This window comes from Citrobacter sp. wls717 (assembly GCF_005280955.1).
Taxonomy (GTDB): domain Bacteria; phylum Pseudomonadota; class Gammaproteobacteria; order Enterobacterales; family Enterobacteriaceae; genus Citrobacter; species Citrobacter werkmanii.
In genome coordinates this window covers 115,343-170,149 of sequence record NZ_SZWW01000017.1, presented here as the reverse complement: position 1 = coordinate 170,149, position 54,807 = coordinate 115,343, and the positions used below count along the sequence as shown (strand labels likewise).

Genomic DNA, 54,807 nt, shown 5'->3' with positions numbered 1-54,807 from the left:
GAGAGTAGGGAACTGCCAGGCATCAAATTTAGTGTGCTGATATGGCTCAGTTGGTAGAGCGCACCCTTGGTAAGGGTGAGGTCCCCAGTTCGACTCTGGGTATCAGCACCAGTTTTTCGGTTAAAGTTCGGCACTTAGAAAAGAATTTGTCTGGCGGCTGTAGCGCGGTGGTCCCACCTGACCCCATGCCGAACTCAGAAGTGAAACGCCGTAGCGCCGATGGTAGTGTGGGGTCTCCCCATGCGAGAGTAGGGAACTGCCAGACATCAAATAAGTGAAAAGGCCATCCGAAAGGATGGCCTTTTTGCGTTATGTTTCTTGCTAACCCGTAGGCCCGGTAAGCGCAGGCCACCGGGCAAAAAAGAAGATTAATGAATCACCTGCGACAGGAATGCCCGCGTACGTTCTGACCTGGGATTGGCAAAAAACTCATCCGGTGGTGCCTGCTCCACAATCTCGCCAAGATCCATAAAGATCACCCGGTCGGCCACTGTGCGGGCAAATCCCATTTCATGGGTAACGCACAGCATAGTCATACCCGATTGCGCCAGACCGATCATGGTATCAAGCACCTCTTTCACCATTTCAGGATCCAGCGCTGATGTGGGTTCATCAAACAACATAATTTTAGGTTTCATACATAACGAACGTGCAATGGCCACACGCTGCTGTTGCCCGCCAGAGATTTGTCCTGGATATTTATGCGCATGTTCAGCAATACGAACTCGCTCAAGGTAGTGCATTGCCAACACTTCAGCCTCTTTTTTCGGCATCTTTTGCACCCAGACTGGCGCCAGCGTACAGTTTTGCAGGACCGTCAAATGAGGAAAGAGATTGAAGTGTTGAAAGACCATGCCAACTTCCTGCCTGACGCGCTCAATATTGCGAATGTCCTCATTGAGTTCAATCCCATCCACCACAATACGTCCTTGCTGATGCTCTTCCAGATGGTTAATACAACGGATAGTTGTCGATTTACCCGAGCCGGAAGGACCGCATAAGACGATACGCTCTCCTTGTTTTACCTGCAGATTGATGTTTTTCAAAACGTGGAACTGTCCGTACCATTTGTTGACGTTTTCCAGCGTAATCATCGCGTCGGTAGACTGCCTTAATAATTGGTTCATAAATTCCTCAGTGCGGTGTACGCCCGGTATTAAAACGTTTTTCCAGATGTTGGCTGTAACGCGACATACTGAAACAAAAGATCCAGTAAATCAGTGCGGCAAAAACATATCCTTCCGTCGACATACCCAGCCATGCAGGATCCACGGTTGCTTGCTGCACGCTGCTGAAGAGATCAAACAGGCCGATGATGATGACCAGACTGGTATCCTTGAACAGGGCAATAATCGTATTAACCAAACCAGGAATAACCAGCTTGAGGGCTTGGGGAAGAATGACCAGACCCTGGGTTTTCCAGTACCCCAGAGCCAGTGATTCAGCCGCTTCATACTGACCTTTTGGCAAGGCCTGTAATCCCCCACGAACCACCTCTGCAACATAGGCTGACTGGAAAAGAATGACACCGACCAGTGCCCGGATAAGCTTGTCGATACTGGTCCCCTCAGACATAAACAGAGGCAGCATGACAGAGGACATAAACAGGACGGTGATCAACGGTACGCCGCGCCAGAACTCAATAAAAATCACGGATAAAATCCGCACGACGGGCATATGAGAACGACGCCCCAATGCCAGTAGAATCCCCCACGGGAGCGCACCCGCAATACCGACGGATGCGATGATAAGCGTCAGCGTTAACCCGCCCCACTGCCGGGTTTCTACTCGCTCAAGCCCGAAAAAACCACCGTACATCAACCACCAGACCACCAAAGGATAAACGACTGCCCAAACGGCGATATAACGACCACGGTGGGGAATGGTTTTCCAGAACATGGGAACGATTGAGACCAGGCCAATCAGCAGGGCCAGATTAATGCGCCAGCGCTGATCGTGTGGGTAAAGTCCATACATGAATTGTCCGAAGCGTTCATGAATGAACACCCAGCAGGCCCCCGCTTTGGTACAGTCAGCTCGGGTAGAGCCTACCCAGTTGGCCTGAAAAAATACCCAGTTCAACAGCGGTGGAAGGAAGGACCAAATTAGCCACACGCATAGCAGCGTGAGCAGGCTATTTGACCAACTGGAGAACAGGTTTTTGCGAACCCAGAACAGACAGCGGCTTGCCGGGTTACTGCTCTGGCGCGAGGGGTGAGACAGTAGTGCTTTTGTCATCATGGCTCCTTAGCGCTCGATCAGTGCGATACGACGGTTATAAATATTCATCAGTAGAGAAATGCTCAGGCTGATGATCAGGTACACCGACATCGTGATGGCAATAGTTTCAATGGCTTGTCCCGTTTGATTGAGTACCGTGCCGGCAAACAGGGAAACCATATCCGGGTAGCCAATGGCGGCAGCGAGCGATGAATTTTTAACGATATTCAGGTACTGACTGGTTAGTGGAGGAATGATGACGCGCAGCGCCTGCGGGATGATGACCTGGCGGAGCGTCACCGGATTTGGCAAACCCAGAGAGCGTGCTGCCTCATGTTGGCCATAAGGAACAGCCTGAATTCCTGCCCGAATAATTTCTGCAATAAACGCTGAGGTATACACTGAAAGCGCCAGCGTCAGAGCCGCCAGTTCAGGTATAAGCACCATGCCGCCACGAAAGTTAAAACCGCGTAGTTCAGGGATATCCCAGTGAAGTGCCGCGCCAAAAAACCATTGTGAAATCATTGGTAAGAGCACGATCAACGCCAGAGCTGTGGGCCAGGTACGGCGTAACTGACCGGTTTTGATCTGGTGCATTCTGTTGAAACGGAATAGTCCGAAGGTGACAACGACGGCAATAAGGACCGCGGTACAAAAGGCAAAAAGACCTTCTCCCATTTGCGGCGCCGGAATATACAGCCCCCGGTTGCTCAGAAACATTAAATCCAGCGCGTTAACCGCCTGACGTGGGCCGGGCAGGTTACGTAATACGGCAAAATACCAAAAGAAGATCTGCAATAGCGGTGGGATATTGCGGAACGTTTCGATATAGACCGTGGAGAGCTTTCGCAATAACCAGTTATCTGACAGGCGTGCCAGCCCGAGAAAGAAACCGAGAAATGAAGCGAAGACGATACATAGTGCGGAAACTAACAGCGTATTAAGCAGACCGACCAGGAACACGCGGCCATAGGTATCGCCTTGCTCGTAATCAATCAGATGCTGGACGATACCAAATCCGGCGCTGCGATCGAGAAAAGAAAATCCCGAGGTAATACCGCGACTGCTCAGGTTATTAATCGTGTTATGAATGAGATAGACCGCAATGCTAATGACCGCAATGACGGCGAGTATTTGGAATAACCAGGCGCGGACCGCAGGGTTAGAAAAGGATAGCGATCCTTTTACGGTTGAGCGGCGATGAAGCATAAGAAAACCTCGGTAACAATGACTCTGGGCTGAGCGCCGCAGCTGCGGCGCCCGTTACATCACTTTGTATTAGCGCACCGGTGGCGCATATTGAATGCCACCGTTGTTCCAGAGGTTGTTCTGTCCACGTTTGATCTTCAATGGACTTTCCGATCCAACGTTACGTTCAAAGATCTCCGAGTAGTTACCTACTTGCTTAATAATGTTATAAGCCCATTTGTTATCAAGCTTCAGATCCTTACCATAATCCCCTTCTTTACCTAACAGATGCGCCATATCCGGCGTTGCAGGATTAGCCGCTTTTTCGTCAACGTTTTTCGAGTTAACACCCATCTCTTCCGCATTCAGCATGGCGAACAGCGTCCAGCGAACAATGGAGAACCATTCATCGTCGCCACGACGTACAACCGGACCTAAGGGTTCTTTAGAAATAACTTCTGGCAGGACAATCCATTCTGCAGGATTGCTCAGCTTGATTCGCAGGGCGTACAACTGCGACTGGTCGGAGGCCAGCGTATCGCAACGTCCTGATTCCAGTGCCTTAGCCGATTCATCCGAGCGGTCAAAAGTGACAGGGGTGTACTTCATATTGTTGGCTTTAAAGTAGTCAGCCACGTTCAGTTCGGTATCGGTTCCTGCCTGAATACACACCGTTGCGCCATCCAGTTCTTTGGCGCTCTTCAGGCCGGCTTTATTGTGGGTAAGAAAACCAATGCCATCGTAATAGGTTACGCCAGTGAAAGACATGCCCATACCTGCATCACGAGAGGAGGTCCATGTGGTATTACGCGAGAGCATGTCGACTTCGCCAGACTGTAACGCGGTAAAACGTTCCTTGGCGGTAAGTGGGGTATATTTTACTTTGGTATCATCACCAAATACGGCGGAGGCAACGCCTCGGCATACGTCGACATCAATACCTGAAAACTTACCGCTCGCATCGGCGTAAGAGAAGCCAGGCAACCCGTCACTGATCCCGCATTGCACAAACCCTTTTTTCTTTACGGCATCAAGTGTTGCGCCGGCATGCGCCTGATTTGCGATCGCAAGGAGCACGCCGGCCGCAGCCAGGCTGGCTATTATCATCTTTTTCATAGAGCATCCTGTGTGGAGGAATTATTGTTATGAAAACGTTCTGAAAACGTCTTTTACCGGTCTGTGGCTTTGGCCATACTCTTTTAAGCAAAGGTAGTGCCAGGTTTTTGCGCACGATTATTCGGCGCAATATGCAGAGTGTAGACAGGAAAAAATAAATGCAGCGCCCTGAAGTGGTGCAAAATTGAAACGTAAGCCACATTTCAGCGCAAAAATTTTAAAATCAGACAGGACGCGTGATAACGATTTCGGACGTTAATATTGATCGCGTGAGAATAATGAAAAGAAAACACGGTGTAACAAAGAACAGGAAAAATGCTAATTTCAAATCGTGGATATGTGAGGGATATCTATAATAATTTTATTATTCAGGAAGAGCTGTAAACCAACGTTTTGTCTTATATGTGAATTTTATTTTATTGCTAAAAGCGCGGTAACCACCGCGCCTTTAAAACCTTGAAGAAGAGTTATTTGGTCAGGGCAACTATCCCAAGCGTCAATCCGGCAACGGCGGCTGCGCCACCGGCGATGGCACCGGCTGTTTCCCAGTTATCCTGCGTGGTGCCTTTCATACAGGTATTGGTATGAACCAGGCGTCCCTGATCGTCGTATACAGGTACGCAGGGAGAATCGTGTGCACAACCGGCAAGAAACGCGGTAAGCAATGCAACGGATATTAATCTTTTCATGATGTTACCTCAAAAATAAGCGTTTCGCTAATTGAGCAAAGACAAACGCTAAGCCATCTGCGAACTCGGTCATTATTTTACCACTTCTTAAAAAAAGACTGACAGGAGGAATAATCTCAATTCATGTGGATTGTAAAAATAATGGATAAAAAGAAAGGTTGCGGGTGGGTTTGAAGGAACGACTTAAATGAAATAAATGGCTATCTTATTAATAAACAAAGAGAGAGTGTACTGATGAAAAAGGCGTCCGTAGACGCCTTTATTTTACAAATTAATCAGAGTGTCGACTAAAACGCCGTCTGACGACAACAAAGAAGACGGGAACAAAGAAGATCGCCAACAATGTTGCGGTTAGCATTCCCCCCATTACACCTGTACCGACCGCATTCTGCGCACCGCTACCCGCACCGTGGCTGATAACCAGAGGCATAACCCCCAGAATGAAGGCCAGAGAGGTCATCAGGATAGGGCGAAGACGCATGCGGGATGCCTCCAACGTCGCTTCGATCAGTCCTTTGCCCTCTTTATCCATCAGGTCTTTGGCAAACTCGACGATCAAGATGGCGTTTTTAGCCGAGAGACCGATAGTGGTTAGCAACCCCACCTGGAAATACACGTCGTTATTCATCCCACGTAGCGATGCTGCTAACAGTGCGCCAACCACGCCAAGCGGTACAACCAGCATCACCGAGAACGGAATTGACCAACTCTCATACAAAGCGGCAAGGCAAAGGAAGACAACGATGAGCGAGATGGCATACAGCGCAGGCGCCTGGTTCCCCGAGAGTCGTTCCTGATAGGACATACCCGTCCAGTCATGGCCGATACCGTTAGGCAGTTTCTCAGCCAGACTTTCCATCAGCGCCATCGCTTCACCGGTGCTTCGGCCTGGGGCCGCTTCCCCTAACAGTTCCATTGAAGGCATGCCGTTGTAACGTTCCAGACGTGGTGATCCGTAGATCCAATGTGCGGAACTGAACGTGGAGAACGGTACCATTTCGCCATTGGCGCTACGAACATACAGATTATTGATGTCTTCCGGCAACATACGGAATTTGGCATCGGCCTGTACGTACACTTTTTTCACGCGGCCACGGTCTATGAAGTCATTGACGTAATAGCCACCCAGCGCAGCGGAGATGGTTTCATTAATATCGGACAGCGAGACACCAAGGGCCTGGGCTTTTTCCTGATCAACATCCAGTTTGAACTGCGCGGTATCCTCGAGACCATTTGGACGCACGCGAACCAACAGGTCAGGATGTTTAGCAACCATGCCCAAAAGTTGGTTACGTGCTTGCGTTAACGCGGTATGTCCCAGCCCGCCCTGGTCAATCAGTTCGAAGTCGAAGCCGGTTGCGGTACCCAGTTCAACAATGGCTGGCATGTTGAAAGGGAACACTAAGCCATCACGAATCTGGCTAAACGCGCGGGTTGCTCTGGCGATAATCGATTCAACGTTATTCTCGTCGCCACTGCGTTCTTCCCAGGGCTTGAGGCTGACAAACGCCATCCCTGAGTTTTGCCCCTGTCCGCTGAAGCTAAAGCCGTTAACCGTAAAGACGCTTTCGACGTTGGCTTTCTCGTTATTCAGGTAGTAGTGGGTAACCTGATCCAGCACTTTCTGGGTTCGCTCTTGCGTTGCGCCGGCCGGAAGCTGAATCATCGTCAGGAATACGCCCTGATCTTCTTCTGGCAAGAAGGAGGTTGGAAGGCGCATAAACAGCACCGCCATCCCAATCACGATAACCAGGTAGACGACCAGGTAACGCCCGGTTTTACGCACAATACCGCTGACGCTATTGGTGTAATGATTGACGCTGTGATCGAATTTGGCATTAAACCAGCCAAAGAAACCGCTTTTATTCTCGTGATGTTCCGCCGATACCGGCTTCAACAGCGTTGCACAAAGCGCGGGAGTCAGGATCAGCGCTACCAGCACTGAAAGCGCCATTGCAGAAACGATGGTGATAGAGAACTGCCGATAGATAGCCCCGGTTGAGCCGCCAAAGAAGGCCATCGGGATAAATACCGCAGACAGCACCATGGCGATACCGACCAGCGCGCCCTGAATTTGTGACATGGATTTTTCTGTCGCCTCTTTGGGCGGCAGATTATCTTCCATCATCACACGTTCCACGTTTTCCACCACCACTATCGCATCATCAACCAATAGGCCGATGGCGAGTACCATGCCGAACATCGTCAGGGTGTTTATGGAGTAGCCAAACGCGGCAAGCACGGCAAATGTGCCCAACAATACAACAGGCACGGCAATGGTTGGAATGAGCGTAGCCCGGATGTTTTGCAGGAACAAATACATCACGAGGAATACCAGTATGATTGCTTCAAACAGCGTTTTCACGACCTCATGAATGGAGATAGTGACGAACGGCGTGGTGTCATACGGGTAGACCACCTTCATTCCCTGCGGGAAGAACGGTTGCAGTTCAACCAGCTTGGCTTTGATAGCGTTAGCGGTATCCAGCGCGTTTGCGCCGGTTGCCAGTTTAATCCCGAGACCGGAGGCTGGTTTACCGTTAATACGCGCGACCACGTTGTAGTTCTCACCACCCAACTCAATACGCGCGACATCCTTCAGGTGAACAACCGAACCATCGCTGTTGACGCGTAACGTGACCTTCCCGAATTCTTCAGGATCTTTCAGGCGCGTCTGCGCGATGATTGAGGCGTTAAGCTGCTGATTAGGCAACGCAGGCGTACCGCCCAACTGACCGGCGGCAATCTGATCGTTCTGCACCTGCAACTGATTGATCACATCAACCGGTGTGAGCTGGTACTTATTCAACAAGTTTGCATCCAGCCAGATGCGCATAGCGTACTGCGCACCAAACAGCTGCACGTCACCCACACCATTCAGACGGCTGATTGAATCTTTAACGTTCGAGGCGACGTAGTCGGAAATGTCATCCTGCGTGGTTTGTGGGTTGTCAGAAACGAAACCCGCGACCATCAAAAAGCTGCTACTTGATTTCTCGACGCTGATCCCCTGCTGCTGAACTTCTTGCGGCAGTAAGGGGGTGGCGAGCTGTAGCTTGTTTTGCACCTGAACTTGCGCGATATCGGGGTCGGTACCGGACTGGAAGGTCAGCGTGATGGTCACACTCCCGGCAGAATCGCTGGTGGAGGACATATACATCAGGTTATCGATACCGTTCATATTCTGTTCGATAACCTGCGTGACGGTATCCTGCACCGTCTGCGCATCCGCACCTGGATAGGTGGCGGAAATCGATACGGCAGGGGGCGCGATGGTCGGGTACTGCGCCACGGGCAGTTGCATGATTGCCAGAGCGCCCGCCATCATCAGAATGATGGCCAGTACCCAAGCAAAGATAGGACGCCTGATAAAAAAGTTAGCCATATCCGGTTACCTTATTGGGCTTTCGTCGCAGGGGTTTCGGTATCGGCGGTTGCTTTAACCTGAACGCCAGGGCGTGCTTTCTGTAAGCCGCTCACGATAACTTTGTCACCGGGTTGCAGACCTTCGCTGATGAGCCATTTGTCACCAATAGCTTGAGCGGCGACAACTGTCCGCGCTTCAACCAGGCTCTTGTCGTTAACGACCATCACGGTGGCATCGCCGCGTGGCGTGCGCGTTACACCCTGCTGCGGAACAAGAATGGCATTCGGTTGGACGCCTTCATCAATGCGCGCGCGCACAAACATGCCTGGCAGCAGCGTGTGCTGTGGGTTAGGGAATACGGCTCTGAGAGTGATTGATCCGGTGCTTTCATCAACCGTCACATCAGAAAATTGCAATGAGCCTTTCAGCGGATATGCCTGACCATTTTCCATCACCAGTTCGACGGTACTGCTGGCGCTGTCTTTATGCAGACTACCTTGTTCAATAGACTGCTTGAGGCGCATAAAGTCGTTACTGGACTGCGTGACGTCGACATAGATAGGATCGAGCTGTTGCACGGTAGCAAGCTCAGTTGCCTGACCATTCGTGACCAATGCGCCTTCGGTGACGTTAGATTTACCGATACGTCCGCTAATGGGCGATGTTACTTTGGTGTAGGCCAGGTTGATACGTGCGCTTTCGACCGCCGCTTTTGCCGCGATTACGGAGGCATCAGCCTGGCGGGCATCAGCAATTGCCTGATCGTACTCTTGCTGGCTGATGTACTTAGTGCCAACCAGCGGCACATAACGTTTTACCGTTAAATGCGCGATAGCGGCGGCCGCTTCGCTCTTTGCCAGTTCGCCTTTGGCGCTGTCATAGTCAGCCTGGTAAGTCGCTGGATCGATCTGATAAAGCGATTGACCGGCTTCAACATCGCTCCCCTCGGTGAAATTCCGTTTAAGTACAATTCCGCTAACCTGAGGACGGACTTCTGCAATACGGAATGCTGTGGTGCGCCCGGGTAATTCGGTCGTCACGGCTAAAGGGGCCTTTTCGACGACATGGACAGTCACCTGCGGCTCTGCGGGATGTGCTTGTGTTTCTCCCTGATCGTTACAACCGGCGAGTAATGCAGCGGAGATGATGATGAATGAGGGCAGGAGTGAAAACCTGGCATTTTTCGTCATTTCTATTCCTTAAAAAACCGAACGCTCGTTATTAACCGGGTAACAGCGGAGGTGATAACGCGCACAAGAAAAATAATAGTTGGCTATCCTACAAATTATTAGCTTGCGATGTAAGTAATACTTATTTATGGGCGGGGTTGACGGCACATAAAAGCAAAAAAAGATTAATCAGCTACCGTTTCATTGTGATATTTATAGCAACACTATGATGCTGATAAATACATCTTGAAATGATCATCTGATTGGTGAATATATTGGTTTCTGTTATTTGTTTTATCTATTCGTGTGTAATGTCCGTAATTAAATACTTTAGCCCTCGTCTAAATAAACGCTAAGTGATACATTTGTTCCAGATAGAAAATATTAGATAAGAAAGTTAATCATTCTCTACTCCAATCCAGATAGTCGGAATCATGGCCAGAAAAACGAAAGCGGATGCCCTCAAAACGCGACAGCACCTGATGGAAACGGCGATTGTACAGTTTGCCGCACGTGGCGTAAGTAATACGACGCTAAACGACATAGCGGATGCCGCCAATGTGACGCGGGGGGCACTTTATTGGCATTTCGAAAATAAAACTCAATTGTTTAATGAGCTATGGTTACAACAACCTCCCTTACGCGATCTTATTCAGGACAAGCTTATTGGTCGTTGGGGGGATAACCCTTTACAGCGGTTGCGTGAAAAATTTGTGGTGGGATTACAATATATTGCGGAGAACCCTCGCCAGCAGGCATTAATGCAGATTTTATATCATAAATGCGAATTCCATAAAGATATGATATCAGAGCAGGCCATTCGTGATAAAATAGGTCTCAGCCACCAAAGCATTCGCGATTCTCTCCAACGGTGCGTAGATGAAAATTTGATTGCCACCAGTCTGGATTTAGACGTCATCATAATTATTTTGCATGGTAGCTTTAGCGGAATAATAAAAAACTGGCTAATGAATCCAGAGAGTTATGATCTTTATGGGCAAGCACCAGCATTAGTTGATAATGTATTAAAAATGTTAAGCCCGGATGGCTGTGTAATGCAATTAATACAGAGTGAAAACCAGGTTGGGTAGTTTAGCCGCCAGGGCCTGACGGCTGTCGACGGTGCTAGTCGAGATCGGCGCAGTTGACCAGCTTTAGGGGATTCACTGAGTTCATATTCCGGCACTTGTCGTGCTCTGTTGTCATCAGTTCTATCCACTGGATGAGCAGCGCATCAAAAAGAAAAACGAAGACCGCAAAAACAACCAGCCACCAATACTTGCGAATCATTGCTTAATCCTGTGTATTCATGCCCAAGCGTGCAGGGAATATACACGAAATCAGTAAGCTGAAAAGCAGACTTACAATGCCTTTACTTTATCGAAAGATCGCCACTGTTTGTCGTTAATCGGCTCTTTTTAGACAGGTTTTTTGTCTTACGTTTTTTCACTTTTGCAAGTTCAGTCTCTGAAAAATGAGAACTGATACTCAGTCTTCTGAGCCCCATTTTTACGTATTCAGCATTGATTTCAATACCGACAAATTTGCGACCTAATTCCACTGCGGTGGCGCCGGTTGTAAAGCTGCCGGCAAACGGATCGAGCACTTTGTCATCCGGGTTGGAGGAAGCCAGAATGATCCGTTCCAGGAGGGCTTTGGGTTTTTGAGTGGGGTGATTTTCGTATTCATCCATCAGATAGCGAACGCGGGGAAAATCCCAGACATTGCCAGGTACTTTTTTCTGATTGTAAGGCTGGGGCGGATTCTTTCTGTAGTCTATTAGCGCACGTTTAGCGCCCGTTTTGGCTTCAACCAGAATATCATCACGATTAAACGTGTAGTTTTTCTGATCTTTTACCATCATCAGGATAGGTTCATACATCGAACCAAAGTAGTTTTTAGCCTGTACCCCTGAGCTATCATATGACCACACGATACGGCTTTTGATGGTAAAAAGTTGGCGACATTTGAGGTCGATGTACGGCATGTTCTCCGTACTGTTCATGATGTACATGCTACCGTGTGGTTTGAGAATACGATGGCACTCGTCGATACACTCAAACAGCCACGCCAGAAAGGTCTCTTCGTCCCAGGATTCCACCATCCCGTCAAAGTCTTTGCCGATGTTATAAGGTGGGTCGGCAAAAATGAGATCGATGCTTTCAGCGGGTAGCTTTTTTAGCTCGGTCAGCGCATCACCCAGGATTATCTTTTTAGATTCATCGCCAAAATAGACAGGTTCACCTCTTGCGTTCATCGCCAAAGCCTCCCGTGTGACATTAATAAAAAAGGCGCTTCCCCATGCCGAGTAGCGCCTTTTAAAACAAACATTTAACTGATTAGTATCAGTTCATGCCGTATTTTTTCAGTTTTTTACGCAGCGTACCACGGTTGATGCCCATCATCAGGGCAGCACGGGTCTGGTTGCCGCGGGTGTATTGCATCACCATGTCCAACAGGGGCTGTTCTACTTCAGCCAGTACCAGCTCATAGAGATCATTAACGTCTTGACCGTTCAATTGAGCAAAATAGTTCTTCAGTGCCTGTTTAACCGAGTCACGCAGGGGCTTTTGAGTTACCTGGTCCTGAGAGTTAACGGTAGAAACGGTCAGTACGTCAGAATTTACGCGTTGTTCGAACATAGTTCTGTCAGCTCTTTATTTCTGTTTACGCAAAATTTTCGAAGTATGCCTCCAACGCCGCCAGCTGTTCGCTGGAATCTTCAATGGCGTTGAATGTGCGCCGAAACTGGTCATCCGGAGCGTGTTCCTGGAGATACCAGGATACGTGTTTACGCGCAATTCGGTACCCTTTTGCATGACCATAAAAGTCGTGCAGTTCCCGAACATGCGCACAAAGCAAGCGCTTCACCTCTGCCAGTGGCAGCGGGGGCAGCAGCTCCCCAGTGTCCAGATAATGCTGGATTTCCCGAAAGATCCAGGGTCTTCCCTGAGCTGCACGGCCTATCATCAGGGCATCCGCCCCCGTATAGTCGAGTACAGCTCTGGCTTTAAGCGGGTCAGTAATGTCGCCATTCGCGATAATCGGAATGGAAACTTTCTGCTTAACTGCCCGAATACTGTCGTACTCAGCATCTCCATTGAACAAACAGGCGCGGGTGCGTCCATGAATGGTCAGAGCCTGAATGCCACAGTCTTCAGCCAGTTGGGCAATCTCTACGCAGTTACGGTGTTCCGGAGCCCAGCCGGTGCGAATCTTGAGTGTGACAGGAACGTCCACTGCATTGACGACCTCGGTTAGTATTGATTTCACTAAATCCGGGTACTGCAAGAGGGCTGAACCTGCGAGCTTGCGATTCACTTTTTTAGCCGGACACCCCATATTGATATCAATAATCTGGGCGCCGCTTTCCACGTTAATACGTGCGGCATCGGCCATCTCAACAGGATCGCTACCGGCAATTTGCACCGTGCGAATTCCTGGCTCGTCAACGTGCACCATCCGTAAACGAGACTTGTCGCTTTCCCAAACCTGCGGGTTAGAAGACATCATCTCGGATACCGTCAATCCGGCTCCCATCTCATAGCACAGCGTCCTGAATGGTCTGTCAGTGATGCCAGCCATAGGTGCTGCGATCAGGCGATTTCTGAGCTGGTGTTGTCCGATGCGCATGAGTTAAGAAATGACCATACTGTGACTGCAAGGCGGCGTATATTACGCATTTTTCGCACGAGATGAAAGGCCAAACTTTGACCAATCCACTGAGGTGGATCAATGAATTGCCGTAAATATGAACTCATGAAAATATTTAATCATATAAATCATGGCATTACAAAAATGTGTCGATTTTATATACGCATATAATTTTGCGTAACTTCTCATTTTTTCTTCAGTTACAGAAGGTACTGACAAGATATTCTGCTGAATTAATCAGCAAATTACCTCGCTATTGTGTGATCGTTACCTCATTTTAGTACAGGATCTCGGTGCCACCTGAATTGCTGTCCGTAATCGTGCGTTCATTCAGCGGCTGCGGTGGACGATTGTTCGCTGGCCCAACAATGTAGTGAAATTTATCTAACTGTTCGGCGGAAAGGGCCACAGGCTTTTTCAGGACAACCCAGGTGACGCCTTCAGTACAGGGAGGCGTTGTTATCGAGCCACTGTAGAGCCAGTAGGTCTTGTTGTCGGGTAGAAGCTGGTTGATATCGACGGGCGAAAAAATGGGCATGCTGTTGCCCTCCATGGTGGGAAAGGACTCCCACAGGTTTTGAATCGCCTGGTTAGGCTCACCAATGTCAAACATGACCGCCACAATGGCGATATCACCATGTTGGTTTTTGTGGGTCAACTGCAGCTCCAGTGGATAGATTTTACCGTTGAGGGTATGTTCGCCTGGAGCGTGAAAATCAAAATGTTTTAAATAATAGAGCTTTTCTTCAATTTCAATGAAATTAGGGGTGTAGGAGCTCATTGTAGCCTGCAGCGTATGGTTAATGCTGCGAAATCTTGTCGGGCCATCAATGTATTGTAAATTGAGCGCGGGCAGGCCGAGTTTGCTGGTTGTCGTGGTCTGGATATCAACGGGTGACTGGTTGATACCCGTCTGACACGTTGCATACTCTTTGCTTATTTTGCCCCACTGCGCAGGGCTGGTTTCTCCGGTATAGCCCCATGGCACGGCCAGCGTCTTCAGGGGCATTAAGCATGCTGCCAGTAAAATTGTTGTAAAACGATTGAAGTGCATGCGTTTACTTAACAAAAAATATAAAAATCAATTAGTTATTATATCGTTGGGTAAAGTATCAGTATGCTGGTCTGTTGTCTGAAAATGGCGTGGTCGGATAACCACGCCGGAAGGGATTATTTTTTCTGTCCGGTAATGCGACACCACTCTTCTTTCTCGATAACCGGATCGAGCGTAAAGAGGTCGGCATAGGCTTCACAGACGCTTTCCGCCTGGCTGGCAAGAATACCAGAAAGCCCCAGCAAACCGCCCTCAACGGGCAGCACGCTGATTAAAGGTGCGAGTTCACGTAATGGGCCAGCAAGGATGTTGGCGACCACCACATCGGCTTTCATCGACTCTGGCTGGTCTTTAGGCAGATAAAGTTCCAGACGCTCAGAAACGCCATTACGTTGGGCGTTATCACGGCTGGCCTGAATCGCTTGCGGATCGATATCTACACCAATCGCTTTCGCTGCACCCAGCTTCAGTGCCGCAATGGCAAGGATGCCGGATCCGCAGCCAAAGTCGATAACCGTTTTACCGTTAAGATCGAGACCGTCCAGCCATTGCAGGCACAGAGAGGTGGTTGGGTGAGTACCGGTACCAAATGCCAGACCCGGGTCGAGCATCACGTTGACGGCGTTCTCATCCGGGACATCGCGCCAGCTCGGGCAAATCCACAGACGTTCGCCAAAGCGCATCGGGTGGAAGTTGTCCATCCATTCGCGTTCCCAGTCTTTGTCTTCAAGCTGTTCGATTTTATGCGCGAAGCCTGCACCCAGTAGTGGGTGCTGCTCCAGAATCGCAACGACTTCTTTCATGTCAGTTTCTGCATCGAACAAGCCGATAACGTCGGTATCGCCCCACAGGCGAGTCTCGCCCGGCAGAGGTTCAAATACCGGCGTATCATGCGTATCCTGGAAAGTAATGGAAACGGAGCCCGCTTCCATCAGTGCATCGCTCAACTCTTCAGCGTTTGCACCGGTCGTGTTCAGTTTCAGTTGAATCCATGGCATGGCAAAACTCTTTATTTATCAGTAGTCAATATGGCGACTTGCGGAACGGCGGAACCGAAACGGTTGCCGATCAGGAAAGCCAGCAAACTTATCAGTAACGAGGGCACAATCGGATGAAAGCCCAGGTACTGAATGTTAAAAGTAGCGAGTACGGCATAAAGTATGCCGCCGACAATCATTGCGCTCAGTGCGCCTGCCGCGTTTGCCCGCTCCCAGTAAAGGCCCAGCACCAGCGGCCATAGGAAGACGGCTTCCAACCCGCCAAACGCCAGCAGGTTAAGCCAGATAATCATCTCTGGCGGCTTCCAGGCGGCCAGCAGCAGTAACGCGCCCAGCAGCAGAGTGATCACTGCCGACATGCGTTTCAGCCGTGTTTCATTTTGCAGTTGTTCCGGGCGAAGGTTCAGATAGAGATCTTTAATGATCGTAGCGGAACTTTGCAGCAATTGGGCATTGATCGTCGACATGATCGCGGCCATGGGCGCGGCGAGGAAGATCCCGGCTGCTACCGGCGGCAAGACTTTTACCATTAGCGTGGGAATAACCAGATCCGGTACCGTCAGGTCAGGGATCACCGCCCGGCCCAACGCGCCGGCCAGATGCATACCAAACATCAGGACAGCCACCACGATGGTGCCAATGATAATTCCACGGTGTACCGCTTTGCTGTCCTTATAGGAGATGCAGCGCACCGCCGTATGCGGCAGGCCAATCACGCCAAAGCACACCAGCACCCAGAATGAAGTCATAAACGTGGGGGACAGAATGTCATCAGCGCCCTGCGGCGAGACCAGTTTAGGATCGATGGTTTGCAGAGTGACTACCGCATTGCTGAGACCACCAGCGGCATGGACGACACCGACCAGCAGTACGATAGTCCCAATCAGCATCACCATGCCCTGCATCGTGTCGTTCAACACGCTGGCGCGAAATCCGCCGAACGCTGTGTATAACGCGATACTGACGCCAAAAATCAGCAGGCCGGTTTCGTAAGGGATACCCGCTGCGGTTTCCAGCAAACGTGCGCCGCCAATAAACTGTACGGTCATTGCACCGACAAACGCGACCAGCAGGCTGAGGCTCGCCAGCCACACCAGCAGGCGGCTTTGGTAGCGGGCAAACAGCATATCGTTGAGGGTAACCGCATTATAACGGCGTGCCAGAATGGCGAATTTTTTGCCGAGAATACCCAACGACAACCAGACGGCGGGTAGTTGGATCATCGCTAACAAAACCCATCCCAGCCCGTATTTATAAGCAGCACCTGGGCCGCCGATAAACGAGCTGGCGCTAATGTAGGTTGCCGTTAGCGTCATGGCTAACACGACCCCGCCCATAGAGCGGCTGCCGAGGAAATACTCATTCAGGAAGGTGCCGGTCGACCTTTTGCGCATGGCGTAAACAGAGAGACCGAAAACCACCAGAAGATAGGCGACCAGCGGCAAAATAACTTCAAGCTGCATCATCATCCTCCAGTGGAATGTCGCGATAGATAAACTTCACCATCGCCCAGCACAGTACGATGAAAACCAATGGCGTCAGCAGACAGGCCATTTCGAACCAGTGCGGGAGGCCGGTAAAACCCAGAGAGGAGTCTGGTAAGTAAGCGGCCACTAACCATGCGGCAAGATATAAAAGGGTCAGCCACAGCGCCCAGCGCGCCTCTTTATGGGCCTGAACAAAACGAGCGTCCATTTTTTGTCCCTTGTGAATAAAGAAAGCGGGGATTGTACCTTATGGCACCTGTGGGAGGGGAGAAAAACAAAAGGCCGGAATTTCCGGCCTTTTCGGTTAACGCTTGCTTACTTTTCCTGAAGTCCGAGTTTTTTCTCCAGGTAGTGGATATTGGTTCCACCATGCTGGAAGTGCTCGTCATTCATGATGCGGATCTGCAGATCAACGTTGGTTTTGATGCCGTCGATGATCAGTTCCTGCAAGGCGTTTTTCATGCGGGCGATAGCGACGTCGCGGTTTTCGCCATAGCAAATCAGCTTACCGATCATTGAGTCATAGTACGGAGGTACTGTGTAACCTGCGTAAATATGAGACTCCCAGCGCACACCAAAGCCACCCGGCGCGTGGAAACGCGTGATTTTACCCGGGCTCGGCAGGAAGGTGTTCGGGTCTTCGGCGTTGATACGGCACTCTACCGCATGGCCTTTAACCACAACTTCGTCCTGCTTGATAGACAGCGGCTGACCCGCTGCGATGCGCAGTTGTTCTTTGATCAGGTCAACACCGGTGATCATTTCGGTTACCGGGTGTTCAACCTGAATACGGGTGTTCATTTCAATGAAGTAGAACTCACCGTTTTCGAACAGGAACTCGAAAGTACCCGCGCCGCGATAGCCGATATCCACGCACGCTTTGGCGCAACGCTCGCCGATGTAGCGACGCAGTTCCGGAGTAATGCCCGGCGCTGGTGCTTCTTCGACAACTTTCTGGTGACGACGCTGCATGGAGCAGTCACGCTCTGCCAGATAAATCGCGTTACCCTGACCGTCTGCCAGCACCTGAATTTCGATGTGGCGTGGGTTTTCCAGGTATTTCTCCATGTAGACCATGTCGTTATTGAAAGCCGCTTTCGCTTCCGCTTTGGTCATGGAGATGGATTGCGCCAGTTCGGCATCGCTACGCACGACGCGCATACCGCGACCGCCGCCGCCACCGGAGGCTTTGATGATAACCGGGTAGCCGATGCGTTTAGCATGAGCGCGGTTAGCGTCCATGTCATCGCCCAACGGGCCGTCAGAGCCTGGAACAGTCGGTACGCCAGCTTTTTTCATCGCGGTAATCGCGGACACTTTGTCGCCCATCAGGCGGATGGTGTCGGCTTTCGGGCCGATGAAGATAAAGCCAGAACGTTCTACCTGCTCAGCAAAGTTGGCGTTCTCAGAGAGGAAGCCATAACCCGGGTGAATTGCCACCGCGCCGGTGATTTCAGCGGCGCTAATGATAGCCGGGATGTTCAGATAGCTTTTTACGGACGGAGCCGGGCCAATACAGACCGTCTCATCCGCCAGCAATACGTGTTTTAAATCGCGATCCGCGCTTGAATGCACTGCGACAGTCTTGATACCCAGTTCTTTACAGGCACGAAGAATACGCAAGGCAATCTCGCCGCGGTTAGCGATGACAATTTTATCCAACATGTTCGCCTCGTTATTCGATGACGACCAGCGGCTCGTCAAATTCTACCGGTTGACCGCTTTCTACCAGAATCGCTTTAACGACGCCGGATTTGTCGGCTTCGATCTGGTTCATCATTTTCATGGCTTCAACGATGCACAGGGTATCGCCCGCATTCACTTTCTGGCCGATTTCGATGAACGCTTTCGCATCCGGGCTCGGGGTGCGGTAGAACGTACCAACCATTGGGGAGCGTACGATGTGACCACTGATTTCCGCTGCTGCCGGAGCTTCCATACTTGGAGAGGCAGTTTGTGCGACAGCGTTAGACAGAGCTGGCTGCTGCATCACTGGTGCAGCATAAGCCTGTTGCATCATTGGAAAACTTGCAGCTGGCGCCGCACGGCTGATGCGTACAGACTCTTCGCCTTCAGAAATTTCCAGTTCGGAGATGCCTGATTCTTCAACCAGCTCGATCAGTTTTTTAATCTTACGAATATCCATGAGTGGGTTCCGTACTCTTTGTTTAGTGAGATTGTGACAGGCGTTTTACCGCCGTCTGTATAGCATTTTTATAACAGTGAGTGACAAGATGCCACGCATCTCAGGCGTTGCACTGGGTGCTGATGCCATTACATGAGATTGCCAGACTTGTTAGTCATTGTGCGGCTATCTTCTGTCATTTTCGGGTAAAAGACAAAATATACCTTCAATATGCGATTGTCACCCTTTCCGCGCCGTAAAAACGCTACCGGGGATAGCAAAGGCGCACATTATAACTATTTCGTAGCAATTGGCAGCTAAATACTGGTCTTATCAGGGAAGATAATCAACCGTTAACATGTAAAGAAAATCGGATCGTCCGTGTTTTGCAACGTACTGCACATATCGTGAAACTACCGCCACCACTGGCGAAACTTCCTGTAGCGGCAGGCTAACAGCACCGCAGCAAGTGCGGCATAAATAATCGGTTGAGGGGAGATGATTTTAACCGACCACAGATAATGTATGGGTGCCAGGATCGCCACAAGATAGACGAAGTTGTGCAAAAATTGCCAATACTTACCCAGCTTTCGCTGTGCAGATTGCGTGGACGTTAAGGTGAGAGCAAATAATATGACCCAACAGACAATACCCAACATCAAATACGGTCGCGAAATGAATTCCCGCCCCAACAGCGCCAGATTATGAATACCCAGTTCCAGTAACGCGTAGCTGGTTAAATGCAGCGTCGCCCAAGCGAAACACCATAGCCCTAACAGGCGACGAGTGCGTATCAATAATGGCTGTTTAGCGTAGCGCGCGAGTGGAGAGACCAGCAAGGTCGCCAGTAAGAATTTCAGAGCTGTCCTACCGGTAAAGTGCTGGATATCTTTGACCGGATCGGCGCTCAAACCGCCATGATTTACCGCCCAAAAGAGCCAGATTAACGGCAAAAATCCGCCAAGATGCAGGCAAACTTTCAGCCCGGTAATGTGCTTTGCAGTCAGACGCACTTAAAAATTCTCCTGTAGATTAAGACCACGATACAGGGAAGCAACCTCTTCGGCATAACCGTTAAACAACAGCGTGGATTGACGCTGTACGTCCAGAATACCGCCAGCGCCAATAAAACGTTCGGTGGCCTGGGACCAGCGGGGGTGATCGACATGCGGATTCACGTTGGCATAAAACCCATATTCATTAGGCGCGGCCAGGTTCCACGTTGTTGGGGGGCGTTCGCGCGTAAGTTTGATACTCACGATCGACTTTATGCCCTTAAATCCGTATTTCCACGGCACAATTAAGCGGATGGGGGCGCCATTTTGCGGCGGAAGGGCCTTACCATAAACCCCTACGGTAAGCAGGGTTAGTGGATGCATTGCTTCATCCAGGCGTAACCCTTCAACATAGGGATATTTCAGCCCGCCGCCAATAAAGCGATCTTTCTGACCAGGCATTTCATCCGGGGCGTAGCGCGTTTCGAAAGCGACATATTTTGCGTTGCTGGTGGGTTCAACCTGCGCCAGCAGTTTATGTAATGGAAAGCCAATCCACGGCACCACCATTGACCAGGCTTCCACGCAGCGCATCCGATAAATCCGCTCTTCCAATGGGAAACGGGTGGTCAGCGCATCATGATCGAGAGTGAGGGGTTTTGCGACTTCGCCAGTGATTTTCAAGGTCCACGGATCGGTTTTCAGGCTGCCTGCGTTGGCCGCTGGATCCGCTTTGTCGAGACCAAATTCATAGAAGTTGTTGTAGCCAGAAACTTTATCTGCTGGCGTTAAAGGAAGCGAATTTTGCCAGGCGGTGGGCTTGCTGAAATTAAGCGGCTTACCTGCAGGCGCCGGAGGGCGGTCATTACCCTTAAACCAGCTCAGAAGGTCGGCCTGCGCAGCGTGAGGCAAAGACAACGCGGCAGCGCTGATCCCTAATGCTTTCAGTACCTGGCGGCGCTGCATAAAAAAAGCCGACTCGGCGGTGACGTCGGCTTCTGTAAATGGACGTAATTTCTTCATAACAGACTCCCGGCTTACGCGTCATGACAGACAGGGGATGCGTAGTTAATATGGCAGGGAGTCTCTATATATGCCGCGAAATTTTGTTAGTTAAGTGTAAATTTCTGCGCCGATGCCTGTTATTTCACCTTCACCAGGGTACGACCTTGCACCTGGTTATTGATGATGGCATCGGCGAACTTCGGCGCATCCGCTAGCGTAATCTCCGTGGCGGCCTGAGCATAGAACGATTCCGGCAGATCCTTAACCAAACGCGCCCAGGCTTCTGCGCGACGTGCCGGTGGGGTCATCACCGAGTCCACCCCTTGCAAACGTACATTACGCAGAATGAATGGCATGACGGTGGTCGGCAGCGCGAAGCCGCCCGCCAGGCCGCAGGCGGCCACGCAGCCACCGTAGTTCATCTGCGCCAGGACTTTCGCCAGCACTTTATCGCCAACGGTATCAATTGCACCGGCCCACAGTTGTTTTTCCAACGGGCGAGATTCAGCAAACTCATCGCGGCTGAGAATACGATTCGCGCCCAGGCTCTTCAGATAGTCGTGGGTGCTTTCGCGTCCTGATACTGCCACAACCTGATAGCCCAGCTTATGCAGTAATGCCACGGCAGTGCTGCCCACGCCGCCGCTGGCGCCGGTGACGACAATCTCACCGTCTTGCGGGCGAATACCTGCATCCTCAAGCGCCATGACGCACAGCATGGCGGTAAAACCGGCGGTGCCGATGACCATCGCTTTGCGCCCGTCCAGCCCTTGCGGCAGCGCTACCAGCCAGTCGCCTTTGACGCGCGCACGTTCAGCCAGCCCGCCCCAATGGTTTTCACCCACACCCCAGCCGGTCAGTAAGACTTCCTGACCCGCATGAAAACGGGGATCTTCGCTTGCACGCACGGTACCGGCGAAATCAATGCCAGGAATCATCGGAAAGTTGCGGATGATTTTACCCTTGCCAGTGATAGCCAGGGCGTCTTTATAGTTCAGGCTTGACCAGTGGACATCCACCGTTACATCGCCTTCCGGGAGCTGGTTTTCGTCGAGGGGTTGAACGGATGCGAGGGTTTTTCCGTCCTGCTGTTCTAAGATCAAAGCCTGCATAACCTGTCCTCAATTCGTATAGTGGATTGGAAAATTTTTAATGAAGACTATACTCGCTAATCAAAACATGATGCCGATTCTGCGCAATAAATTGCCAGATATACCTGATTTGGTAGTATGCCCCCACAGTTTGCATAAATTGGCGGATTTTGCGTTCAGTTTTGCATTTTCGAGTCGCTTTATCTCTTTCACACCTGTTTCATAACTGTCGGAGTTAACACAAGGATGCGATTAACGACGAAATTCTCAGCTTTTGTCACGCTGCTTACTGGGTTAACGATCTTTGTGACTCTGATTGGCTGCTCGCTGAGTTTCTACAACGCTATTCAATATAAGTTCACTACGCGAGTGCAGGCGGTGGCGACGGCGATTGATACACATCTTGTCTCCCGCGATTTCGTTTCGCTGACGCCGCAAATCGATGAACTGATGGTTTCTGTTGATATCGTGCGTATCGAGTTGCTGCAAGGGGAGCATATAGTGTATGACCACTCCCGAACCAGCAGCTACCGTCCGGCAGGAACGAACAACCTCTACCGCGACATCACCGTACCGTTGGTCAAGCATCCGGGCATGTCAGTTCGCCTGGTTTATCAGGATCCGATGGGCAACTATTTCCATTCGCTACTGACTACCGCGCCGCTCACACTGGCCATTGCGTTTATTATTCTGATGCTCTTTTTGTCGGTACGCTGGCTTCAGCGTCAGCTTTCAGGCCAGGAGTTACTGGAGATTCGTTCCACGCGTATTCTGAACGGTGAACGCGGGTCGAATGTACGAGGAACGGTCTATGAATGGCCAGCGCGCACCAGCAGTGCGCTCGATATGTTGCTGACTGAAATTCAAAATGCCCGCGAGCAACGCAGCCGACTGGACACCCTGATTCGTTCCTATGTTGCGCAGGATACAAAAACCGGGCTGAGTAACCGTCTGTTTTTTGATAACCAGTTGGCCACGCTGTTGGAAGATCAAGAAAAGGTGGGAGCGCATGGCGTCGTGATGATGGTGCGTCTGCCGGACTTTACTCTGCTGCGAGATAGCTGGGGAATCACCCTGGCGGAAGAACAAATTTCAACGCTAATCAATTTGTTGTCGACGTTTATGACGCGTTATCCGGGGGCATTGCTGGCGCGCTACCACCGTAGCGATTTTGCCATCCTGTTGCCACATCGCACGCTGAAAGAAGCCGAAAGCATCGCCGGGCAATTATTAAAAGCGGTCGATGCGCTTCCGACTAATAAAATGATCGATCGTGCCGATATGGTTCATATTGGCATTTGCGTTTGCCGCAGTGGTCAGTCGACGGAACAGGTGATGGATCATGCTGAGGCCGCCACCCGGAATTCGGTCCTGCAGGGTGGGAACAGCTGGTCGGTCTATGATGACTCCCTGCCGGAAAAAGGCCGGGGCAACGTGCGCTGGCGGACGCTGATTGAACAGATGCTCAGCCGGGGCGGGCCGAGAATATATCAAAAACCTGCGGTAACGCGTGAAGGACGGGTACACCACCGGGAACTGATGTGCCGTATTTTTGATGGCAGCGAAGAGGTTATTTCGGCGGAATATATGCCGATGGTGCTGCAGTTTGGCCTGGCTGAAGAGTATGACCGTTTACAGTTAAGTCGTCTGATCCTGCTTTTGGGCTACTGGCCGCAGGAAAGCCTGGCGATGCAGATAACGGTTGAATCGCTAATTCGCCCACGTTTTCAGCGCTGGCTGCGTGATACGTTGATGCAGTGCGAAAAATCACTACGCAAACGCATAATTATTGAACTTGCTGAGGCAGATGTTTGTCAACATATCAGCCGATTACAGCCCGTCATCCGATTGATGGATGCGCTAGGGGTACGGATCGCCGTTACGCAGGCCGGTTTAACGCTGGTGAGCACCAGCTGGATTAAAGAGCTTAACGTTGAGTTATTGAAGCTGCATCCAAGCCTGGTGAGGAATATTGATAAGCGAACCGAAAACCAACTGTTGGTTCAAAGCCTGGCGGAGGCCTGTTCAGGCACGCCAACGCAGGTTTATGCCACGGGAGTTCGTTCGCGTAGCGAGTGGCATACGCTGACGGAACGCGGAGTTGCTGGTGGGCAAGGGGATTTTTTTGCCGCATCACAGCCACTTGACACTAACGTGAAAAAATATTCGCAAAGATATTCGGTTTAACCTGCCGTTTAATTCGTTTTCACGTAGAATAACGCGCGCTGTGCCTTCTGGGGGTGTGCTTGTCTGCTCGCCAGGTTGTAACAGCAAACATGCAGGTGAATGACCTTTGACAGGTTGCAAACAAAAGCGAGGAATGCTGCTGATTTTTTCAGCCCTGATGGACTCAGGCCGGTTTTGTAACAAAGGAAACGAACTGCACTAATTTTCACCGTAGCAGATGATTTTTGCGCCTTGTCGCTGCTGCGTGTGGTTGGTAAAGTAAGCGGATTTTGTTTTCCGCCCCAGCTTTCAGGATTATCCCTTAGTATGTTGAAAAAATTTCGTGGCATGTTTTCCAATGACCTGTCCATTGACCTGGGTACCGCGAATACCCTTATTTATGTAAAAGGACAAGGCATCGTATTGAATGAGCCTTCTGTTGTGGCCATTCGTCAGGATCGTGCCGGTTCGCCGAAAAGCGTGGCTGCAGTAGGTCATGATGCGAAGCAGATGCTGGGTCGTACGCCGGGCAATATCGCTGCAATTCGCCCAATGAAAGACGGCGTTATCGCTGACTTCTTCGTGACTGAAAAAATGCTCCAGCACTTTATCAAACAAGTGCACAGCAATAGCTTCATGCGACCAAGCCCGCGCGTACTGGTGTGTGTACCGGTTGGCGCAACCCAGGTTGAACGCCGTGCGATCCGTGAATCCGCTCAGGGCGCAGGCGCCCGTGAAGTCTTTCTGATCGAAGAGCCGATGGCGGCCGCGATTGGTGCGGGTCTGCCAGTTTCTGAAGCAACCGGCTCAATGGTTGTGGATATCGGTGGTGGTACCACTGAAGTTGCCGTTATCTCCCTGAACGGCGTGGTTTACTCTTCTTCCGTACGTATTGGTGGTGACCGCTTCGACGAAGCCATCATTAATTACGTTCGTCGTAACTACGGTTCTCTGATCGGTGAAGCCACCGCAGAACGTATTAAACACGAAATCGGTTCCGCTTATCCGGGCGATGAAGTCCGCGAGATCGAAGTACGCGGCCGTAACCTGGCAGAAGGTGTTCCACGCGGCTTTACCCTGAACTCCAACGAGATTCTGGAAGCGCTGCAGGAACCGCTGACCGGTATCGTGAGCGCGGTAATGGTTGCTCTGGAACAGTGTCCGCCAGAGCTGGCGTCAGACATCTCCGAGCGCGGTATGGTGCTGACCGGTGGCGGTGCGCTGCTGCGTAACCTTGATCGTCTGTTAATGGAAGAAACCGGTATTCCAGTTGTTGTTGCTGAAGATCCGCTGACCTGCGTGGCGCGCGGTGGCGGCAAAGCACTGGAAATGATCGATATGCACGGCGGCGACCTGTTCAGCGAAGAGTAATCGGACGCAGGTAGGGTGGCCCGCGGGTTGCCCTTCCGCTCTGATACGAGAATACGCATAGACTATGAAGCCAATTTTTAGCCGTGGCCCGTCGCTACAGATTCGCCTTATTCTGGCGGTGCTGGTGGCGCTCGGCGTTATTATTGCCGACAGCCGCCTGGGTACGTTTAGTCAAATCCGAACGTACATGGATACCGCCGTCAGTCCTTTCTACTTTATCTCTAATGGTCCTCGTGAATTACTCGACGGCGTGTCGCAAACGCTGGCTTCGCGTGACCAACTCGAACTTGAAAACCGGGCGCTGCGTCAGGAACTGCTGCTGAAAAATAGCGAGCTGCTGATGCTGGGGCAATATAAACAGGAGAACGCGCGTTTGCGCGAGCTGCTGGGATCGCCATTGCGTCAGGACGAACAAAAGATGGTGACGCAGGTCATCTCAACGGTTAATGACCCATACAGCGATCAGGTCGTGATCGACAAAGGGAGCGTTAACGGCGTCTACGAAGGTCAGCCAGTTATCAGCGACAAAGGTGTAGTGGGTCAGGTCGTTGCGGTAGCAAAACTGACCAGCCGCGTACTGCTGATTTGCGATGCAACGCATGCTCTGCCAATCCAGGTTCTGCGTAACGATATTCGCGTCATTGCTGCGGGCAACGGTTGTACGGACGATCTTCAGCTTGAACATCTGCCAGCGAACACCGACATTCGCGTTGGCGATGTGCTGGTGACTTCCGGTTTGGGTGGACGCTTCCCGGAAGGTTATCCGGTTGCTGTTGTTTCTTCCGTTAAGCTGGACACTCAGCGTGCTTATACCGTCATTCAGGCTCGTCCGACCGCGGGTTTGCAGCGTTTGCGCTATCTGCTGCTGTTGTGGGGAGCCGATCGTAACGGCGCCAATCCGATGACGCCGGAAGAAGTACACCGTGTTGCCAATGAACGTTTGATGCAAATGATGCCGCAAGTTCTGCCTGCGCCAGATGCCATGGGGCCGCCTGCACCAGTACCGGCACCTGCTACAGGCGTCACTACCGCACCTACGGACACCACGCCGCCACAACCTGCTCCGCGTAAGCCGGGAGGACAGTAAGTGGCAAGCTATCGTAGCCAGGGGCGTTGGGTTATTTGGCTTTCGTTCCTTATTGCACTGTTGCTGCAAGTTATGCCCTGGCCGGATGACATTCTTGTTTTCCGGCCAAACTGGGTGCTGCTCATCTTGTTGTATTGGATTCTGGCGCTACCGCATCGCGTAAATGTGGGCACAGGGTTCGTGGTGGGTGCCATACTGGATCTCATTAGCGGTTCCACGCTTGGCGTACGGGCCTTGTCGATGAGTATCATTGCCTATCTGGTCGCGCTGAAATTCCAGCTATTCCGTAACCTCGCGCTCTGGCAACAGGCGCTGGTGGTCGTGTTGTTATCACTGGTCGTGGATATTATTGTTTTCTGGGCCGAGTTTTTAGTGATCAATGTCTCTTTCAGACCTGAAGTGTTCTGGAGTAGTGTAGTGAATGGTGTGCTCTGGCCATGGCTATTCTTACTGATGCGTAAAATCCGTCAGCAGTTTGCGGTGCAATAAGGTTGATATGAATACTCTGTATCTTGCTTCAGGTTCTCCACGTCGTCAGGAACTGCTCGCTCAACTTGGTATCACGTTTGAACGGCTGGTTCCTGGGATTGAAGAACAGCGGCACCCGCAGGAAAGCGCGCAGCAGTACGTTTCTCGTCTGGCGCGCGAAAAAGCGCAGGCTGGCGTTGCGTTGGCGCAGCGTGATTTGCCGGTATTGGGTGCGGATACCATTGTTATTCTTAACGGTGAAGTGCTGGAAAAACCGCACGACGCCGCCCATGCCGCCGCAATGCTACGTAAGCTGTCGGGCAACACGCATCAGGTCATGACCGCCGTGGCATTGGCCGATCGCCAGCACAGTCTGGACTGTCTGGTGGTGACGGAAGTGACATTCAGAGCACTCACCGATGAGGACATCGCGGGTTATGTTGCCAGCGGTGAACCAATGGATAAAGCAGGTGCATACGGTATTCAAGGGTTGGGTGGCTGTTTTGTCAGGAAGATAAATGGCAGCTATCACGCCGTAGTCGGCTTACCGCTGGTAGAAACGTATGAGTTGCTGACCAATTTTAACGCACTGCGTGAGCAAAGGGATAAACATGACGGCTGAATTGTTGGTAAACGTAACGCCATCGGAAACACGGGTGGCTTACATTGATGGCGGTATTCTGCAGGAAATTCATATTGAACGTGAGGCGCGACGTGGAATCGTAGGCAATATCTACAAAGGTCGTGTAAGTCGTGTACTTCCGGGTATGCAGGCGGCTTTTGTAGATATTGGACTGGATAAAGCCGCATTTCTTCACGCTTCAGACATCATGCCACACACCGAATGCGTGGCCGGTGAAGAACAAAAACAGTTCACCGTGCGCGACATTTCTGAACTGGTTCGCCAGGGCCAGGATTTGATGGTGCAGGTGGTAAAAGATCCGCTGGGTACTAAGGGCGCTCGCCTGACGACGGACATTACGCTGCCTTCCCGTTATCTTGTTTTTATGCCGGGCGCGTCGCACGTTGGCGTTTCCCAACGTATCGAAAGCGAAAGCGAACGCGAACGTCTGAAAAAAGTGGTAGCCGATTACTGTGATGAGCAGGGCGGATTTATTATTCGTACAGCGGCGGAAGGCGTATGCGAAGAGGATCTGGCCTCGGATGCTGCCTACCTGAAGCGCGTCTGGACGAAAGTCATGGAGCGCAAAAAACGTCCGCAAACGCGCTACCAGATGTATGGCGAACTTGCGCTGGCGCAGCGCGTTTTGCGTGATTTTGCCGATGCCCAGCTTGATCGGATCCGCGTCGACTCTCGCCTGACCTATGAGGCGTTGCTGGAATTTACGGCGGAGTACATTCCCGAGATGACCAGCAAGCTGGAGCATTACAGCGGACGTCAGCCTATTTTCGATCTCTTTGACGTTGAGAATGAAATCCAGCGCGCGCTGGAACGCAAGGTTGAGCTGAAATCCGGCGGCTATTTGATCATCGATCAAACCGAAGCGATGACCACCGTGGATATCAATACCGGCGCGTTTGTTGGACATCGTAATCTCGACGACACTATTTTTAATACTAATATTGAAGCAACGCAGGCCATTGCGCGTCAGCTGCGTCTGCGTAACCTGGGCGGCATTATCATTATCGATTTTATCGACATGAATAATGAAGATCATCGGCGCCGGGTGTTGCACTCTCTGGAGCAGGCTCTGAGCAAGGACCGCGTAAAAACCAGCATTAACGGTTTTTCACAGCTGGGCCTGGTGGAGATGACGCGTAAGCGCACGCGTGAAAGCGTGGAGCATGTGCTGTGCAATGAGTGCCCTACCTGTCATGGACGCGGTACCGTGAAAACGGTGGAAACCGTATGCTATGAAATCATGCGCGAAATTGTCCGCGTACACCATGCATACGACTCCGATCGCTTCCTGGTTTATGCATCTCCGGCAGTGGCAGAAACCCTGAAAGGCGAAGAGTCGCATGCGCTGGCGGAAGTCGAAATCTTTGTGGGTAAACAGGTCAAAGTCCAGGTTGAACCGCTCTATAACCAGGAGCAGTTCGACGTCGTAATGATGTAATTGAGTAGTAGCACCAGCGCATGTAGGCCGGATAAGGCGCAAGCGCCGCCATCCGGCAATATACACTCAAGGGGTGTGAGTCACATTTTTTTGCAGACAAGGAGAGGCGCGTGAGGCGATTGCCGGGGATATTACTGCTCACTGGAGCCGCATTCGTTGTCATTGCAGCGCTGATGGTCAGTGGACTGCGCCTTGCGCTACCTCATCTTGATAGCTGGCGTCCGGCCATTCTCGGTAAGATTGAATCCGCGACTGGCCTGCCCGTTACCGCCAGCCAGCTATCCGCCAACTGGCAAAATTTCGGCCCTACGCTTGAAGCGCGTGATATCCACGCACAGCTCAAAGACGGCGGTGAGTTTTCGGTAAAACGCGTCACGTTAGCGCTGGATGTCTGGCAAAGTTTACTGCACATGCGCTGGCAGTTTCGCGATCTAACCTTCTGGCAATTGCAGTTGCGCACCAATACCCCTATCCAGAGTAGTGAAAGCGGTGATGGAATTGAAGCGGGTCACCTCAGCGATCTCTTCCTGCGTCAGTTCGATCATTTCGATCTCCGCGACAGTCAAATCAGCTTTTTAACCCTCTCAGGCCAGCGCGCTGAACTGGCGATCCCACAGCTTACCTGGCTGAACGGTAAAAACCGGCATCGCGCTGAGGGGCAGGTCAGTCTCTCCAGTCTGACCGGTCAACATGGCGTTATGCAGGTGCGCATGGATCTGCGCGACGACAATGGGCTGTTGAATAATGGTCGGGTCTGGCTGCAGGCAGACGACATTGACGTCAAACCGTGGCTGGGCAAATGGATGCAGGATAATGTCGCGTTGCAAACCGCGCGTTTTAGCCTGGAAGCATGGATGACGATCAATAAAGGCGTCGTTTCCGGAGGCGATGTCTGGCTGAAGAAAGGCGGCGCCAGCTGGCTGGGTAACAACCGCACGCATACGCTCTCCGTGGATAACCTGACGGCGCACATTAGCCGCGAACAGCCGGGCTGGCAATTCTCTATTCCCGATACCCGTATCACCATGGATGATAAACCCTGGCCAAGCGGGGCGTTAACGCTGGCCTGGATCCCTGAGCAGGAAGTCGGTGGTGAGAATAACAAGCGCAGTGACGAGCTACGCATTCGCGCCAGCAATCTGGAGCTGGCTGGATTAGAAGGGCTGCGCCCGATGGCGGCTAAGTTATCGCCAGCGCTGGGGGATATTTGGCGCGCCACGCAGCCAAGCGGCAAAATTGATGTGCTGGCGCTGGATATCCCATTACAGGCAACAGAAAAGACCCGTTTCCAGTCCTCGTGGACCAATCTGGCCTGGAAACAGTGGAAGTTGTTACCGGGGGCGGAGCATTTCTCCGGTACGCTTTCGGGCAGCGTGGAAAATGGTGCGCTTACCGCCTCCATCAAGCAAGCCCGCATGCCGTATGAGAGCGTCTTCCGCGCACCATTGGAAATACAAAACGGCGTGGCGACGCTAAGCTGGCTGAAGAATGATAAAGGTTTTCAGTTAGATGGGCGCAATATTGATGTCAAAGCGAAAGCGGTACATGCGCGCGGTGGTTTTCGCTATCTGCAACCGACCGGTGACGAGCCATGGTTAGGCATTCTGGCGGGGATCAGTACTGATGACGGCTCTCAGGCCTGGCGCTACTTCCCGGAAAATCTGATGGGCAAAGAGCTGGTTGACTACCTCAGCGGCGCGATTCAGGGCGGCGAAGCGGATAATGCCACGTTGGTGTATGGCGGTAACCCGCATTTGTTCCCATATCTGCATAATGAAGGGCAGTTTCAGGTCCTGGTGCCGTTACGCAATGCTAAATTCGCCTTTCAGCCCGACTGGCCTGCGTTGACTGACCTCAATATTGAACTGAACTTCATTAACGACGGTCTGTGGATGAAAACGGATGGCGTTAATTTAGGCGGCGTAAAAGCCAGCAATCTGACGGCCAATATTCCCGACTATGCAAAAGAAAAACTGCTGATTGATGCCGACATCAACGGGCCGGGCAAAGCGGTTGGACCTTATTTTGATGATACGCCGCTAAAAGATTCTCTTGGCGCCACGCTTGAGCAGTTGCAGATTGATGGCGATGTGAATGCTCGCTTACATCTCGATATCCCGTTGGATGGCTCGCTGGTTACGGCCAAAGGTGATGTCAATCTGCGTAATAACAGTCTGTTTATTAAACCGCTCGACAGCACGTTGAAGAATTTGACCGGTAAATTCAGCTTTGTGAACGGCGATCTGCAGAGCGAGCCGATGACGGCAAACTGGTTTAATCAGCCGCTGAACGTCGATTTTTCCACTACCGAAGGGGCCAAAGCCTATCAGGTGGCGGTGAATCTGCAGGGCGACTGGCAGCCAAACCGTATGGGGATTTTGCCGACGCAGGTGAACGATGCGTTAAGCGGCAGTATGGCGTGGAATGGCAAGGTGGGTATCAATCTTCCGTATCATGCCGGGGCGACCTACGACATTGCGTTAAAGAGTGACCTGAAGAATGTAAGTAGTCACTTACCTGCTCCACTGAATAAGGCGGCCGGTGAGGCGCTGCCGGTAAACGTGAAGGCCAACGGCAATCTGCGCAGCTTTGATCTCACCGGCAACGCAGGTAGCAAGAATCACTTCAACAGCCACTGGCTGCTGAATCAGAAGCTGACCCTTGACCGCGCTATCTGGACGTCGGAAAGCCGCACCGTGCCCGCGTTACCCGATCAGCAAGGCATTGAGCTCAATCTTCCCCCTATGGACGGCGCGCAATGGCTGGCATTGTTCCAGAAGGGCGCTGCGGATAACGTTGGCTCGAACGCCAACTTCCCGCAACGCATCACGGTACGTACGCCATCGTTATCCCTGGGGGGGCAGCAGTGGAACAATTTAAGTATTGTGTCTGAGCCTTCGGGCAACGGTTCCAGCGTGCAGGCGCAGGGGCGTGAGATCAACGCCACGCTGGCTATGCGCAATAACGCCCCGTGGCTGGCGAACATTAAATACCTCTATTACAACCCGAGCGCCGCAAAGCCTTCTCCCGGCACAGCGCCAGCGTCGCCTTTCTCTACCATCAATAACGTCAGCTTCCGTGGCTGGCCGGATGTTCAGCTCCGCTGTGCAGAGTGTTGGCTGTGGGGACAGAAATATGGACGTATTGATGCCGATGTGGCGATCAAAGGCGATACGCTCTCGTTGAGCAACGGTCTGTTGGATACCGGCTTTGCCAGACTGACTGCCGATGGTGAATGGGTGAATGTGCCGGGTAAAGAGCGTACGTCACTGAAGGGAAAACTGAACGGCAAAAAAATTGACTCTGCCGCCGGTTTCTTTGGCGTATCGACGCCGATTCGTAACTCTTCGTTCAATGTGGAGTACGACCTGCACTGGCGTAATCCACCGTGGGATCCGGATGAAGCGTCGCTGAATGGGATTTTGCGCACCCGGTTGGGCAAAGGTGAGCTTACCGAACTCAGTACCGGACATGCGGGGCAACTGTTACGCCTGTTAAGCTTTGACGCGTTGCTACGTAAACTGCGCTTTGATTTTAGCGATACCTTCAGTGAAGGCTTCTATTTCGACTCCATTCGCAGCACGGCGTGGATTAAGGATGGTGTGATGCATACCGACGACACGCTGGTGGACGGTCTGGAAGCTGACATCGCGATGAAAGGCTCGGTGAATCTGGTACGCCGCGAACTGGATATGGAAGCGGTTGTCGCGCCTGAAATTTCTGCCACCGTTGGGGTTGCCGCCGCATTTGCCGTCAACCCGATTGTCGGCGCGGCGGTGTTTGCCGCCAGTAAGGTTCTGGGGCCGCTGTGGAGTAAAGTTTCGATTCTGCGTTACCGTATCACCGGTCCGGTTGATAAGCCGCAGATTAACGAAGTTCTGCGTCAGCCGCGCAAAGAAAGCCAGCAATGATTTGACGGGGGCAAGTAATTGCCCCAATCTCAGTACATAGTATTGCCGGATGGAGCAGCGCTTATCCGGCCTACAGTAGCCTAACAACGTAGGCCGGATAAGGCGTTTTTGCCGCCATCCGGCAGAATTAAATGAGTAACAAAACGATGAGTCTGAACCTGGTAAGTGAACAATTGCTAGCGGCGAATGGCCTGAAACATCAGGATCTGTTTGCCATTCTGGGCCAACTGGCCGAACGCCGTCTCGATTACGGCGATCTCTATTTTCAGTCGAGCTATCACGAATCCTGGGTTTTAGAAGATCGCATCATTAAAGATGGTTCTTACAATATCGATCAGGGTGTTGGCGTACGCGCTATCAGCGGCGAAAAAACGGGGTTTGCCTATGCAGACCAGATTAGCCTGCTGGCGCTGGAGCAAAGTGCGCATGCTGCCCGGACTATTGTGCGCGACAGTGGTGACGGCAAAGTAAAAACGCTGGGTGCGGTAGAGCATCAGGCGCTTTACACTTCGGTCGATCCGTTACAAAGCATGAGCCGCGAAGAGAAACTGGATATTCTGCGTCGCGTTGACCGCGTTGCGCGTGCTGCTGACAAGCGCGTTCAGGAAGTGACCGCCAGCCTGACCGGTGTTTATGAGCTGATTCTGGTGGCGGCGACCGACGGTACGCTGGCCGCGGATGTCCGTCCACTGGTGCGTTTGTCCGTCAGCGTACAGGTCGAAGAAGACGGTAAACGTGAGCGCGGCGCGAGCGGTGGCGGCGGTCGCTTTGGCTATGACTATTTCCTTGGCGATCTCGATGGTGACGTTCGTGCCGACGCGTGGGCGAAAGAGGCTGTGCGCATGGCGCTGGTCAATCTGTCCGCAGTAGCCGCGCCGGCAGGTACGTTACCGGTGGTACTCGGCGCTGGCTGGCCTGGCGTTCTGCTGCACGAAGCGGTCGGCCATGGTCTGGAAGGCGACTTTAACCGTCGTGGCACCTCGGTATTTAGCGGTCATATGGGTGAACTGGTCGCGTCAGAACTGTGTACCGTAGTGGATGATGGCACAATGGCGGACCGTCGTGGATCCGTGGCTATTGATGACGAAGGTACACCGGGCCAGTACAACGTGCTTATCGAAAACGGTATTCTGAAAGGCTACATGCAGGACAAACTGAATGCGCGCCTGATGGGTGTGGCGCCAACGGGTAACGGACGCCGTGAATCTTACGCGCACCTGCCGATGCCGCGGATGACCAACACCTATATGCTGCCGGGCAAATCCACGCCGCAGGAAATCATTGAATCCGTCGAATACGGCATTTATGCGCCGAACTTCGGCGGTGGTCAGGTGGATATCACCTCCGGGAAATTTGTGTTCTCAACGTCCGAAGCGTATCTGATTGAAAACGGTAAAGTGACCAAACCCGTGAAAGGCGCGACGCTGATTGGCTCCGGTATCGAAGCGATGCAGCAAATTTCGATGGTGGGTAACGATCTGAAACTGGATAACGGCGTAGGCGTTTGCGGTAAAGAAGGGCAAAGCCTGCCGGTGGGCGTGGGCCAGCCGACGCTGAAGGTCGATAATTTGACGGTCGGCGGCACCGCATAGCATCATGATCCAGGCCCGATAAGCGTCAGTGCCATCGGGCATCTTGCCGGATGCGGCGTCAACGCCTTATCCGGCCTGGACTCTTTTATTTCTCTTTCCCTCGACCATACATTCCCTGAAACAGCTGCGCCACATCGACAAAATAATCCGTCAGATAGTTAATCACTACCTGAACCTTAAGCGGCAGTTTGTCTTTTTCGGTGTACAGCGCATAGACCGGACGCGGATCCGACTGGTAGCGGGGAAGCAGGATCTCCACTTCGCCGCGATTGATCTCATTGATCACCCACATCAAGGGTACATAGGCAATACCCGCGCCTGCGGCCAGCCAGCGCACCAGCGTCATCGGATCGTTAGTGACGAAGCGCCCTTCTGGAATCAGGCGGGTAGAGATCCCCTCCGGGGCGATAAGCTCGAATTCGTTATCCGGGCGCACGCTATATTCCAGCCATGAGTGATTGCTGAGATCGGCAGGTTTTTCCGGAACGCCAAACTGGGCGAGATAACTTTTAGCGGCGCAGACCACCATCGGCATGGCTCCCAGACGACGTGAAAACAGGCTGGAGTCTTGTAACGCGCCGACGCGGATGACCACGTCCAGGCCATCAGCAATTAAATCCGGTGCCGGGATGCCGGTGACCAGATTTACCGTCAGGCCGGGGTACTCTTTCAGCATTTTCGCCGTCAGCCCGGCGAGGACATTTTGTGCCATGGTTGAAGAACAGCCAATACGCAATGTGCCGATAGGAGTGTTATTAAAGGCATACAGCTGCTCATGCACATCCTGCGCTTCGTGCAGCATTCGACGGCAGCCCTGATAATAAATTTTACCGGCTTCGGTTAGCCCAATGCTGCGCGTACTGCGGTTTAGCAGCTTGACCTGTAGTTCATCTTCCAGTTTAGAGACCGTCTGGCTTATCGATGAAACGCTCATTTGCAGCTGTCTTGCAGCGGCAGTGAAGGAGCCCAGTTCGACAACTTTGGCGAACACCGACATACGTTTTAATCGTTCCATTATTCACTCTGGCTTAAAAGTGATTTAGATCACATAATATAGATAACAGCATAACAGTTACGTTAATATATTATTATTCAAATAACGGCTATGTCGCTCTCGCCTGGCTCATCCTTGCCCTTCTCTGCGGTGACATACGCTAGAAAATCTATCACCTGCACTCTCTTAAGCTACCAAGGTCAACATGAGTCTGTTTCCCGTTATCGTGGTGTTTGGTCTGTCCTTCCCACCGATTTTTTTCGAATTGCTTTTGTCACTGGCGATTTTCTGGCTGGTGCGCCGGGTGCTGGTTCCAACTGGCATCTATGATTTTGTCTGGCATCCGGCTCTGTTTAACACCGCGCTGTATTGCTGCCTGTTCTATTTAATAACGCGCCTGTTCGTTTGAGGTTGAAGTGAAAACACTAACAAAAAAACTCTCCCGTACGGCCATGACTCTCGTACTGGTCATTCTGGCCTTCATTGCTATTTTTCGCGCATGGGTGTTCTACACCGAGTCGCCGTGGACGCGTGATGCGCGTTTCAGCGCTGATGTCGTCGCCATTGCGCCGGACGTTGCGGGTCTTATTTCCAACGTTAACGTCCATGATAACCAACTGGTGAAAAAGGATCAGGTGCTGTTTACCATCGACCAGCCGCGCTATAAAAAAGCCCTCGAACAGGCTGAAGCCGACGTCTCTTATTACCAGGTTCTGGCGCAGGAAAAACGTCAGGAAGCCGGTCGTCGTAACCGTCTGGGCGTGCAGGCCATGTCTCGTGAAGAGATTGATCAGTCTAACAACGTACTGCAAACCGTATTACACCAGTTGGCGAAGGCGCAAGCGACCCGCGATTTGGCAAAATTGGATCTTGAACGTACCGTTATTCGTGCGCCAGCGGATGGTTGGGTGACTAACCTGAATGTTTACAGCGGCGAATTTATTACCCGAGGCTCCACGGCGGTAGCGCTGGTAAAACAGCACTCGTTCTATGTCCTGGCGTATATGGAAGAAACCAAGCTGGAAGGCGTACGCCCTGGATATCGCGCTGAAATTACCCCGCTTGGTAGCAATAATGTGTTGAAGGGTACCGTTGATAGCGTGGCGGCTGGCGTAACGAATGCCAGCAGCACGCGAGACGCAAAAGGTATGGCGACCATTGATTCCAATCTTGAATGGGTCCGTCTGGCACAACGTGTACCGGTGCGCATTCGTCTTGATGAGCAGCAGGGAACCCTGTGGCCAGCCGGGACGACGGCTACCGTTGTTATCACCGGTAAGCAGGATCGCGATGCCAGTCAGGAATCCTTCTTCCGTAAAATGGCGCACCGCCTGCGCGAGTTCGGTTAATTGCGATGGGTATTTTTTCCATTGCTAACCAGCATATCCGCTTCGCGGTAAAACTGGCGTGCGCAATTGTCCTGGCGCTGTTCGTTGGTTTTCACTTTCAGCTTGAGACTCCGCGTTGGGCGGTGTTAACCGCAGCAATTGTGGCAGCAGGCCCGGCTTTTGCCGCCGGTGGGGAACCCTATTCAGGCGCCATCCGCTACCGCGGGATGCTGCGTATCGTCGGCACATTTATTGGCTGTATTGCCGCCCTGATCATTATTATCAGCATGATCCGCGCTCCGTTGTTGATGATCCTGGTGTGTTGTATCTGGGCCGGTTTTTGTACCTGGATCTCGTCGCTGGTGAAGATCGAGAATTCCTATGCCTGGGGACTTTCGGGTTATACGGCGCTGATCATCGTCATTACTATCCAGGCTGAACCGTTGTTGACGCCGCAATTTGCACTTGAGCGTTGCAGCGAGATTGTGATGGGGATTGTCTGCGCCATTGTTGCCGATCTGCTCTTTTCGCCCCGCTCGGTGAAACAGGAAATTGATGTCGAACTGGACAGCCTGCTGGTGGCGCAGTATCAGCTTATGCAGTTGTGTATAAAGCATGGCGACAGTGAAGAAGTGGACAAAGCCTGGGGCGATTTAGTCCGTCGAACGGCGGCGCTGGAGGGCATGCGCAGCAACCTCAATATGGAGTCTTCACGTTGGGTGCGTGCTAATCGCAGACTCAAAGCATTAAACACGCTGTCGCTCACGCTCATTACTCAGTCCTGTGAAACTTACCTTATTCAAAATACCCGCCCGGAACTTATCACCGACACCTTCCGCGAGTTGTTCGATACGCCGGTTGAAACGGTGCAGGATGTTCATAAACAGTTGAAGCGGATGCGTCGGGTTATTGTCTGGACTGGCGAACGTGAAACACCGGTAACGATTTATAGCTGGGCAGGTGCGGCGACGCGCTACTTGCTACTGAAACGCGGTGTGGTGAGTAATACAAAAATTAGCGCGACGGAAGAAGAGATCCTGCAAGGCGAGCCGGTAGTGAAAGTGGAGTCCGCCGAGCGTCACCATGCGATGGTCAACTTCTGGCGTACCACGCTCTCCTGTGTGCTGGGCACCTTATTCTGGCTGTGGACCGGCTGGACATCCGGCAGCGGCGCGATGGTGATGATTGCGGTTGTCACCTCGCTGGCAATGCGCCTGCCTAACCCTCGGATGGTGGCGATAGATTTTATCTACGGTACGTTGGCGGCATTACCACTCGGGGCGCTCTATTTTCTGGTGATTATCCCCAATACGCAGCAAAGTATGCTGTTGTTGTGTCTGAGCCTGGCCGTGCTGGGATTCTTTCTGGGAATCGAGGTGCAGAAACGACGGCTGGGATCGATGGGCGCGCTGGCCAGCACCATTAATATCATCGTGCTGGATAACCCGATGACCTTCCACTTTAGCCAGTTTCTTGACAGTGCGCTGGGGCAGATTGTTGGTTGTGTGCTGGCGTTTATCGTCATTCTGCTGGTGCGCGATAACTCGCGGGACAGAACTGGTCGCGTGTTACTCAACCAGTTTGTCTCCGCGGCGGTTTCTGCAATGACTACCAACGTGGTTCGTCGTAAAGAAAACCACCTTCCGGCGCTTTATCAGCAGTTGTTTTTACTGATGAACAAATTCCCCGGCGACCTGGCGAAGTTTCGCCTGGCGCTGACGATGATTATCGCGCATCAGCGTCTGCGCGATGCGCCGGTACCGGTAAATGAGGATTTATCTGCCTTCCATCGCCAGCTGCGTCGCACCGCCGATCATGTGATTTCAGCAGGAAATGACGATAAACGCCGCCGCTACTTTAGCCAGTTGCTGGAAGAGCTTGAGATCTATCAGGAGAAGTTAATCATCTGGCAAGCCCCTCCACAGGTGACCGAGCCGGTAAAACGACTCAGTGGGATGCTACACAAATACCAGCACGCGCTGACCAGCAATTAAGCACAAAAAACCGATGCCAGAAGCGTCGGTTTTTTTATGGCTATACTTACCTGAAATGCGGGAGGCCCTGCATATTGGTGGTCCGTAGAGTGACTGGCGTCGGGATGGTGGCTATAGATGAACATCTATACGTTTGATTTTGACGAGATAGAAGACCAGGGTGATTTCTACCGCGAGTTCACGCGCGCATTTGGTCTGACCCGGGAAAAAGTGGTCGATTTAGATTCTCTGTGGGAGGTCGTTACCGGAGATGTCTTGTCGCTGCCGGTGGAGATTGAATTTGTCCATTTGCCGGACAAACTACGCAGGCGATATGGCGCATTAATATTACTGTTCGATGAAGCGGAAGAAGAGCTGGAAGGGCAGTTGCGTTTTAATGTTCGTCACTCAATGTAAGGTACAAAAAAGCCCCCGGCAGGCGGGGGCAAGTCGTCGGTTTAGACGACGAGGGTTTATTTGTACAGTTCTGCAGTCGCGTGCCAGTGAGCACCTTCACGGAGTTCGGTGACGCGATAGCTGCTGGCACCCGCTTTTTCAGCTTTAGCGGCGATAGCCTGACGCATATCCATTGGTGAACTACCGATCTGAGATACAGAGATGCTACCCATGGATTGCAGGTTCTGTGCTTCTTGTGAGTTCACCTGAGTAACCGCGGCGCTTGCACCGAAAGAGAGAACAGAAAGAAGACTTAAAGTTGCAACAGTAGTTTTGATTTTCATGATATTTACCTCGTCGAATTCTTTTATTGTGGGTCTTGTTTCGTGACCCTCATCACAAAATCAAGTATACACTAATAACGCGATAAATTAATACCACGCTAATTGTTTCTATGGTTATTAGGTTTTAAGGAGATTGTTTTTTATAACTTAAAGGAATTAAAACTGGCGTTTTTAACATTCATATAGAATTAAATTAAGTAAAATCAATGAGATACTGTATTTTGCAAAATGTGCGTTTTTCAGCCTTCATATTCACTATGTGAACGAATTTTAGCGGTTAAACGCACCATTTGTTAAATGAATGGCAGTGGAAAATAGAACCAAGACGGGGAAGCAGAGGTTTTTCCCCGCCGGGAGACGACGGGGAAGGAGGTATTACAGTTCTTGTTCGAACAGCTCCAGAATGGCTTCGTACAGATCTTTTACCGTAAAACCCTTAGCTGGCGTGGTGAAGATGGTATCGTCACCGGCAATCGTTCCCAAAATACCTTCCGCTTTACCCAACGAATCCAACAGGCGGGCAATCAACTGGGCGGCGCCGGGGCTGGTGTGAATAACCACGACCGCATCGTTGTAGTCGATATCCAGTACCAAATTCTTCAGCGGGCTGGAGGTTGTCGGCACCCCCAACTCTGCCGGCAGGCAGTACACCATTTCCATTTTCGCATTGCGTGTACGCACGGCGCCAAACTTGGTCAGCATGCGTGAAACCTTGGACTGATTGATATTATCAAAGCCCTGATCCTGCAAGGCGAGGACGATTTCGCCCTGAGAGCTGAACTTTTCTTCTTTAAGTAGCGCTTTAAACGCCTTCACTAATTCTTCTTGTTTTGCCGAGCTTCGCATAAGTCACCCGTAATATGGCGGTAGAATCAACATTATTGTGCATACAGATGAATTTTTATGCAAACGGTCTGCCCTGGTAAAGGCTGAAATAATGTTATGAAAGAGCGGAATTTTATCAAATTTCGTTATCAAGAAACATGCCTGTGTCACGGCTCGCAAATAAGGTTAAAAGTAAATTAATTGTTATCAAATTGATGTTGTTTTGAGAGGTGGGTAGGGTATATTGTCAGCACCTGTTGGAAAGTTGCTCTACTGTGCGGGTGGTTTTGAATTACGTAACTTAGGTTTTATTTTACGTAAGTTAAATGCATAAAAGCCAAATTTGCGTGACTACGCATTCTTGACGCGTGGTTGTTGTATTCGTTGGATTTGTGAATTAAGGTCGCCGCCGCGGAGCAATAGACACTTTGCTTATCAATATAATAAGGAGTTTAGGATGAAAGTTGCAGTCCTCGGCGCTGCTGGTGGTATCGGTCAGGCGCTAGCATTACTGTTAAAAACCCAACTGCCTTCAGGTTCAGAACTCTCCCTGTATGACATCGCTCCAGTAACGCCTGGTGTGGCCGTTGATTTGAGCCATATCCCTACTGCTGTGAAAATCAAAGGCTTCAGCGGCGAAGACGCTACCCCTGCACTGGAAGGTGCTGATGTGGTACTGATCTCTGCGGGCGTCGCGCGTAAACCGGGTATGGATCGTTCCGACCTGTTCAACGTCAACGCCGGTATCGTGAAGAACCTGGTGCAGCAGGTTGCTAAAACCTGTCCGAAAGCATGTATCGGTATTATCACCAATCCGGTAAACACGACCGTTGCTATCGCTGCAGAAGTGCTGAAAAAAGCAGGCGTATACGATAAGAACAAACTGTTTGGCGTGACCACGCTGGACATTATCCGCTCCAATACCTTTGTTGCGGAACTGAAAGGCAAACAGCCTGGCGACGTTGAAGTCCCGGTTATTGGCGGCCACTCTGGCGTGACCATTCTGCCATTGCTGTCACAAATTCCTGGCGTGAGCTTCACCGAGCAAGAAGCGGCTGACCTGACCAAACGTATCCAGAACGCGGGTACTGAAGTTGTGGAAGCTAAAGCCGGTGGCGGATCTGCTACCCTGTCTATGGGTCAGGCCGCAGCACGTTTCGGCCTGTCACTGGTTCGCGCACTGAGCGGCGAAAAAGGCGTGGTTGAATGTGCTTACGTTGAAGGCGACGGCCAGTATGCTCGCTTCTTCTCTCAGCCGTTGCTGCTGGGCAAAAATGGCGTAGAAGAGCGTCAGTCCATCGGTAAGCTGAGCGCGTTTGAGCAAAGCGCGCTGGAAGGCATGCTGGACACGCTGAAGAAAGATATTACTCTGGGCGAAGAATTCGTTAAGTAACGCGAAGAGAGGCCAGCGTGTATTTGTAGGCCTGAAAGCTGCGCGCTATCAGGCATTACGTGCTAACTCTCTACGATATCGCCTAATAAAAACCGGAGCCAATGTGCTCCGGTTTTTCATGGTAAGTAAGCAGCCAGGACGTGACGTTAGTTGGTGGCCGGGTATTCCTGAATCGTCACCTGCAGCGTCAGCTGTTTGTCATCGCGCATCACGACGACTGAGATGACTGAACCTGGGCGAATTTCAGCCACCTGATCCATGGTCTCAAGAGCGGATACTGCCGGTTTATTATTGACCGAAATGATCAGATCGTTGACCTGAATACCTGCCTGGGCTGCCGGACCGTCCGGAGCCACTTCGTTAACCACTATCCCCTGAATTTGATCCATCCCGCTGCCTTGCGCGTGCAGTGGCGCAATTTCACGACCGCTGATGCCGATATAGCCGCGAATCACGCGCCCGTCACGAATCAGCTTATCCATAATTTTGGTTGCCAACTGAAACGGAATGGCAAAGCCAATACCTTCCGGGGTTTCGCCGTCGTTACTCTTATCAAATGACAGCGTATTAATGCCCATCAGTTCACCCAATGAGTTGACCAGCGCACCGCCGGAGTTACCGTGGTTGATGGAGGCATCCGTTTGCAGGAAGTTTTGGCGTCCTGTCGGGTTTAGCCCAATACGGCCGGTGGCGCTAATGATCCCCTGGGTAATGGTTTGCCCAAGGTTGTACGGGTTACCGATGGCGAGCACCACATCGCCAATGTGCGGCACACGCTTGTTATTAATGGGGATGGTCGGCAGTCCACCAGTCGCATTGATTTTCAGCACCGCAAGGTCGGTTAACGTATCAGAGCCCACGAGCAGCGCTTCAAATACACGTCCATCCTGTAATGCGACGATGATTTGGTCAGCATCATTAATGACGTGCTTATTGGTAATGATATAGCCGCGCTGATCCATGATAACGCCTGAGCCGAGCGTACGGATCTCAAGCTGGTTATGCGCAGTGCTGTTCATACTGCGGTTATAAACGTTAACGACGGCAGGCGCAGCACGGCGAACCGCTGGGTTATAGCTGGCGGGCGTTTCATCTGCACTGTCGAACTGCGGTGTGGTAAGAGTATTAATTTTGCGCAGAGAGGGCATCGCCGCCAGCAGAATGGCGCCGACGATTAAACCAATCGCGACCGAACGTAAAAGCTTCACAAACATGATGGCGGCGTCATTAAAAAAGGGAACGGCAGCAGCATATCACGAGTTTACCGGACATCACACGGGGAGGGGATGTCCGGTTTAATGCGTTAACGCAGGAGCAGGTAAATACTCTCGTTACCGCGAACCACTTGCAGAGCAATGATCGACGGCTTCGTTTCCAGCACCTTACGCATTTCGGCAATCGAGTTTACGCGATCGCGGTTAACGCCAATGATAACGTCATCTTTATGCAGACCGGCCTGCGCGGCTGGGCTACTTTTTTCAACGTTATCAATTTTGATGCCTTTGGTGCCATCTTTTAACTGACCATCGCTGAGCGTAGCGCCTTGCAACGCAGGGGCGATCATTTCTGCGCTGGCGGACGATGACGTGCTGGTATCAAGGGTGACTTCAACCTCCAGCGGTTTACCGTTACGCAGTAGCCCCAGTTTGACCTTGGTTCCTGGTTCAGTTGTCGCAATGCGTGAACGCAGTTCGGCAAAGCTGCTGAGTGGTTTATCGTTGAGACTGGTAATGACGTCACCGGATTTCACCCCCGCCTTGGCAGAACCTGAGTTAGGCAGAACCTCGCTGACAAACGCGCCGCGTTGCACATTCAGATTGAACGCTTTGGCGATGTCGGCGGTCATTTCGGTACCTTTAATCCCTAACAGACCGCGTTTGATTTCGCCAAACTGCATCAACTGTTGCGCCAGCGTGCGCGCCATGTTGCTCGGAATCGCAAAACCAATGCCGATGCTGCCGCCGCCGGGTGCCAGAATCGCGGTGTTAATGCCAATCAACTCACCGTTGAGATTAAGTAACGCGCCGCCGGAGTTTCCCCGGTTGATAGAGGCGTCGGTCTGAATAAAGTTTTCCAGACCCTCCAGGTTCAGACCGCTGCGACCCAACGCCGATACAATGCCGGAAGTGGCGGTTTGCCCGAGACCGAACGGGTTACCCACGGCTACCGCGAAATCACCCACGCGGAGTTTGTCGGAGTCGGCAATGGCGATTTGCGTCAGGTTACTGGGGTGTTGAATTTGCAGCAGGGCGATATCGCTCTGATCGTCACTGCCGATCAGCTTCGCCTCGAACTCTCGGCCATCGTTAAGCTGAACGCTGATTTTTTGCGCCTGATTAATGACGTGGTTATTGGTCAGGACGTAGCCTTTTGCGGCATCAATAATGACCCCTGAGCCCAGCCCTTCAAAAGGTTGTGAAGGTTGGTCGGGAAGCTCATCACCAAAAAACTTTTTAAACTCTTCCGGGACTTTCTGTCCTTGGACTGCGGTGCCTTCGACCCTAACGCTCACCACGGCAGGCAACACTTTTTCCAGCATCGGGGCGAGGCTGGGAAGCGCAGCCTGACCGGGAACCTGGCCGGGAATCGACGCAACGGCCGGGAATGGCGCCGAGAGAGTTAACCCGACACTTAACGCTAATGCACTCAACAGCTGGGTTTGTTTTTTCATGGATCCTGCTCTCGTACCTTGAGTAAACGGAAGATGATTCAAAACAGTTTGATGTTATTGAATTTTCGGTTTGGTCACAATGAGGCTAACGACTAAATAATAGCTGGGACGGGAAGAGAAGCGGAGGGCGCAATTACTGCGCCCAATAAATTTCTTAATGATGTGCGTTTAGTCGCGCTTTGCGCCACTACGCAGCAGGCCGGAGGCCCCTTCAGAATAGTCACGCGGCATCTGAACCGGCGCCTGATCGTTGCCAGCTTCGGACTCTGCCAGACGATTACGGAACGGGTTGTTTTCCGGCGACATACCTGGCAGCAGGTTGCTCGAGCTTTTCGCCATATGCTGGTAGATCTGACGATAATCGTCCGCCATGTTATCCAGCAATTCAGCGCTGCGGGCAAAGTGGCTCACCAGCTCTTCGCGGTACTCTTCCAGCTCAGCTTTATTTTTTTCCAGTTCGTACTGCAATGCCTGCTGTTGGCGTAATTTACGATTACCAAAACGCATGGCTACAGCACCAATAATGATACCGACGACTAACCCAATTAGCGCATATTCCCAGGTCATGAACATCTCCCGTTGTCTTGTGTTTCCGTAGGGTGTTGGCTTTAGGCTCCATGCCTGCGCCTGATTATGCCACTATAACCGCTAATCCCGTAGAAGTGGAATCCCGTGTTTATATCACGTAATGTAGAACGGCCTTTTTTTCGTCAACCGTGAGCGACGGCACATCGATTCTCAAGGAATAACAATAACATCATGCAAAGCCTTTCCCCGACATCGCGTTACCAGCAAGCCCTTAAAGAGGGCACTCATCAGCCCGACAGCGTACAACAAGAAGCCGTGAATCGACTGGAAACCATTTTCCAGGCGCTAACGACGCCAGCTCGACCTGCGCCGCAGGAGAGTGGTCTGATGGCGCGGTTTGGCAAATTGCTGGGCAAGCGTGAGTCGCCGACCAACCCGCCGGTGCGTGGTTTGTATATGTGGGGCGGAGTCGGACGTGGAAAGACCTGGCTGATGGATCTGTTCTACCATAGTCTGCCGGGGGGGCGTAAACAGCGTTTGCACTTTCACCGTTTTATGCTGCGCGTCCATGAAGAGCTTACCGCCCTGCAGGGGCATAGCGATCCGCTGGAAATCATTGCCGACCGCTTTAAGGCCGAAACGGACGTGCTGTGCTTTGACGAATTTTTTGTTTCTGATATCACCGACGCCATGCTGCTTGGCGGCTTAATGAAGGCGCTGTTTGCCCGAGGCATCACGCTGGTGGCGACCTCCAATATTCCGCCTGACGAACTGTATCGTAACGGTTTGCAACGCACGCGTTTTCTTCCTGCCATTGATGCCATCAAGCAGCATTGTGACATTATGAATGTCGATGCCGGCGTCGATTATCGTCTGCGCACCTTAACGCAGGCGCATTTGTGGTTGTCGCCACTGAATGATGAAACCCGCCAGCAGATGGATAAGCTGTGGCTGGCATTAGCGGGAACCAAAGGTGAACATGCGCCGACGCTGGAGATTAACCATCGTCCGATGCAGACGCTGGCCGTCGAAAACCAAACGCTGGCGGTGTCGTTCACCACGCTCTGCGTCGATGCCCGCAGTCAGCATGACTATATTGCGCTGTCGCGTCTGTTCCACACGGTGCTGTTGTTCGATGTGCCGGTCATGACGATGCTGATGGAAAGCGAAGCGCGGCGCTTTATCGCGCTGGTGGATGAGTTCTACGAACGCCACGTCAAGCTGGTGGTGAGTGCAGCATCTCCCTTATATGAGATCTACCAGGGCGAGCGTCTGAAGTTTGAATTTCAGCGTTGTTTGTCGCGTTTGCAGGAGATGCAAAGCGAGGAGTACCTGAAGCGGGAACATTTAGCCGGTTAAACCTGCCGCAAATCACATAAAGGGGTCGATCTTTGACCCTGACTTCTCTATAATCTTGCGACCCCACGTTACAAGAGAGTTTTTTCCCAAAACTTTCTCGCCGGCATAGGCTATTCGAAGGGGTAGGTTTGCCGGACTTTGTCGTGTGAACCTCAACTGACTAAAACGTTTGGGTGAACACCTACGTGTAACTTATTTATTTGGGTAAGCTTTTAATGAAAACTTTTACAGCTAAACCAGAAACCGTAAAACGCGACTGGTATGTTGTTGACGCGACCGGTAAGACTCTGGGTCGTCTGGCTTCCGAACTGGCTCTGCGCCTGCGCGGTAAGCACAAAGCGGAATACACTCCGCACGTAGATACCGGTGATTACATCATCGTTCTGAACGCTGACAAAGTTGCTGTAACTGGCAACAAGCGTACTGACAAAGTGTACTATCACCACACCGGCCACATCGGTGGTATCAAGCAAGCGACCTTTGAAGAGATGATCGCTCGTCGTCCTGAGCGTGTGCTTGAAATCGCGGTTAAAGGCATGCTGCCAAAAGGCCCTCTGGGTCGTGCTATGTTCCGTAAACTGAAAGTTTACGCTGGCAACGAGCACAACCACGCGGCACAGCAACCGCAAGTTCTTGACATCTAATCGGGATTATAGGCAATGGCTGAAAATCAATACTACGGCACTGGTCGCCGCAAAAGTTCCGCAGCTCGCGTTTTCATCAAACCGGGCAACGGTAAAATCGTAATCAACCAACGTTCTCTGGAACAGTACTTCGGTCGTGAAACTGCCCGCATGGTAGTTCGTCAGCCGCTGGAACTGGTCGACATGGTTGAGAAACTGGATCTGTACATCACTGTTAAAGGTGGTGGTATCTCTGGTCAGGCTGGTGCGATCCGTCACGGTATCACCCGCGCTCTGATGGAGTACGACGAATCCCTGCGTGGCGAACTGCGTAAAGCTGGCTTCGTTACCCGTGATGCTCGTCAGGTTGAACGTAAGAAAGTCGGTCTGCGTAAAGCACGTCGTCGTCCGCAGTTCTCCAAACGTTAATTGCTTTCTGCTTTGGCAGACAACAATTTGCGAAAAAACCCGCTTCGGCGGGTTTTTTTATCACTATTTCTCTCCCTTGAACCACGGTAATCCGCTGATTGCCACCTCTTTTTTCCCATTTCAAGAATCGACTCACCACAAAGGTCACAAAATCTGGTAAACTATCATCCAATTTTCTGCCCAAATGTCAGGTATCGCTCATTTTTTGTTTGTATTTTAAACAGTAATGGCTTTCCTGAGTCTGGGTGACATCACTTCTGGCTGGTCACTGAGTGGCTGGTAGCAGTAAAAATTCTGAATATACCTGGAGGTTTTCATGGCTGTCGCTGCCAACAAACGTTCGGTAATGACGCTGTTTTCTGGTCCTACTGACATCTATAGCCATCAGGTCCGCATCGTGCTGGCTGAAAAAGGTGTTAGTTTCGAGATTGAGCACGTGGAGAAGGACAATCCACCTCAGGATCTGATCGACCTCAACCCGAATCAGAGCGTACCGACACTGGTGGATCGTGAGCTGACCCTGTGGGAATCTCGCATCATTATGGAATACCTGGATGAGCGCTTCCCGCATCCGCCGCTGATGCCGGTTTACCCGGTTGCGCGTGGTGAAAGCCGCCTGTACATGCAGCGTATCGAAAAAGACTGGTACACGCTGATGAACGTCATCGTGAACGGTTCCGCTTCTGAAGCCGAGGTCGCGCGTAAGCGTCTGCGCGAAGAGCTGCTGGCAATTGCGCCAGTATTCGGTCAGAAACCTTACTTCCTGAGCGATGAGTTCAGCCTGGTAGACTGCTACCTGGCGCCGCTGCTGTGGCGTTTACCGCAGTTGGGTATTGAATTCAACGGTGCCGGTTCGAAAGAACTGAAAGGTTATATGACTCGCGTCTTTGAACGTGATTCTTTCCTGGCTTCTCTGACTGAGCCTGAACGTGAAATGCGTCTGGGCCGGGGTTAACCTGTATGGATTTGCCACAGCTAACACCACGCCGTCCGTATCTGCTGCGCGCATTCTATGAGTGGTTGTTAGACAACCAGCTCACGCCGCATCTGGTGGTGGATGTGACGCTCCAGGACGTGCAGGTTCCGATGGAATACGCACGTGACGGGCAAATAGTTCTGAATATTGCACCGCGCGCGGTGGGGAACCTGGAACTGGCAAACGACGAAGTACGCTTTAACGCGCGCTTCGGTGGTGTGCCGCGTCAGGTTTCCGTCCCGCTGGCTGCGGTTCTGGCTATTTATGCTCGTGAAAACGGCGCCGGTACGATGTTTGAACCGGAAGCCGCCTACGACGAAGATGTCGCCAGCTTAAATGATGACGACAACGAAGCGTCTGGTTTTGAGAGTGAAACGGTTATGTCGGTCATTGATGGCGATAAGCCTGACAACAGCGACGACAACGATCCCGGGCGCCCAGCGCTACGCGTAGTGAAGTAAATAGTGAAATAAAAAACAGGCCCTTTCGGGCCTGTTCTGTTTTCTGGCTCCGCAATCAATAAAACAGCGCGATGGTGACTATCATATTCACCACAAATCCTACTGCCATCGGAATAGCGGTGCGCTTTACCACCTCAAAGGGCGACACGCCGGCAATCCCTGAAGTTACGACAATCACCGCGGTAATGGGTGATACCGCGCGGGCCAGCGTAGTGGCAAAATGCATCGGCATAATCATCACTACTGCCGGAATATGCAGCCCGGCGGCAATATCCGGGATCAGGCTGGCAAAAGACATAAACGGTGCGTTGCCTGATCCCATGACGATCGCGCAGGCGGCGATGACCACGGCCATGATGATCATCACGCCGATGCCGCCCAGGCCGGAGTGTTCCGCGCCTTTAATCACGGCGTCAACTGTGCCGATAGTCGTCAACCCTTTGGCAAAGATCTCACCGGCGACCACCAGCGTGACAACGTTGGCAAACTGCGTCCCCATGCCGTCAAAAAAAGCCTGCACATCATCCATTGTTTCGCGCAGATTATGTTTATGCAGGAATTCGACAAACATGGTCAGCGTCATGCTCATGAGCATCACCACCACCAGATTCAGCTCTGCCTGCATTAATCCCATATGTGCCAGCAACAGTGAACCCAGCATCAGGATCAGCGGCATCACCGGTAAAATGGCGTAATACAGCGGGGGCACATCTTCCAGCGTCTTTTGCTCAGCGAACCCGTTGTTTTCCGGTAACGTTTTTTTATCAAATCGGCGCTGTACGAAAAAATGCGCAATGGCGACAGCGACAATAACGCATGAGGCGACGGGGAGCTGATAATGGAAGAAGTAGGTGGCGATTTTCATGCCCGCGACCTGCGCGGCAAAAATAGAGTTGGTTTCCAGAATGCCCCATTCAATCGACATCGAGGTAGCAATGACCGCAACCGCGGATAATCGACTCACGCCAAGACTGACCAGCGTTGGGAAAAGCGTCACCATTAGCAGCATGCCTAACCCGGAAGCGCTGGTAATGAACTGCGCCATGATCTGACCAATCACATAGGTGGCGGCCAGCACGACATAGGGGGAACGGATTAGCTTCAGCGGTCGGCTTAACAGGCTAACCATCGCTCTGCTGGCCCCCATCCTGTCCATATAACGGGCATAACCGCCCACCGCCATGATGGATAACCCTAGCCCTGCCGCCCTATTTGAGAGCATACGCAGAATTTCGTTGTAAATATCGACCAGGAGATAGCCGCTACTTTTATCGTCAGCGACCAGCATGCCGTAACCCAGCCAGACGCCGCAGATCATCAGGAAGATCCCGGCTGCGGCCAGCACGACCTGGGGTTTGTAGTTTTTGAGGATCAAGTAACCCATCGTTAATAAAACGATGACAGAGATAATAATGCCGAACATTGTTTCACTCCATGCCAGGGAAGATGATAAATCCGGTAATAATGCTGTTGTCAAAATCGATGTTATATTTTTTCGGACACTTTTTATGGAGCGGATATCTTATTTTTAATGCAATGGTTAATTTATTTTTCGTTATAAAATAGTGGGTTATGATAAATTATCACGTTCATATTCATAAATTTCACGAAGCTGATATGGTCTTGTTTAATTAAAGATAATCAGCATGTTTAAGCGAAATATAATATTAATATTAAATATATTATTCATAAGCCAGACTATCTGGATGACCATCATTTCACCCTGCTTTCGATCCTGTGTTAGGATAAACCCGCTGTTGTTTGTCACCACGACTTAGCTGAATGGACCCTATGAACGCATTTGATTCGCAAGCTGAAGACTCTCCATCCACCATTGGCCGTAGCTTACGCAATCGCCCGCTGGCGCGTAAAAAACTGTCTGAGATGGTTGAAGAAGAACTGGAGCAGATGATCCGTCGTCGGGAATTTGGCGAGGGGGAACAACTGCCGTCTGAGCGGGAGCTGATGGCCTTCTTTAACGTGGGCCGTCCTTCTGTACGAGAAGCGCTGGCAGCGTTAAAACGCAAAGGCCTGGTACAAATCAACAACGGCGAGCGCGCCCGCGTTTCGCGTCCTTCGGCTGATACCATTATCAGCGAGCTCTCCGGTATGGCCAAAGATTTCCTCGCGCATCCCGGCGGCATAGCCCACTTCGAGCAGTTGCGACTGTTCTTTGAATCCAGCCTGGTACGATATGCCGCAGAACATGCTACTGACGAGCAAATCGACAGACTGGCGAAAGCACTGGAGATCAACAGCCAGTCGCTGGATGACAATACGCTGTTCATTCGCTCGGACGTTGATTTTCACCGCGTACTGGCGGAGATCCCGGGGAATCCCATCTTTATGGCGATCCATGTTGCGCTGTTAGACTGGCTGATTGCTGCCCGCCCGACCGTTGCCGATCAAGAATTGTATGAGCACAACAACGTGAGTTATCAGCAGCATATCGCCATTGTCGACGCAATTCGCCAGCGCGATCCTGAAGAAGCTGACCGCGCACTGCAAGAACACCTCAACAGCGTTTCCGCAACCTGGCACGCCTTCAGCAAAAATAAAAAATTGCGTAAGTGATCGCGATCCTGACGATCGTTTAAACTCAAAATCATTCAAGTTGCATCAAGGCGGCAAGAGAGCGAGTCCCCTGGAGCATAGATAACTATGTGACCGGGGGGAGCGAACGCAGCCAACGCAGAGGCGGCTCGAAGGATGAAGAGTTTAGTGAAGCAGATCGCACTATAAGCGTTCTGTATTGTATTGCTGCTTATTTGATCTGGTATAACAGGTATAAAGGTATGCAGTCAGATAACACTAATCATCGACAGAGGTAGTTATGGCAAGAGATCTAAAAGGCGTAATGCCAGCGTTGTTAACCCCATTCGATAACCAACAGCGGCTGGATGTTGAGAGCCTGCGCCGGCTGGTGCGTTTCAACATTGGCCAGGGTATTGATGGGCTCTATGTCGGTGGCTCTACGGGCGAGGCCTTTGTCCAAAATCGCGTTGAAAGAGAGCAGGTGCTGGAAATTGTTGCCGAAGAAGCGAAAGGCAAGGTGACGCTTATCGCCCACGTTGGCACGGTGAGCACCGAAGAGAGCCAGCAGCTGGCGAGCGCCGCGTATCGCTACGGCTTTGATGCGGTTTCAGCCGTCACGCCGTTTTACTATCCGTTCAGCTTCGAAGAGCACTGCGATCATTACCGCGCAATTATTGATTCAGCGAATGGATTGCCGATGGTGGTCTATAACATCCCGGCGCTGAGCGGCGTAAAACTGACGCTGGATCAGATCAACACGCTGGTGACGCTACCTGGCGTTGGCGCGCTGAAGCAAACTTCCGGCGATCTCTATCAGATGGAACAGATCCGTCGCGCTCATCCCGATCTGGTGCTTTATAACGGTTATGACGAGATTTTCGCTTCTGGTTTGCTGGCGGGCGCAGATGGCGGTATCGGTAGCACTTACAACATCATGGGATGGCGTTATCAGGGAATTGTGAAAGCGCTCAAAGAAGGCGATATCCGGACGGCACAAAAGCTGCAAACTGAGTGCAATAAGGTTATCGATCTGCTCATTAAGGTTGGCGTGTTCCGTGGCCTGAAAACGGTACTGCACTATATGGACGTGGTTTCTGTTCCGCTGTGTCGTAAGCCGTTTGCCCCGGTAGATGAACGCTATCTGCCGGAACTGAAAGCGCTGGCTAACCAACTGCTGGCGGAAAAGGCGTAATCGCGGGTCGCCGGGGACGCTTCGCTCGCCCGGCCTGGATTTTCGACCGTAGGCCGGATAAGGCAAAGCCGCTATCCGGCACAACAACAAAAATCGTCGGGAGAGTAAAATGAGTACTTCTACCCAGAGCATCCCGTGGTATCGCCATCTCAATCGGGCGCAATGGCGGGCATTTTCCGCCGCCTGGCTGGGATATTTACTTGATGGTTTTGATTTTGTGTTAATCGCCCTTGTGCTGACGGAAGTACAAGGCGAATTCGGTCTGACGACGGTGCAGGCTGCCAGTTTGATCTCAGCCGCCTTTATCTCCCGCTGGTTTGGCGGGTTAATGTTGGGGGCCATGGGCGACCGTTACGGACGCCGTCTGGCGATGGTCACCAGCATCATACTGTTCTCTGTGGGGACGCTGGCTTGCGGCTTCGCGCCGGGTTACACCACCATGTTTATCGCCCGCCTGGTTATTGGGATGGGGATGGCCGGCGAGTACGGTTCCAGCGCCACCTATGTCATTGAAAGCTGGCCTAAACACTTGCGTAACAAAGCCAGTGGTTTCCTGATCTCCGGTTTCTCCGTTGGTGCCGTGGTCGCCGCCCAGGTTTACAGCCTGGTGGTTCCGGTCTGGGGATGGCGCGCGCTGTTCTTTATCGGCATTTTGCCGATTATCTTCGCCCTCTGGCTGCGTAAAAATATTCCGGAAGCGGAAGACTGGAAAGAGAAACACGAAGGCAAAGCGCCGGTGCGGACGATGGTGGACATTCTCTACCGGGGCGAACATCGGGTTATCAATATTCTGATGACTCTCGCCGCCGCAACCGCGCTGTGGTTCTGCTTTGCGGGCAATCTGCAAAATGCGGCTATCGTGGCGATTCTCGGACTGATATGCGCATTTATTTTCATTAGCTTTATGGTGCAAAGCAGCGGTAAGCGTTGGCCCACGGGCGTCATGCTGATGGTCGTCGTGCTGTTCGCTTTCCTTTACTCGTGGCCGATTCAGGCGCTGCTGCCCACGTATCTGAAAACCGAACTCATGTATGACCCCTCAACGGTTGCCAGAGTGCTCTTCTTTAGCGGCTTTGGCGCGGCGGTCGGTTGCTGCGTCGGTGGGTTTCTTGGCGACTGGCTGGGTACCCGTAAAGCCTATGTCTGCAGTCTTCTTGCCTCGCAGTTGCTGATTATTCCGGTGTTTGCGATCGGTGGTTCTAACGTCTGGGTACTCGGTTTGCTGCTGTTTTTCCAGCAAATGCTCGGTCAGGGGATCTCCGGGATCTTACCGAAATTAATTGGCGGCTATTTCGATACCGACCAGCGTGCTGCGGGTCTGGGCTTCACCTACAACGTTGGGGCGCTGGGCGGGGCACTGGCGCCGATCATCGGCGCGCTGATTGCACAACGTCTGGATCTGGGTACTGCGCTGGGATCGCTCTCCTTCGGCCTGACATTTGTGGTGATCCTGCTGATTGGTCTCGATATGCCGTCCCGCGTACAGCGCTGGCTGCGCCCTGAAGCGTTACGCACGCATGATGCCATCGATGGTCGGCCATTTAGCGGGGCCGTGCCGTTCGGCGGTGACAAAAGCACCATGGTGAAATCCAAAAGTTAATCGGGTCGCCCGGCGCTAAACCGGGCAACTAGCGAAAGGGAAGAACGATGTCGTTATTTGAGCAGTGGGATAAAAAGCTTATCACCGCGATGCAGAAGGCAGCGTCATGACTACGCTGGCGATTGATATTGGCGGCACCAAACTGGCTGCCGCGCTGGTGGACAGCAGTCTGCAAATCCGCGAACGGCGTGAATTGCCAACGCCTGCCAGCAAAACGCCGGATGCGCTGCGCGCCGCGTTACAGGCACTGATTGCGCCACTACAAGAGCAGGCGAAGCGGGTGGCGATCGCCTCGACGGGGATTATCCGTGAGGGTTCTTTGCTGGCGCTGAATCCGCATAACCTC

At 51.8% G+C, this 54,807-nt stretch carries 51 protein-coding genes, 1 tRNA gene and 1 rRNA gene (1 of these 53 running past the window's edge); 25 read left to right on the top strand and 28 right to left on the bottom strand.

Going from position 1 to position 54,807, the window contains the following annotated elements:
* The first annotated feature begins 35 nt into the window (after nt 1–35).
* Both FDX09_RS13585 and rrf read left to right on the top strand, forming a co-directional pair.
* Nucleotides 36–111 (top strand) — tRNA-Thr (locus tag FDX09_RS13585).
* A 38-nt stretch (nt 112–149) separates the two neighbouring features.
* Nucleotides 150–265 (top strand): 5S ribosomal RNA (rrf, locus tag FDX09_RS13580).
* 103 nt (nt 266–368) lie between these two features.
* On the opposite strand, the gene FDX09_RS13575 is transcribed toward rrf, so the two are convergent.
* The 7 genes from FDX09_RS13575 to FDX09_RS13545 form a co-directional block, all read right to left on the bottom strand.
* Nucleotides 369–1,127: an amino acid ABC transporter ATP-binding protein gene (locus FDX09_RS13575; RefSeq protein ID WP_069325452.1), complete on the bottom strand. Its 759-nt coding sequence runs from the start codon at nt 1,125–1,127 to the stop codon at nt 369–371.
* Nucleotides 1,128–1,134: 7 nt separating this feature from the next.
* On the bottom strand, nt 1,135–2,238 hold the full coding sequence (locus FDX09_RS13570) for an amino acid ABC transporter permease (protein ID WP_038634420.1): 1,104 nt from the start codon (nt 2,236–2,238) through the stop codon (nt 1,135–1,137).
* 9 nt (nt 2,239–2,247) lie between these two features.
* Nucleotides 2,248–3,429 carry an amino acid ABC transporter permease gene (locus FDX09_RS13565; RefSeq protein ID WP_085048616.1) on the bottom strand — a complete coding sequence of 394 codons (1,182 nt, stop codon included), beginning with the start codon at nt 3,427–3,429 and terminating at the stop codon, nt 2,248–2,250.
* A gap of 69 nt (nt 3,430–3,498) precedes the next feature.
* Nucleotides 3,499–4,524 carry an amino acid ABC transporter substrate-binding protein gene (locus FDX09_RS13560; protein WP_038634415.1) on the bottom strand — a complete coding sequence of 342 codons (1,026 nt, stop codon included), beginning with the start codon at nt 4,522–4,524 and terminating at the stop codon, nt 3,499–3,501.
* 467 nt (nt 4,525–4,991) lie between these two features.
* Complete coding sequence (locus FDX09_RS13555; RefSeq protein ID WP_003025292.1) at nt 4,992–5,213, bottom strand: lipoprotein; 222 nt, start codon at nt 5,211–5,213, stop codon at nt 4,992–4,994.
* Between the two features lie 271 nt (nt 5,214–5,484).
* The gene (locus FDX09_RS13550) at nt 5,485–8,598 is read right to left on the bottom strand and encodes an efflux RND transporter permease subunit (RefSeq protein ID WP_069324423.1); all 3,114 of its coding nucleotides are present in this window, start codon (nt 8,596–8,598) and stop codon (nt 5,485–5,487) included.
* Nucleotides 8,599–8,609: 11 nt separating this feature from the next.
* Nucleotides 8,610–9,770, bottom strand: coding sequence for an efflux RND transporter periplasmic adaptor subunit (locus tag FDX09_RS13545; RefSeq protein WP_087856912.1), 1,161 nt, complete (start codon nt 9,768–9,770; stop codon nt 8,610–8,612).
* Nucleotides 9,771–10,183: 413 nt separating this feature from the next.
* Between FDX09_RS13545 and envR the strand changes: the two genes are divergently transcribed.
* Complete coding sequence (gene envR, locus FDX09_RS13540) at nt 10,184–10,840, top strand: acrEF/envCD operon transcriptional regulator (protein ID WP_038634405.1); 657 nt, start codon at nt 10,184–10,186, stop codon at nt 10,838–10,840.
* 34 nt (nt 10,841–10,874) lie between these two features.
* Here envR and FDX09_RS13535 read toward each other — a convergent pair whose 3' ends face one another.
* The 13 genes from FDX09_RS13535 to FDX09_RS13475 all read right to left on the bottom strand — a co-directional run bounded on the left by FDX09_RS13535 (nt 10,875) and on the right by FDX09_RS13475 (nt 22,179).
* Nucleotides 10,875–11,039: a DUF2556 family protein gene (locus FDX09_RS13535; protein ID WP_032940702.1), complete on the bottom strand. Its 165-nt coding sequence runs from the start codon at nt 11,037–11,039 to the stop codon at nt 10,875–10,877.
* 82 nt (nt 11,040–11,121) lie between these two features.
* Nucleotides 11,122–12,006 (bottom strand): adenine-specific DNA-methyltransferase, encoded by an 885-nt coding sequence (gene yhdJ, locus FDX09_RS13530; RefSeq protein WP_137347356.1) that lies wholly within the window; start codon nt 12,004–12,006, stop codon nt 11,122–11,124.
* An 88-nt stretch (nt 12,007–12,094) separates the two neighbouring features.
* Complete coding sequence (gene fis, locus FDX09_RS13525; protein ID WP_000462905.1) at nt 12,095–12,391, bottom strand: DNA-binding transcriptional regulator Fis; 297 nt, start codon at nt 12,389–12,391, stop codon at nt 12,095–12,097.
* A gap of 25 nt (nt 12,392–12,416) precedes the next feature.
* Nucleotides 12,417–13,382: a tRNA dihydrouridine synthase DusB gene (dusB, locus tag FDX09_RS13520; protein WP_038634395.1), complete on the bottom strand. Its 966-nt coding sequence runs from the start codon at nt 13,380–13,382 to the stop codon at nt 12,417–12,419.
* 298 nt (nt 13,383–13,680) lie between these two features.
* Entirely contained in the window at nt 13,681–14,412 is a 732-nt protein-coding gene (locus FDX09_RS13515; protein WP_249360006.1) for a carbonic anhydrase family protein, read from the bottom strand.
* 161 nt (nt 14,413–14,573) lie between these two features.
* Complete coding sequence (gene prmA / locus FDX09_RS13510) at nt 14,574–15,455, bottom strand: 50S ribosomal protein L11 methyltransferase (protein WP_038634389.1); 882 nt, start codon at nt 15,453–15,455, stop codon at nt 14,574–14,576.
* A gap of 11 nt (nt 15,456–15,466) precedes the next feature.
* Entirely contained in the window at nt 15,467–16,918 is a 1,452-nt protein-coding gene (gene panF / locus FDX09_RS13505) for a sodium/pantothenate symporter (RefSeq protein ID WP_110496710.1), read from the bottom strand.
* A complete protein-coding gene (locus FDX09_RS13500) occupies nt 16,908–17,150 on the bottom strand; it encodes a YhdT family protein (protein ID WP_038634384.1) in 243 nt (80 codons plus the stop codon). The genes panF and FDX09_RS13500 overlap by 11 nt, the downstream gene beginning before the upstream one ends.
* Before the next feature lie 107 nt (nt 17,151–17,257).
* Complete coding sequence (gene accC, locus FDX09_RS13495; RefSeq protein ID WP_003828838.1) at nt 17,258–18,607, bottom strand: acetyl-CoA carboxylase biotin carboxylase subunit; 1,350 nt, start codon at nt 18,605–18,607, stop codon at nt 17,258–17,260.
* A gap of 10 nt (nt 18,608–18,617) precedes the next feature.
* A complete protein-coding gene (gene accB / locus FDX09_RS13490; protein ID WP_003025210.1) occupies nt 18,618–19,088 on the bottom strand; it encodes an acetyl-CoA carboxylase biotin carboxyl carrier protein in 471 nt (156 codons plus the stop codon).
* Nucleotides 19,089–19,480: 392 nt separating this feature from the next.
* A complete protein-coding gene (gene msrQ / locus FDX09_RS13485; protein WP_087856909.1) occupies nt 19,481–20,080 on the bottom strand; it encodes a protein-methionine-sulfoxide reductase heme-binding subunit MsrQ in 600 nt (199 codons plus the stop codon).
* Entirely contained in the window at nt 20,081–21,085 is a 1,005-nt protein-coding gene (gene msrP, locus FDX09_RS13480) for a protein-methionine-sulfoxide reductase catalytic subunit MsrP (protein ID WP_085048625.1), read from the bottom strand.
* A gap of 119 nt (nt 21,086–21,204) precedes the next feature.
* Nucleotides 21,205–22,179: an MDR family oxidoreductase gene (locus FDX09_RS13475; RefSeq protein ID WP_085048626.1), complete on the bottom strand. Its 975-nt coding sequence runs from the start codon at nt 22,177–22,179 to the stop codon at nt 21,205–21,207.
* 225 nt (nt 22,180–22,404) lie between these two features.
* Here FDX09_RS13475 and csrD point away from each other — a divergent pair, with 225 nt between their 5' ends.
* The gene (gene csrD, locus FDX09_RS13470; RefSeq protein ID WP_085048627.1) at nt 22,405–24,345 is read left to right on the top strand and encodes an RNase E specificity factor CsrD; all 1,941 of its coding nucleotides are present in this window, start codon (nt 22,405–22,407) and stop codon (nt 24,343–24,345) included.
* A gap of 8 nt (nt 24,346–24,353) precedes the next feature.
* Here csrD and FDX09_RS23695 read toward each other — a convergent pair whose 3' ends face one another.
* Nucleotides 24,354–24,674, bottom strand: a complete 321-nt coding sequence (locus tag FDX09_RS23695; RefSeq protein ID WP_154050627.1) for a hypothetical protein — start codon at nt 24,672–24,674, stop codon at nt 24,354–24,356.
* Between FDX09_RS23695 and mreB the strand changes: the two genes are divergently transcribed.
* The 7 genes from mreB to tldD all read left to right on the top strand — a co-directional run bounded on the left by mreB (nt 24,652) and on the right by tldD (nt 34,834).
* Nucleotides 24,652–25,695 (top strand): rod shape-determining protein MreB, encoded by a 1,044-nt coding sequence (gene mreB / locus FDX09_RS13465; RefSeq protein ID WP_000913396.1) that lies wholly within the window; start codon nt 24,652–24,654, stop codon nt 25,693–25,695. The genes FDX09_RS23695 and mreB overlap by 23 nt on opposite strands.
* Nucleotides 25,696–25,759: 64 nt before the next feature.
* Nucleotides 25,760–26,782, top strand: coding sequence for a rod shape-determining protein MreC (mreC, locus tag FDX09_RS13460; protein WP_042311343.1), 1,023 nt, complete (start codon nt 25,760–25,762; stop codon nt 26,780–26,782).
* The gene (gene mreD, locus FDX09_RS13455) at nt 26,783–27,271 is read left to right on the top strand and encodes a rod shape-determining protein MreD (protein ID WP_038634362.1); all 489 of its coding nucleotides are present in this window, start codon (nt 26,783–26,785) and stop codon (nt 27,269–27,271) included.
* Between the two features lie 7 nt (nt 27,272–27,278).
* The gene (locus FDX09_RS13450; protein WP_085048629.1) at nt 27,279–27,872 is read left to right on the top strand and encodes a nucleoside triphosphate pyrophosphatase; all 594 of its coding nucleotides are present in this window, start codon (nt 27,279–27,281) and stop codon (nt 27,870–27,872) included.
* Nucleotides 27,862–29,331 carry a ribonuclease G gene (gene rng / locus FDX09_RS13445; RefSeq protein WP_038634356.1) on the top strand — a complete coding sequence of 490 codons (1,470 nt, stop codon included), beginning with the start codon at nt 27,862–27,864 and terminating at the stop codon, nt 29,329–29,331. The genes FDX09_RS13450 and rng overlap by 11 nt, the downstream gene beginning before the upstream one ends.
* Before the next feature lie 110 nt (nt 29,332–29,441).
* A complete protein-coding gene (yhdP, locus tag FDX09_RS13440; RefSeq protein ID WP_137347353.1) occupies nt 29,442–33,242 on the top strand; it encodes an AsmA2 domain-containing protein YhdP in 3,801 nt (1,266 codons plus the stop codon).
* A gap of 146 nt (nt 33,243–33,388) precedes the next feature.
* Nucleotides 33,389–34,834, top strand: coding sequence for a metalloprotease TldD (gene tldD / locus FDX09_RS13435; RefSeq protein WP_038642897.1), 1,446 nt, complete (start codon nt 33,389–33,391; stop codon nt 34,832–34,834).
* An 85-nt stretch (nt 34,835–34,919) separates the two neighbouring features.
* Here the strand turns inward: tldD and aaeR are convergent, their stop codons facing one another.
* The gene (aaeR, locus tag FDX09_RS13430) at nt 34,920–35,849 is read right to left on the bottom strand and encodes an HTH-type transcriptional activator AaeR (RefSeq protein ID WP_038634351.1); all 930 of its coding nucleotides are present in this window, start codon (nt 35,847–35,849) and stop codon (nt 34,920–34,922) included.
* Between the two features lie 184 nt (nt 35,850–36,033).
* On the opposite strand from aaeR, the gene aaeX reads away from it, so the two are divergent.
* The 4 genes from aaeX to FDX09_RS13410 all read left to right on the top strand — a co-directional run bounded on the left by aaeX (nt 36,034) and on the right by FDX09_RS13410 (nt 39,546).
* The gene (aaeX, locus tag FDX09_RS13425) at nt 36,034–36,237 is read left to right on the top strand and encodes a p-hydroxybenzoic acid efflux pump operon protein AaeX (protein ID WP_003025177.1); all 204 of its coding nucleotides are present in this window, start codon (nt 36,034–36,036) and stop codon (nt 36,235–36,237) included.
* Nucleotides 36,238–36,244: 7 nt separating this feature from the next.
* Complete coding sequence (gene aaeA / locus FDX09_RS13420) at nt 36,245–37,177, top strand: p-hydroxybenzoic acid efflux pump subunit AaeA (RefSeq protein WP_038634348.1); 933 nt, start codon at nt 36,245–36,247, stop codon at nt 37,175–37,177.
* Nucleotides 37,178–37,182: 5 nt separating this feature from the next.
* Entirely contained in the window at nt 37,183–39,150 is a 1,968-nt protein-coding gene (aaeB, locus tag FDX09_RS13415) for a p-hydroxybenzoic acid efflux pump subunit AaeB (protein ID WP_038634345.1), read from the top strand.
* Nucleotides 39,151–39,267: 117 nt separating this feature from the next.
* Nucleotides 39,268–39,546, top strand: a complete 279-nt coding sequence (locus FDX09_RS13410) for a hypothetical protein (protein ID WP_137347352.1) — start codon at nt 39,268–39,270, stop codon at nt 39,544–39,546.
* A 56-nt stretch (nt 39,547–39,602) separates the two neighbouring features.
* On the opposite strand, the gene yhcN is transcribed toward FDX09_RS13410, so the two are convergent.
* Both yhcN and argR read right to left on the bottom strand, forming a co-directional pair.
* Nucleotides 39,603–39,869: a peroxide/acid stress response protein YhcN gene (yhcN, locus tag FDX09_RS13405; RefSeq protein WP_038634340.1), complete on the bottom strand. Its 267-nt coding sequence runs from the start codon at nt 39,867–39,869 to the stop codon at nt 39,603–39,605.
* Nucleotides 39,870–40,244: 375 nt separating this feature from the next.
* On the bottom strand, nt 40,245–40,715 hold the full coding sequence (gene argR / locus FDX09_RS13400) for a transcriptional regulator ArgR (RefSeq protein WP_003025162.1): 471 nt from the start codon (nt 40,713–40,715) through the stop codon (nt 40,245–40,247).
* A 436-nt stretch (nt 40,716–41,151) separates the two neighbouring features.
* On the opposite strand from argR, the gene mdh reads away from it, so the two are divergent.
* Nucleotides 41,152–42,087 carry a malate dehydrogenase gene (mdh, locus tag FDX09_RS13390; RefSeq protein WP_038634337.1) on the top strand — a complete coding sequence of 312 codons (936 nt, stop codon included), beginning with the start codon at nt 41,152–41,154 and terminating at the stop codon, nt 42,085–42,087.
* A gap of 146 nt (nt 42,088–42,233) precedes the next feature.
* Here mdh and degS read toward each other — a convergent pair whose 3' ends face one another.
* The 3 genes from degS to zapG all read right to left on the bottom strand — a co-directional run bounded on the left by degS (nt 42,234) and on the right by zapG (nt 45,325).
* A complete protein-coding gene (gene degS / locus FDX09_RS13385) occupies nt 42,234–43,301 on the bottom strand; it encodes an outer membrane-stress sensor serine endopeptidase DegS (RefSeq protein ID WP_038634334.1) in 1,068 nt (355 codons plus the stop codon).
* Between the two features lie 89 nt (nt 43,302–43,390).
* Nucleotides 43,391–44,758, bottom strand: a complete 1,368-nt coding sequence (gene degQ / locus FDX09_RS13380) for a serine endoprotease DegQ (RefSeq protein ID WP_038634331.1) — start codon at nt 44,756–44,758, stop codon at nt 43,391–43,393.
* Nucleotides 44,759–44,926: 168 nt separating this feature from the next.
* On the bottom strand, nt 44,927–45,325 hold the full coding sequence (gene zapG, locus FDX09_RS13375; RefSeq protein WP_003025147.1) for a Z-ring associated protein ZapG: 399 nt from the start codon (nt 45,323–45,325) through the stop codon (nt 44,927–44,929).
* A gap of 192 nt (nt 45,326–45,517) precedes the next feature.
* Here zapG and zapE point away from each other — a divergent pair, with 192 nt between their 5' ends.
* The 5 genes from zapE (at nt 45,518) to sspB (ending at nt 49,134) form a co-directional block, all read left to right on the top strand.
* Nucleotides 45,518–46,645, top strand: coding sequence for a cell division protein ZapE (zapE, locus tag FDX09_RS13370; RefSeq protein ID WP_038634326.1), 1,128 nt, complete (start codon nt 45,518–45,520; stop codon nt 46,643–46,645).
* Nucleotides 46,646–46,860: 215 nt separating this feature from the next.
* On the top strand, nt 46,861–47,289 hold the full coding sequence (rplM, locus tag FDX09_RS13365) for a 50S ribosomal protein L13 (protein ID WP_003025141.1): 429 nt from the start codon (nt 46,861–46,863) through the stop codon (nt 47,287–47,289).
* Nucleotides 47,290–47,304: 15 nt separating this feature from the next.
* On the top strand, nt 47,305–47,697 hold the full coding sequence (rpsI, locus tag FDX09_RS13360; protein ID WP_000829815.1) for a 30S ribosomal protein S9: 393 nt from the start codon (nt 47,305–47,307) through the stop codon (nt 47,695–47,697).
* Between the two features lie 316 nt (nt 47,698–48,013).
* Nucleotides 48,014–48,652: a stringent starvation protein SspA gene (sspA, locus tag FDX09_RS13350; protein WP_003025132.1), complete on the top strand. Its 639-nt coding sequence runs from the start codon at nt 48,014–48,016 to the stop codon at nt 48,650–48,652.
* 5 nt (nt 48,653–48,657) lie between these two features.
* Nucleotides 48,658–49,134: a ClpXP protease specificity-enhancing factor gene (gene sspB, locus FDX09_RS13345; protein WP_137347350.1), complete on the top strand. Its 477-nt coding sequence runs from the start codon at nt 48,658–48,660 to the stop codon at nt 49,132–49,134.
* Between the two features lie 55 nt (nt 49,135–49,189).
* On the opposite strand, the gene dcuC is transcribed toward sspB, so the two are convergent.
* Entirely contained in the window at nt 49,190–50,557 is a 1,368-nt protein-coding gene (dcuC, locus tag FDX09_RS13340) for an anaerobic C4-dicarboxylate transporter DcuC (protein ID WP_069324410.1), read from the bottom strand.
* Between the two features lie 359 nt (nt 50,558–50,916).
* Here dcuC and nanR point away from each other — a divergent pair, with 359 nt between their 5' ends.
* From nanR to nanK, 4 genes are all read left to right on the top strand, one after another.
* On the top strand, nt 50,917–51,708 hold the full coding sequence (nanR, locus tag FDX09_RS13335; protein ID WP_038634311.1) for a transcriptional regulator NanR: 792 nt from the start codon (nt 50,917–50,919) through the stop codon (nt 51,706–51,708).
* A 259-nt stretch (nt 51,709–51,967) separates the two neighbouring features.
* Nucleotides 51,968–52,861: an N-acetylneuraminate lyase gene (gene nanA / locus FDX09_RS13330; RefSeq protein ID WP_110496719.1), complete on the top strand. Its 894-nt coding sequence runs from the start codon at nt 51,968–51,970 to the stop codon at nt 52,859–52,861.
* A 109-nt stretch (nt 52,862–52,970) separates the two neighbouring features.
* Nucleotides 52,971–54,461: a sialic acid transporter NanT gene (gene nanT, locus FDX09_RS13325; RefSeq protein WP_038634306.1), complete on the top strand. Its 1,491-nt coding sequence runs from the start codon at nt 52,971–52,973 to the stop codon at nt 54,459–54,461.
* 106 nt (nt 54,462–54,567) lie between these two features.
* Nucleotides 54,568–54,807 carry the 5' portion of an N-acetylmannosamine kinase gene (nanK, locus tag FDX09_RS13320; RefSeq protein WP_137347349.1) on the top strand. Its footprint extends 630 nt past the window's final position, so only the first 240 of its 870 coding nucleotides appear in the window; its start codon is at nt 54,568–54,570; the stop codon falls past the right edge of the window.

Bases quoted from the DNA above. Each gene is read 5' to 3' on its own strand.
- csrD (WP_085048627.1), top strand. From the start codon at position 22,405: ATGCGATTAACGACGAAATTCTCAGCTTTTGTCACGCTGCTTACTGGG.
- FDX09_RS13545 (WP_087856912.1), bottom strand. From the start codon at position 9,770: ATGACGAAAAATGCCAGGTTTTCACTCCTGCCCTCATTCATCATCATC.
- FDX09_RS13410 (WP_137347352.1), top strand. From the start codon at position 39,268: ATGAACATCTATACGTTTGATTTTGACGAGATAGAAGACCAGGGTGAT.
- tldD (WP_038642897.1), top strand. From the start codon at position 33,389: ATGAGTCTGAACCTGGTAAGTGAACAATTGCTAGCGGCGAATGGCCTG.
- FDX09_RS13535 (WP_032940702.1), bottom strand. From the start codon at position 11,039: ATGATTCGCAAGTATTGGTGGCTGGTTGTTTTTGCGGTCTTCGTTTTT.
- dcuC (WP_069324410.1), bottom strand. From the start codon at position 50,557: ATGTTCGGCATTATTATCTCTGTCATCGTTTTATTAACGATGGGTTAC.
- nanA (WP_110496719.1), top strand. From the start codon at position 51,968: ATGGCAAGAGATCTAAAAGGCGTAATGCCAGCGTTGTTAACCCCATTC.
- yhcN (WP_038634340.1), bottom strand. From the start codon at position 39,869: ATGAAAATCAAAACTACTGTTGCAACTTTAAGTCTTCTTTCTGTTCTC.
- degQ (WP_038634331.1), bottom strand. From the start codon at position 44,758: ATGAAAAAACAAACCCAGCTGTTGAGTGCATTAGCGTTAAGTGTCGGG.
- aaeR (WP_038634351.1), bottom strand. From the start codon at position 35,849: ATGGAACGATTAAAACGTATGTCGGTGTTCGCCAAAGTTGTCGAACTG.
- FDX09_RS13565 (WP_085048616.1), bottom strand. From the start codon at position 3,429: ATGCTTCATCGCCGCTCAACCGTAAAAGGATCGCTATCCTTTTCTAAC.
- FDX09_RS13550 (WP_069324423.1), bottom strand. From the start codon at position 8,598: ATGGCTAACTTTTTTATCAGGCGTCCTATCTTTGCTTGGGTACTGGCC.
- prmA (WP_038634389.1), bottom strand. From the start codon at position 15,455: ATGCCATGGATTCAACTGAAACTGAACACGACCGGTGCAAACGCTGAA.
- rplM (WP_003025141.1), top strand. From the start codon at position 46,861: ATGAAAACTTTTACAGCTAAACCAGAAACCGTAAAACGCGACTGGTAT.
- zapG (WP_003025147.1), bottom strand. From the start codon at position 45,325: ATGACCTGGGAATATGCGCTAATTGGGTTAGTCGTCGGTATCATTATT.
- aaeX (WP_003025177.1), top strand. From the start codon at position 36,034: ATGAGTCTGTTTCCCGTTATCGTGGTGTTTGGTCTGTCCTTCCCACCG.
- sspB (WP_137347350.1), top strand. From the start codon at position 48,658: ATGGATTTGCCACAGCTAACACCACGCCGTCCGTATCTGCTGCGCGCA.
- FDX09_RS23695 (WP_154050627.1), bottom strand. From the start codon at position 24,674: ATGCCACGAAATTTTTTCAACATACTAAGGGATAATCCTGAAAGCTGG.
- panF (WP_110496710.1), bottom strand. From the start codon at position 16,918: ATGCAGCTTGAAGTTATTTTGCCGCTGGTCGCCTATCTTCTGGTGGTT.
- envR (WP_038634405.1), top strand. From the start codon at position 10,184: ATGGCCAGAAAAACGAAAGCGGATGCCCTCAAAACGCGACAGCACCTG.
- yhdJ (WP_137347356.1), bottom strand. From the start codon at position 12,006: ATGAACGCAAGAGGTGAACCTGTCTATTTTGGCGATGAATCTAAAAAG.
- FDX09_RS13500 (WP_038634384.1), bottom strand. From the start codon at position 17,150: ATGGACGCTCGTTTTGTTCAGGCCCATAAAGAGGCGCGCTGGGCGCTG.
- fis (WP_000462905.1), bottom strand. From the start codon at position 12,391: ATGTTCGAACAACGCGTAAATTCTGACGTACTGACCGTTTCTACCGTT.
- FDX09_RS13475 (WP_085048626.1), bottom strand. From the start codon at position 22,179: ATGCAGGCTTTGATCTTAGAACAGCAGGACGGAAAAACCCTCGCATCC.
- argR (WP_003025162.1), bottom strand. From the start codon at position 40,715: ATGCGAAGCTCGGCAAAACAAGAAGAATTAGTGAAGGCGTTTAAAGCG.
- nanR (WP_038634311.1), top strand. From the start codon at position 50,917: ATGGACCCTATGAACGCATTTGATTCGCAAGCTGAAGACTCTCCATCC.
- dusB (WP_038634395.1), bottom strand. From the start codon at position 13,382: ATGCGCATCGGACAACACCAGCTCAGAAATCGCCTGATCGCAGCACCT.
- rng (WP_038634356.1), top strand. From the start codon at position 27,862: ATGACGGCTGAATTGTTGGTAAACGTAACGCCATCGGAAACACGGGTG.
- mreC (WP_042311343.1), top strand. From the start codon at position 25,760: ATGAAGCCAATTTTTAGCCGTGGCCCGTCGCTACAGATTCGCCTTATT.
- FDX09_RS13570 (WP_038634420.1), bottom strand. From the start codon at position 2,238: ATGACAAAAGCACTACTGTCTCACCCCTCGCGCCAGAGCAGTAACCCG.
- aaeB (WP_038634345.1), top strand. From the start codon at position 37,183: ATGGGTATTTTTTCCATTGCTAACCAGCATATCCGCTTCGCGGTAAAA.
- FDX09_RS13560 (WP_038634415.1), bottom strand. From the start codon at position 4,524: ATGAAAAAGATGATAATAGCCAGCCTGGCTGCGGCCGGCGTGCTCCTT.
- accC (WP_003828838.1), bottom strand. From the start codon at position 18,607: ATGTTGGATAAAATTGTCATCGCTAACCGCGGCGAGATTGCCTTGCGT.
- FDX09_RS13575 (WP_069325452.1), bottom strand. From the start codon at position 1,127: ATGAACCAATTATTAAGGCAGTCTACCGACGCGATGATTACGCTGGAA.
- msrP (WP_085048625.1), bottom strand. From the start codon at position 21,085: ATGAAGAAATTACGTCCATTTACAGAAGCCGACGTCACCGCCGAGTCG.
- sspA (WP_003025132.1), top strand. From the start codon at position 48,014: ATGGCTGTCGCTGCCAACAAACGTTCGGTAATGACGCTGTTTTCTGGT.
- rpsI (WP_000829815.1), top strand. From the start codon at position 47,305: ATGGCTGAAAATCAATACTACGGCACTGGTCGCCGCAAAAGTTCCGCA.
- mreB (WP_000913396.1), top strand. From the start codon at position 24,652: ATGTTGAAAAAATTTCGTGGCATGTTTTCCAATGACCTGTCCATTGAC.
- mdh (WP_038634337.1), top strand. From the start codon at position 41,152: ATGAAAGTTGCAGTCCTCGGCGCTGCTGGTGGTATCGGTCAGGCGCTA.
- FDX09_RS13450 (WP_085048629.1), top strand. From the start codon at position 27,279: ATGAATACTCTGTATCTTGCTTCAGGTTCTCCACGTCGTCAGGAACTG.
- nanT (WP_038634306.1), top strand. From the start codon at position 52,971: ATGAGTACTTCTACCCAGAGCATCCCGTGGTATCGCCATCTCAATCGG.
- FDX09_RS13515 (WP_249360006.1), bottom strand. From the start codon at position 14,412: ATGCCCCTGAAGACGCTGGCCGTGCCATGGGGCTATACCGGAGAAACC.
- FDX09_RS13555 (WP_003025292.1), bottom strand. From the start codon at position 5,213: ATGAAAAGATTAATATCCGTTGCATTGCTTACCGCGTTTCTTGCCGGT.
- degS (WP_038634334.1), bottom strand. From the start codon at position 43,301: ATGTTTGTGAAGCTTTTACGTTCGGTCGCGATTGGTTTAATCGTCGGC.
- zapE (WP_038634326.1), top strand. From the start codon at position 45,518: ATGCAAAGCCTTTCCCCGACATCGCGTTACCAGCAAGCCCTTAAAGAG.
- accB (WP_003025210.1), bottom strand. From the start codon at position 19,088: ATGGATATTCGTAAGATTAAAAAACTGATCGAGCTGGTTGAAGAATCA.